General features: G+C 70.6%; 60 protein-coding genes and 1 tRNA gene. 18 read left to right on the top strand and 43 right to left on the bottom strand.

The genetic code is table 11. The features are described from left to right. Positions 1-131: 131 nt before the first annotated feature. Complete coding sequence (locus QC283_RS26450) at positions 132-596, bottom strand: GatB/YqeY domain-containing protein (protein WP_279564192.1); 465 nt, start codon at positions 594-596, stop codon at positions 132-134. 217 nt (positions 597-813) lie between these two features. Here QC283_RS26450 and QC283_RS26445 point away from each other — a divergent pair, with 217 nt between their 5' ends. From QC283_RS26445 to QC283_RS26435, 3 genes are all read left to right on the top strand, one after another. After that, a complete protein-coding gene (locus QC283_RS26445) occupies positions 814-1,743 on the top strand; it encodes a metallophosphoesterase (RefSeq protein WP_279564191.1) in 930 nt (309 codons plus the stop codon). 145 nt (positions 1,744-1,888) lie between these two features. Continuing rightward, positions 1,889-2,644, top strand: coding sequence for a Pr6Pr family membrane protein (locus tag QC283_RS26440; RefSeq protein WP_279564190.1), 756 nt, complete (start codon positions 1,889-1,891; stop codon positions 2,642-2,644). A 67-nt stretch (positions 2,645-2,711) separates the two neighbouring features. Beyond that, positions 2,712-2,785: transfer RNA gene (locus QC283_RS26435), tRNA-Pro, on the top strand. Between the two features lie 76 nt (positions 2,786-2,861). Here the strand turns inward: QC283_RS26435 and QC283_RS26430 are convergent. From QC283_RS26430 to QC283_RS26365, 14 genes are all read right to left on the bottom strand, one after another. Then, the gene (locus QC283_RS26430) at positions 2,862-4,028 is read right to left on the bottom strand and encodes a site-specific integrase (protein ID WP_279564189.1); all 1,167 of its coding nucleotides are present in this window, start codon (positions 4,026-4,028) and stop codon (positions 2,862-2,864) included. After that, positions 4,028-4,210: a helix-turn-helix domain-containing protein gene (locus QC283_RS26425; protein WP_279564188.1), complete on the bottom strand. Its 183-nt coding sequence runs from the start codon at positions 4,208-4,210 to the stop codon at positions 4,028-4,030. Before QC283_RS26425 ends, QC283_RS26430 begins: the two co-directional genes overlap by 1 nt. Next, positions 4,203-5,501, bottom strand: a complete 1,299-nt coding sequence (locus tag QC283_RS26420; protein ID WP_279564305.1) for a replication initiator — start codon at positions 5,499-5,501, stop codon at positions 4,203-4,205. Before QC283_RS26420 ends, QC283_RS26425 begins: the two co-directional genes overlap by 8 nt. 152 nt (positions 5,502-5,653) lie before the next feature. Next, entirely contained in the window at positions 5,654-5,896 is a 243-nt protein-coding gene (locus tag QC283_RS26415) for a SpdD protein (RefSeq protein ID WP_279564187.1), read from the bottom strand. Between the two features lie 14 nt (positions 5,897-5,910). Continuing rightward, positions 5,911-6,105, bottom strand: coding sequence for a hypothetical protein (locus QC283_RS26410; RefSeq protein ID WP_279564186.1), 195 nt, complete (start codon positions 6,103-6,105; stop codon positions 5,911-5,913). Between the two features lie 10 nt (positions 6,106-6,115). Then, complete coding sequence (locus QC283_RS26405) at positions 6,116-6,307, bottom strand: mobile element transfer protein (RefSeq protein WP_279564185.1); 192 nt, start codon at positions 6,305-6,307, stop codon at positions 6,116-6,118. Further along, positions 6,307-6,507 (bottom strand): hypothetical protein, encoded by a 201-nt coding sequence (locus QC283_RS26400; RefSeq protein WP_279564184.1) that lies wholly within the window; start codon positions 6,505-6,507, stop codon positions 6,307-6,309. The genes QC283_RS26405 and QC283_RS26400 overlap by 1 nt, the downstream gene beginning before the upstream one ends. A 28-nt stretch (positions 6,508-6,535) precedes the next feature. Further along, positions 6,536-7,186: a DUF2637 domain-containing protein gene (locus tag QC283_RS26395; protein WP_279564183.1), complete on the bottom strand. Its 651-nt coding sequence runs from the start codon at positions 7,184-7,186 to the stop codon at positions 6,536-6,538. Next, a complete protein-coding gene (locus QC283_RS26390) occupies positions 7,186-7,356 on the bottom strand; it encodes a hypothetical protein (protein WP_279564182.1) in 171 nt (56 codons plus the stop codon). The genes QC283_RS26395 and QC283_RS26390 overlap by 1 nt, the downstream gene beginning before the upstream one ends. A gap of 84 nt (positions 7,357-7,440) precedes the next feature. Beyond that, positions 7,441-8,811, bottom strand: a complete 1,371-nt coding sequence (locus QC283_RS26385; protein ID WP_279564181.1) for an FtsK/SpoIIIE domain-containing protein — start codon at positions 8,809-8,811, stop codon at positions 7,441-7,443. Between the two features lie 5 nt (positions 8,812-8,816). Further along, positions 8,817-9,167: an SCO3933 family regulatory protein gene (locus QC283_RS26380; RefSeq protein ID WP_279564180.1), complete on the bottom strand. Its 351-nt coding sequence runs from the start codon at positions 9,165-9,167 to the stop codon at positions 8,817-8,819. 120 nt (positions 9,168-9,287) lie between these two features. Beyond that, positions 9,288-10,016 (bottom strand): GntR family transcriptional regulator, encoded by a 729-nt coding sequence (locus tag QC283_RS26375; RefSeq protein WP_279564179.1) that lies wholly within the window; start codon positions 10,014-10,016, stop codon positions 9,288-9,290. A gap of 89 nt (positions 10,017-10,105) precedes the next feature. After that, a complete protein-coding gene (locus QC283_RS26370) occupies positions 10,106-10,543 on the bottom strand; it encodes an ATP-binding protein (protein WP_279564178.1) in 438 nt (145 codons plus the stop codon). Positions 10,544-10,823: 280 nt separating this feature from the next. Beyond that, positions 10,824-11,564, bottom strand: coding sequence for a GntR family transcriptional regulator (locus tag QC283_RS26365; protein ID WP_279564177.1), 741 nt, complete (start codon positions 11,562-11,564; stop codon positions 10,824-10,826). A gap of 81 nt (positions 11,565-11,645) precedes the next feature. Here QC283_RS26365 and QC283_RS26360 point away from each other — a divergent pair, with 81 nt between their 5' ends. Then, positions 11,646-12,740 carry a DUF1152 domain-containing protein gene (locus tag QC283_RS26360; RefSeq protein WP_279564176.1) on the top strand — a complete coding sequence of 365 codons (1,095 nt, stop codon included), beginning with the start codon at positions 11,646-11,648 and terminating at the stop codon, positions 12,738-12,740. Positions 12,741-13,125: 385 nt separating this feature from the next. Here QC283_RS26360 and QC283_RS26355 read toward each other — a convergent pair whose 3' ends face one another. Continuing rightward, the gene (locus tag QC283_RS26355) at positions 13,126-15,006 is read right to left on the bottom strand and encodes a DUF262 domain-containing protein (RefSeq protein WP_279564175.1); all 1,881 of its coding nucleotides are present in this window, start codon (positions 15,004-15,006) and stop codon (positions 13,126-13,128) included. A 533-nt stretch (positions 15,007-15,539) separates the two neighbouring features. Here QC283_RS26355 and QC283_RS26350 point away from each other — a divergent pair. Then, positions 15,540-15,872 carry a hypothetical protein gene (locus tag QC283_RS26350; RefSeq protein WP_279564174.1) on the top strand — a complete coding sequence of 111 codons (333 nt, stop codon included), beginning with the start codon at positions 15,540-15,542 and terminating at the stop codon, positions 15,870-15,872. A gap of 359 nt (positions 15,873-16,231) precedes the next feature. Here QC283_RS26350 and QC283_RS26345 read toward each other — a convergent pair whose 3' ends face one another. The 3 genes from QC283_RS26345 to QC283_RS26335 all read right to left on the bottom strand — a co-directional run bounded on the left by QC283_RS26345 (position 16,232) and on the right by QC283_RS26335 (position 18,361). Then, on the bottom strand, positions 16,232-16,774 hold the full coding sequence (locus QC283_RS26345; RefSeq protein WP_279564173.1) for an MOSC domain-containing protein: 543 nt from the start codon (positions 16,772-16,774) through the stop codon (positions 16,232-16,234). An 82-nt stretch (positions 16,775-16,856) separates the two neighbouring features. Next, positions 16,857-17,564 carry a B3/B4 domain-containing protein gene (locus tag QC283_RS26340; protein WP_279564172.1) on the bottom strand — a complete coding sequence of 236 codons (708 nt, stop codon included), beginning with the start codon at positions 17,562-17,564 and terminating at the stop codon, positions 16,857-16,859. 149 nt (positions 17,565-17,713) lie between these two features. Then, positions 17,714-18,361: an FMN-binding negative transcriptional regulator gene (locus QC283_RS26335; protein WP_279564171.1), complete on the bottom strand. Its 648-nt coding sequence runs from the start codon at positions 18,359-18,361 to the stop codon at positions 17,714-17,716. 392 nt (positions 18,362-18,753) lie between these two features. On the opposite strand from QC283_RS26335, the gene QC283_RS26330 reads away from it, so the two are divergent. Next, on the top strand, positions 18,754-19,338 hold the full coding sequence (locus QC283_RS26330) for a helix-turn-helix domain-containing protein (RefSeq protein WP_279564170.1): 585 nt from the start codon (positions 18,754-18,756) through the stop codon (positions 19,336-19,338). 54 nt (positions 19,339-19,392) lie between these two features. On the opposite strand, the gene QC283_RS26325 is transcribed toward QC283_RS26330, so the two are convergent. Then, the gene (locus tag QC283_RS26325) at positions 19,393-20,181 is read right to left on the bottom strand and encodes an MBL fold metallo-hydrolase (protein ID WP_279564169.1); all 789 of its coding nucleotides are present in this window, start codon (positions 20,179-20,181) and stop codon (positions 19,393-19,395) included. Between the two features lie 228 nt (positions 20,182-20,409). Here QC283_RS26325 and QC283_RS26320 point away from each other — a divergent pair, with 228 nt between their 5' ends. After that, positions 20,410-20,895, top strand: a complete 486-nt coding sequence (locus QC283_RS26320) for a cation:proton antiporter regulatory subunit (protein WP_279564168.1) — start codon at positions 20,410-20,412, stop codon at positions 20,893-20,895. Positions 20,896-21,016: 121 nt separating this feature from the next. Here QC283_RS26320 and QC283_RS26315 read toward each other — a convergent pair whose 3' ends face one another. The 3 genes from QC283_RS26315 to QC283_RS26305 all read right to left on the bottom strand — a co-directional run bounded on the left by QC283_RS26315 (position 21,017) and on the right by QC283_RS26305 (position 24,888). Next, a complete protein-coding gene (locus QC283_RS26315; protein WP_279564167.1) occupies positions 21,017-22,264 on the bottom strand; it encodes a cation:proton antiporter in 1,248 nt (415 codons plus the stop codon). 758 nt (positions 22,265-23,022) lie between these two features. After that, a complete protein-coding gene (locus QC283_RS26310; protein ID WP_279564166.1) occupies positions 23,023-24,552 on the bottom strand; it encodes a potassium/proton antiporter in 1,530 nt (509 codons plus the stop codon). 36 nt (positions 24,553-24,588) lie between these two features. Then, a complete protein-coding gene (locus QC283_RS26305; protein ID WP_279564165.1) occupies positions 24,589-24,888 on the bottom strand; it encodes a DUF3040 domain-containing protein in 300 nt (99 codons plus the stop codon). Positions 24,889-25,201: 313 nt separating this feature from the next. Here QC283_RS26305 and QC283_RS26300 point away from each other — a divergent pair, with 313 nt between their 5' ends. From QC283_RS26300 to QC283_RS26285, 4 genes are all read left to right on the top strand, one after another. Beyond that, complete coding sequence (locus tag QC283_RS26300) at positions 25,202-25,699, top strand: DUF2975 domain-containing protein (RefSeq protein WP_279564164.1); 498 nt, start codon at positions 25,202-25,204, stop codon at positions 25,697-25,699. After that, positions 25,699-25,923: a helix-turn-helix domain-containing protein gene (locus QC283_RS26295; protein ID WP_279564163.1), complete on the top strand. Its 225-nt coding sequence runs from the start codon at positions 25,699-25,701 to the stop codon at positions 25,921-25,923. Before QC283_RS26300 ends, QC283_RS26295 begins: the two co-directional genes overlap by 1 nt. Positions 25,924-26,024: 101 nt before the next feature. Beyond that, the gene (locus tag QC283_RS26290; RefSeq protein WP_279564162.1) at positions 26,025-26,327 is read left to right on the top strand and encodes a zinc-ribbon domain-containing protein; all 303 of its coding nucleotides are present in this window, start codon (positions 26,025-26,027) and stop codon (positions 26,325-26,327) included. A gap of 265 nt (positions 26,328-26,592) precedes the next feature. Next, the gene (locus QC283_RS26285) at positions 26,593-27,639 is read left to right on the top strand and encodes a PucR family transcriptional regulator (protein WP_279564304.1); all 1,047 of its coding nucleotides are present in this window, start codon (positions 26,593-26,595) and stop codon (positions 27,637-27,639) included. A 64-nt stretch (positions 27,640-27,703) separates the two neighbouring features. Here QC283_RS26285 and QC283_RS26280 read toward each other — a convergent pair whose 3' ends face one another. Both QC283_RS26280 and QC283_RS26275 read right to left on the bottom strand, forming a co-directional pair. Beyond that, a complete protein-coding gene (locus QC283_RS26280; RefSeq protein ID WP_279564161.1) occupies positions 27,704-29,275 on the bottom strand; it encodes a flotillin family protein in 1,572 nt (523 codons plus the stop codon). Between the two features lie 76 nt (positions 29,276-29,351). Next, positions 29,352-29,861, bottom strand: a complete 510-nt coding sequence (locus QC283_RS26275) for an NfeD family protein (protein WP_279564160.1) — start codon at positions 29,859-29,861, stop codon at positions 29,352-29,354. 244 nt (positions 29,862-30,105) lie between these two features. On the opposite strand from QC283_RS26275, the gene QC283_RS26270 reads away from it, so the two are divergent. Beyond that, on the top strand, positions 30,106-32,004 hold the full coding sequence (locus QC283_RS26270) for an NAD-binding protein (RefSeq protein WP_279564303.1): 1,899 nt from the start codon (positions 30,106-30,108) through the stop codon (positions 32,002-32,004). Between the two features lie 32 nt (positions 32,005-32,036). On the opposite strand, the gene QC283_RS26265 is transcribed toward QC283_RS26270, so the two are convergent. Beyond that, a complete protein-coding gene (locus tag QC283_RS26265; RefSeq protein ID WP_279564159.1) occupies positions 32,037-33,887 on the bottom strand; it encodes a S9 family peptidase in 1,851 nt (616 codons plus the stop codon). 142 nt (positions 33,888-34,029) lie between these two features. On the opposite strand from QC283_RS26265, the gene QC283_RS26260 reads away from it, so the two are divergent. Further along, the gene (locus tag QC283_RS26260; protein WP_279564302.1) at positions 34,030-34,881 is read left to right on the top strand and encodes an SURF1 family protein; all 852 of its coding nucleotides are present in this window, start codon (positions 34,030-34,032) and stop codon (positions 34,879-34,881) included. 13 nt (positions 34,882-34,894) lie between these two features. Here QC283_RS26260 and QC283_RS26255 read toward each other — a convergent pair whose 3' ends face one another. The 7 genes from QC283_RS26255 to QC283_RS26225 form a co-directional block, all read right to left on the bottom strand. Beyond that, positions 34,895-36,193: a hypothetical protein gene (locus tag QC283_RS26255; RefSeq protein WP_279564158.1), complete on the bottom strand. Its 1,299-nt coding sequence runs from the start codon at positions 36,191-36,193 to the stop codon at positions 34,895-34,897. Then, the gene (locus tag QC283_RS26250; RefSeq protein WP_279564301.1) at positions 36,190-36,762 is read right to left on the bottom strand and encodes a SigE family RNA polymerase sigma factor; all 573 of its coding nucleotides are present in this window, start codon (positions 36,760-36,762) and stop codon (positions 36,190-36,192) included. Before QC283_RS26250 ends, QC283_RS26255 begins: the two co-directional genes overlap by 4 nt. Positions 36,763-37,225: 463 nt before the next feature. Further along, positions 37,226-38,302, bottom strand: coding sequence for an aspartate-semialdehyde dehydrogenase (locus QC283_RS26245; protein WP_279564157.1), 1,077 nt, complete (start codon positions 38,300-38,302; stop codon positions 37,226-37,228). Next, entirely contained in the window at positions 38,302-39,579 is a 1,278-nt protein-coding gene (locus QC283_RS26240; protein WP_279564156.1) for an aspartate kinase, read from the bottom strand. The genes QC283_RS26245 and QC283_RS26240 overlap by 1 nt, the downstream gene beginning before the upstream one ends. A 241-nt stretch (positions 39,580-39,820) precedes the next feature. Beyond that, complete coding sequence (locus QC283_RS26235) at positions 39,821-40,864, bottom strand: hypothetical protein (RefSeq protein WP_279564155.1); 1,044 nt, start codon at positions 40,862-40,864, stop codon at positions 39,821-39,823. Positions 40,865-41,150: 286 nt separating this feature from the next. After that, on the bottom strand, positions 41,151-41,336 hold the full coding sequence (locus QC283_RS26230; protein ID WP_279564154.1) for a DUF397 domain-containing protein: 186 nt from the start codon (positions 41,334-41,336) through the stop codon (positions 41,151-41,153). Further along, positions 41,333-42,142 (bottom strand): helix-turn-helix domain-containing protein, encoded by an 810-nt coding sequence (locus QC283_RS26225; protein ID WP_279564153.1) that lies wholly within the window; start codon positions 42,140-42,142, stop codon positions 41,333-41,335. The genes QC283_RS26230 and QC283_RS26225 overlap by 4 nt, the downstream gene beginning before the upstream one ends. An 84-nt stretch (positions 42,143-42,226) precedes the next feature. Here QC283_RS26225 and QC283_RS26220 point away from each other — a divergent pair, with 84 nt between their 5' ends. Then, positions 42,227-42,634 carry a hypothetical protein gene (locus tag QC283_RS26220; protein ID WP_398012267.1) on the top strand — a complete coding sequence of 136 codons (408 nt, stop codon included), beginning with the start codon at positions 42,227-42,229 and terminating at the stop codon, positions 42,632-42,634. Positions 42,635-42,830: 196 nt separating this feature from the next. On the opposite strand, the gene QC283_RS26215 is transcribed toward QC283_RS26220, so the two are convergent. The 3 genes from QC283_RS26215 to QC283_RS26205 all read right to left on the bottom strand — a co-directional run bounded on the left by QC283_RS26215 (position 42,831) and on the right by QC283_RS26205 (position 44,513). Continuing rightward, positions 42,831-43,490: a DUF5063 domain-containing protein gene (locus QC283_RS26215; protein WP_279564151.1), complete on the bottom strand. Its 660-nt coding sequence runs from the start codon at positions 43,488-43,490 to the stop codon at positions 42,831-42,833. Further along, positions 43,483-44,082, bottom strand: a complete 600-nt coding sequence (recR, locus tag QC283_RS26210) for a recombination mediator RecR (protein ID WP_279564150.1) — start codon at positions 44,080-44,082, stop codon at positions 43,483-43,485. Before recR ends, QC283_RS26215 begins: the two co-directional genes overlap by 8 nt. 86 nt (positions 44,083-44,168) lie before the next feature. After that, positions 44,169-44,513 (bottom strand): YbaB/EbfC family nucleoid-associated protein, encoded by a 345-nt coding sequence (locus tag QC283_RS26205; protein ID WP_279564149.1) that lies wholly within the window; start codon positions 44,511-44,513, stop codon positions 44,169-44,171. Between the two features lie 272 nt (positions 44,514-44,785). Between QC283_RS26205 and QC283_RS26200 the strand changes: the two genes are divergently transcribed. Then, complete coding sequence (locus tag QC283_RS26200; protein ID WP_279564148.1) at positions 44,786-45,544, top strand: SLATT domain-containing protein; 759 nt, start codon at positions 44,786-44,788, stop codon at positions 45,542-45,544. Between the two features lie 126 nt (positions 45,545-45,670). Here QC283_RS26200 and QC283_RS26195 read toward each other — a convergent pair whose 3' ends face one another. The 3 genes from QC283_RS26195 to QC283_RS26185 all read right to left on the bottom strand — a co-directional run bounded on the left by QC283_RS26195 (position 45,671) and on the right by QC283_RS26185 (position 48,768). Next, the gene (locus QC283_RS26195; RefSeq protein WP_279564147.1) at positions 45,671-47,608 is read right to left on the bottom strand and encodes a serine/threonine-protein kinase; all 1,938 of its coding nucleotides are present in this window, start codon (positions 47,606-47,608) and stop codon (positions 45,671-45,673) included. Between the two features lie 87 nt (positions 47,609-47,695). Then, on the bottom strand, positions 47,696-48,160 hold the full coding sequence (locus QC283_RS26190) for a MarR family winged helix-turn-helix transcriptional regulator (RefSeq protein WP_279564146.1): 465 nt from the start codon (positions 48,158-48,160) through the stop codon (positions 47,696-47,698). After that, entirely contained in the window at positions 48,157-48,768 is a 612-nt protein-coding gene (locus QC283_RS26185) for a DJ-1/PfpI family protein (protein WP_279564145.1), read from the bottom strand. The genes QC283_RS26190 and QC283_RS26185 overlap by 4 nt, the downstream gene beginning before the upstream one ends. A 203-nt stretch (positions 48,769-48,971) precedes the next feature. Here QC283_RS26185 and QC283_RS26180 point away from each other — a divergent pair, with 203 nt between their 5' ends. The 3 genes from QC283_RS26180 to QC283_RS26170 all read left to right on the top strand — a co-directional run bounded on the left by QC283_RS26180 (position 48,972) and on the right by QC283_RS26170 (position 51,973). After that, a complete protein-coding gene (locus QC283_RS26180; RefSeq protein ID WP_279564144.1) occupies positions 48,972-50,327 on the top strand; it encodes an aspartate aminotransferase family protein in 1,356 nt (451 codons plus the stop codon). A gap of 138 nt (positions 50,328-50,465) precedes the next feature. Then, positions 50,466-51,167 carry a GntR family transcriptional regulator gene (locus QC283_RS26175; RefSeq protein WP_279564143.1) on the top strand — a complete coding sequence of 234 codons (702 nt, stop codon included), beginning with the start codon at positions 50,466-50,468 and terminating at the stop codon, positions 51,165-51,167. 155 nt (positions 51,168-51,322) lie between these two features. Then, positions 51,323-51,973: a hypothetical protein gene (locus tag QC283_RS26170; RefSeq protein ID WP_279564142.1), complete on the top strand. Its 651-nt coding sequence runs from the start codon at positions 51,323-51,325 to the stop codon at positions 51,971-51,973. Between the two features lie 17 nt (positions 51,974-51,990). Here QC283_RS26170 and QC283_RS26165 read toward each other — a convergent pair whose 3' ends face one another. The 4 genes from QC283_RS26165 to QC283_RS26150 form a co-directional block, all read right to left on the bottom strand. Then, the gene (locus tag QC283_RS26165; RefSeq protein WP_279564141.1) at positions 51,991-52,281 is read right to left on the bottom strand and encodes a hypothetical protein; all 291 of its coding nucleotides are present in this window, start codon (positions 52,279-52,281) and stop codon (positions 51,991-51,993) included. A 46-nt stretch (positions 52,282-52,327) separates the two neighbouring features. Then, positions 52,328-53,209 carry a sigma-70 family RNA polymerase sigma factor gene (locus QC283_RS26160; protein WP_279564300.1) on the bottom strand — a complete coding sequence of 294 codons (882 nt, stop codon included), beginning with the start codon at positions 53,207-53,209 and terminating at the stop codon, positions 52,328-52,330. A gap of 144 nt (positions 53,210-53,353) precedes the next feature. Beyond that, complete coding sequence (locus QC283_RS26155; RefSeq protein WP_279564140.1) at positions 53,354-53,578, bottom strand: hypothetical protein; 225 nt, start codon at positions 53,576-53,578, stop codon at positions 53,354-53,356. 54 nt (positions 53,579-53,632) lie between these two features. Then, complete coding sequence (locus QC283_RS26150; RefSeq protein WP_279564139.1) at positions 53,633-54,121, bottom strand: DUF3515 family protein; 489 nt, start codon at positions 54,119-54,121, stop codon at positions 53,633-53,635. Positions 54,122-54,296 lie beyond the last annotated feature (175 nt).

Raw genomic sequence — 54,296 nt, 5'->3', positions numbered from 1 at the left:
CACCCGACGCCCTGACCCGGTCCGGTCCGGTCCGGCAGGGGCAGCGCGCAGACGACGGACGGTCCCTTCCCGACACGGGGAAGGGACCGTCCGCTTGGTACCTGAGCCCGGTACCCGGGTCAATACCCGGGTCAGCCCGCCAGCAGCTTCTTCACCGCGGCCGCCACCCGGCCGCCCTCCGCCTGCCCGGCCACCTTCGGATTCACGATCTTCATCACGGCACCCATGGCACGCGGCCCCTCGGCACCGGCGGCGCGGGCCTCCTGCACCGCCTGGGCGACGATCGCGTCCAGCTCGTCGTCGGACAGCTGCTGGGGCAGGTAGGCGGCGAGCACGACACCCTCCGCCTTCTCCCGCTCGGCCTGCTCCGGGCGACCGCCCTGCGCGAAGGCCTCGGCGGCCTCGCGGCGCTTCTTCGCCTCGCGAGTGATCACCTTCTGCACCTCGTCGTCGGAGAGCTCCCGCTTCTCCTTCCCCGCGACCTCTTCCTTGGTGATCGCGGAGAGCGTCAGCCGGAGCGTGGAGGAGCGGAGCTCGTCACGCTCCTTGATCGCGGCGTTGAGGTCGTCGTGCAGCTTCGACTTGAGCGTGGTCATGGGGGTGATTGTCGCAGGTGCGGCAGGAAGAGCGCCTGCCGATTTACATGGCCCCTGCGTGGCCCCGGCGCGTCCCCCGTCGGTCTCCCGAGAGCCAGTCTTCTGCGAGTCGTCCGCGAGTCCTCCGAGATCCATCCGCAAGTCCTCGCAAGCCCCCGTGAGGCCTCGTGAGTCCCGTGCGGTCGGCTCCCGCCACCGCTTCTGACACGATGGGCGTATGCGCGCGCGATACGGAGTACCCCTGGGAATCACGGCGGTTGGCGCCGCCGGTCTGGTCTACGCGGCGGGCTTCGAGGCCCGTTCGTTCCGCCTCCGACGGGTGACCATCCCCGTTCTGCCCTCCGGGATGCGCCCCCTGCGCGTGCTGCAGGTCTCCGACATCCACATGGTCGGCGGCCAGCGCAAGAAGCAGCGCTGGCTGCGCTCGCTGGCCGGGCTGCGCCCCGACTTCGTGATCAACACCGGCGACAACCTGTCCGACCCGGAGGGCGTCCCGGAGGTCCTGGACGCCCTGGGGCCCCTGATGGAGTTCCCGGGCGCCTACGTCTTCGGCTCCAACGACTACTACGGCCCGAAGCTGCGCAACCCCGCCCGGTACCTGATCGAGAAGGCCCAGGGCCGCCACGGCCTGAACGGCAACACGCCGGCCGAGGGCGCTGTCCACAACCCGTGGGAGGAGCTGCGCGACGGCTTCGACGCGGCCGGCTGGCAGAACCTCACGAACACACGCGGCACGCTCAAGGTCGAGGGTGTGTCCGTCGAGCTGACGGGACTGGACGACCCGCACATCAAGCGGGACCGGTACGCGGAGGTGGCGGGCGGCCCGTCGGGCACGGCGGACTTCTCGATGGGCGTGGTCCACGCGCCGTACCTGCGCGTCCTCGACTCCTACACGGCGGACGGCTACCCCCTGGTCCTCGCCGGCCACACGCACGGCGGCCAGCTGTGCATCCCCTTCTACGGCGCCCTGGTCACCAACTGCGACCTGGACACGGAGCGCGTGAAGGGCCTGTCCACGCACACGTCCGAGGGCCGTACGGCCTACCTCCACGTGTCGGCGGGCTGCGGTACGAACAGGTACACGCCGGTACGTTTCGCCTGCCCGCCGGAGGCGACGCTGCTGACGCTGGTGGGACGCGAGCACTGACCGGCGAGGGCCGGAATCGGCGGACGGGCAGGTCCCACCCCGGGCCGGGCCGGATCGGGGCCCAGCCCTGGCCGGCTCGGGGCCGGGGTAACCCACACGGCGCACCCACATAGCCCGTAATGTCCGGTCTGCCTAGCGTGAGGCCATGACAGCCCCGATACCCAGGGACATCCCGGACCTCCCCGCAGTCCCGGGTCCACCCAGACTGCTGCCCTCCCCCGTCCCGGCGACGGCCGTCCTGCCACCCGTACGCCGCCCGCTCGTCGCCGGCTTCCGCGCCCTGACCGCACTGCTGGCGCTGACGGGCGTGACGGTCGAACTGCTCCTCGGCGGTCCGCCCACCAGAACCCTGAGCCACTTCACCACCCAGAGCAGCATCCTGCTGGCGCTGGTCCTGCTCGCCTCCGCCCGCCGCGCCTGGTCCGCCCGCCGCCCCCTGCCGGGCGCCCTCACGGGAGCGGCCCTCCTCTACGTAGCGGCCGCCGGCCTCGTCCACCACCTGCTCCTGGCCAACGCGGCGAGCCCCTTCACCATGGCGGAGGGCACCGGTACGGGCACCGGCTGGCACTCGGTCGCGGCCCACCTCCTGAACACGGCCGTCCCTGTCGCCGCGGCCCTGGACTGGCTCCTGCTCACCGCCCCCGGCCGTCTGCACCTGCGCCAGGCCGCCGCATGGCTCCTCTACCCCCTGGCCTACCTGGCCCTCTCCCTGGCCCGCGGCGAGCTCCTCCTCCCCGGCACCCAGGACCGCTACCTCTACCCCTTCCTCGACGTCGACCAGCACGGCTACAAGGGCGTCCTCGGCAACTCCCTCCTCCTCGGCCTCTCCCTATACGCCCTGGGCGCCCTCCTCGTGGCCCTGGACCACATCCGCCCGAACCCGCTCCGCCGCCGCTGGTAAACCGGATTTCGCCTCCGGCCGCCGGTGGGCTAAAGTAAACGACGTCGCCGCGACGAGCAGCGACAATCGGGGTGTGGCGCAGCTTGGTAGCGCGCTTCGTTCGGGACGAAGAGGTCGTGGGTTCAAATCCCGCCACCCCGACAGTGAACACCAGGTGAGGCACCTACTCATATGAGTAGGTGCCTCACCTGTTTCGTGTGCGTGTCTATCTGCGTGACTACCGCTCCGGAGCGCGCTTGAAGATGCCGTCCATGATCACAGCGCCGGTCTGGATCACGGGCCGGATCTGCTTCCGGTAGACCTCCTCGGTCACGGCCGTGCCGGAATGGCCGACCAGGCGGGAGATCTCCTCCAGCGGGACGCCACGGTCGGAGAGCAGCGACACGAAGCTGTGCCGGAGCTCCCGAGGGGTCCACTCGTCGGCGTTGACGCCCTCGGCATCCTTGAGTGCCTGGCGGAAGGCGCGCCGGACGTTCGTGGCATCGAGCGGCTTGCCCACGGCCGAGGAGAAGACGAGTCCGTGCTCGTCCCACTTGTCACCAGCAGCGAGCCGTTCCCACCCCTGATCTTCGAAGTGCTGCCAGAGAACCTCCACGCAGCGCGCCGGCAGGGCGAGCGTGCGCCGGGACTTCCGGGTCTTCGTGTCCCCGCCACGCCGCACCGAGCGCCACACAGCGATGTGTGGCGGCTGGGGCGGATCGGCGTCCGGCCGTCCTTTCAAGAAAACGTGGTCCCAGGTGAGCGCCCGCAGTTCCTCGGTACGGGCGCCGGTCAGCAGAGCGACGACGATGTACGCGTGCATGGAGGTGCCCTCCGCCCCTTTCAGCACCGCCTCAGCCTGAGAGAAGGACAGCGCCTTGGACGGCCGTCCAGCCTGCCCCTGGGGCACCGAGCACAGCTCGACCACGTTGCGCTTCACCTTGTCCCGCGCCATGGCCCTCTTGACCGAGCGGTTCAGGCAGGAGTGGACAGCTTGCAACGTGCGCGTACTGAGCGTCTGCCCCTTGGTCGCAAGCCAGCGGTCGATGTCCTCCGCACTGAGGTCGCGGAGCTTGCGTGCGCCCAAGGCCGGGATGACGTGCTTCTGACTCAGGAGCGTGCACGTCTCGACGGTGCCGGGGTCTCGCCCCGCCAGGCCGTACGCGAGCCAGTCATTCACGGCGTCGGCGACGGTGTAGTTCGTCGACGCGATCGCGAGACCGTCTTCGTGGTCCCGTAGAACGTCCTTGAGCTTGTTCTTCGCCTCGGTCTTGGTCTTGCCACTCCCCCGTTTCACGATGCGTTTGCCGCTCGGATCGAAGCCGAGGTTCGCCGTGGCGATCCAGCGCTGTCTCTTCTCGTCCCAGTGGAGGCCGCCGTCACCGCGGCTACGACGCTTGGTCATCAGGCAGCACGCTCCATCTGTCCTGCGATGAAGTCCCCGAGGGCGGAAGCGGGGATGCGCCGGCACCGACCGATGGCGACGGAGGGCAGACGCCGGGTACGGATCAGTTCGTAAACCGTGGACCGGCCCACCTTCAGGCGAGCCATGACTTCACCCACGGTCAACAGCTCTTCGTCACGCATGCGTCGGCTCTCCTTCTGTTCCGGGGGCGGGTTGGAGGGTTTCGGTGAGCCAGGCTTCGGCGTCGGTGAGGCCGGTACCGGCGTAGATCCAGTGGGCGAGGACGAGCGTGGTCGTCTCCCTGTCGGTCTCGGTCGCTGCAGCGGCTTGGGCACGGCGGTATTCGGCGCGGGCGGTACGGAGGGCGCCGAGGGTGGTGGAGTAGCGACGGGACTTCGTGGAGAAGTGGCCGCGGAAGCCGAGCATGTGGGCCCAGGCCCGCAGGCGAAGATGTTCGAGTTCTTTGCGGGCGCCGAGCGTCCAGGCGGTTCGGACGAGGCGACGGGCGTGGTCGCTGATGTCGAGCTGGGCGAGTTCGGCGAGAAACCTCAGCGGCCGGTCGAGGGCACCCGTCGCGGTTTCGGCACCCTTGGTGGCGTACTTGGCGATGTACGCGGCCACCGCCCGCTCGGTCAGCTCCTGGCCGCCGTCGAAGTCGGCGGAACGAATGGCGCGTACGTCGAGCTGACGGCCGAAGGCGAAGGTGTAGGTGCGGCCGTCGATGGTCGGGCCGTCGACCTGGACGGCAGTGGCGGCGACGCGGATGGCGTCGGTGAGCAGCTCGGCGGTGGCCCAGGCGGGCGGAGGGGTGTCACCGCCCTCGGGGCCGTCGATGCGGATGACGGCATGGAAGTGGACGGCCCCGCGCTTCTGGTACTCGGCAACCTTGGCGAAGGAGACCCGCGCGTGCTCGCGGAAGGTCCGCTGTGTGAGGCCGGCGCGCTTGGCGACCTCCCGGCGGAGGTAGATCGAGAAGCGCCGCCACAGCAGGCCGGCGTGCGCGTTCCACAGGACGGCCGCTTCGTAGTCGTAGGTGTCCGGGTTGAGCGGGGTGCCGAGTACGGCGTCCTCCTGGTCGTGGAGGGAGCCGCAGCGGCAGGGGCCGACGGTACGGGCCGGGCCGGTGGGGCGGTTGTGGACCGGGCCGAAGCCGGGAGCGGTGAAGGTGGCGAAGACGCGTGGGTGGGCGGCGACGTGTTCGGGAGTGCCCTTGCCGCCGCGCAGGCCGGACGTAATCAGGTGGAAGGTGTCGCGGCGGTACACCTCGGCGCAGGCCCCGCAGCGAGTGGTGCGGCGGTTGTTGCAGCGGACCAGGAGGTGACCGGCCGGGAGGTCGGTGGAGTCGAGGTGGTGGAGGGCGGCGCCGATCTCTCCGGTGCGGGTGTCGACGGCGTATTCGGTGCGGTGGCCGTCGAGGCGGATCGGGTGCGTGCAGCCGCCCAGGCCGGAGAGTTGGCGGGCCAGCTCGGGCAGGTTGCCGAGGGAGGCCAGGGTGGAGAGTTCCGCCAGCGGGGGCGGAGTCTGCCGGGTGATGATGGGAGTTCCTTTCGGCTGTTACGGCGGTTGGGAGGGACGGCCCCGGGGCGGCGGGATGCTTGGCGGCTTGTTGCCGCCCCGGCGGCCGGTCAGCGCTTGTTCGCGCTGCTGACGAGGGAGCGCAGGACGACGGCGGTGATGGCCACGGACACGGCCGTGACGGCGACCGCCGCCAGGAGCGCGGTGAGGACGACGCCCACGACGACCACCGCGGCGACCGGGCCGATGTAGGGGGCGAGGGTGGTGCGGCCGGCGGAGGGCATCGGGCTGTGGGCGTGGTGGTGGCTGAGGGTGATCGGGGTCGGGACGTCGGGCAGCTTGGGACGGAACACGGCGTATCTCCTTGTCAGTCGCGGGTGCCGTTGACGACGTCGACGCCGGAGCGGGTGCCGGAGTCGATGGCCGAGGCGAGGAAGGTCCGGGAGAGCAGGAAGCCGAAGAGCGCGATCACGACGACGATCCAGACTCGGACGCCGAGGAACCGGACCGCACCCCAGGCGATGAGGCCCAGGACCAGGACGAGCGGCAGCGAGACGGTCACGGGAACTCCCTCAGCGGACGCGGCAGCAGTGGGTGCGGGCGGCGAGTTCGGCGGCGGCGCGGCTGTCGTAGTCGGCGGCGAAGCCGCAGCGCGGGGCGGTGCAGGCCACGGTGTGCTGCTCGCGGCCCCGGCCGTCGTAGTAGGTGGCGACCTGTACGGGGCCGATGCGGACGACGCGGCGGAAGCACGGGGTGCGGGGCATCAGGGCAGGTCCTTCGAGTTCTCGTCGTTCTCGCCGGTGAAGTCGGTGACGTGGTCGAGGAGCCAGCGCCGGATCTCGTCGCCCTCGTACTCGTCGGCGGTGAGGATCACGGGTTCGGCGATGAGCATCGCTTCGGTGAGGCGGTTCTGGCGGGTCAGCTCGGCAGCGCGGTTGAGCACGCGGAGCGTGGACGGGCGCACGGTCGGAGTACCTCCGGGGATCAGGTGATCAGGTGAGGTGTGCGGCGATGGCTTCGGCGAGCGGCATCGGGACGCCGAGCCGGGCGCGAAGGGTCGAGGTGTCGATGGCTGTGCCGGTCCGGGTCCTGTGTTCGTCAGCGACCTTGTGGGCCAGGGCGACGAGGGCGGGTGGGACGGGCACGGGGATGGGTGTGGGTGTGGCTGGTTGGGCGGGGTCCGGCACGGGCGCGGTGGACGACTCGGGAGTTGTCGACGTGGTCGTCGGCTCTGTCTTCGCGGTCGGCGCCGCCGCTTCCGGTCCTGCCGGAGGCGTTCGCGTTCCGTGGGCGAGAAGAGTTCCGCCGAGGAATGCGACCGCGGGCCAGCCGGCGACGAGGATGCGCAGCCAGTCGGGTACGTCGGTCAGGTCGAGGAGGCCGGCGGTCGCGACGTTGGCGCCGAGCGAGGCGACCAGGGCAACGAGGAACCAGCACCAGGCGGACGCTTTCGCGGCGCCGGAGCCGAGTCGGTGCCAGGCGGCGACGAGGAGCAGGTCGACGGAGATCGGATACGCCCACGCCTTCCATCCGGTCTGTCCGGCAGCGGCGGCGAGGTCGTGGAGGTGGGCGAAGGACAGGGCCCCGGCGATGACCGCCTGGATCAGGACCGCGTCCGCGCGCACGGCCGTGGGGCGGGGCATCAGGCCGGCTCGCCGGGGAGAAGGCCCGGCGGGGGCTCCGGCAGCGACGCGGCCAGGGCGGAGCCCATGACCTCAACGAAGGTCGCGTCGGCGCCGGGTGTTTCGGCGTACATGGCGAGGTCGCCCAGCAGAAGAATGATACGGGCGAGGTCCTCGCAGTCGCGGCACATGGTGGTTGCTCTCCTTTCTTTAGGCATGGCGGGGTAGGGACTCGGCGCGAGACGGCCGCGCCGGCCGTGGGAGGGGTGAGGGCGTTACGGGGCCGGGTGCGGTGCGGTCACGGGCTGAGGTGACTGCGCGGGCACGGTCGAGGTCGACGGCCGGAAGGGTGCGAGTGCCGGTACGTCGGGGGCGAGGTGAGCCGCGGCGCGGCAGGTGGCCGCCGCGTCGGCGAGGGTCAGGTGTGGCGTGCGGATGCGGGACCAGCCGCCGGAGGTGTCGCCCACGGCGGCGAGGCCGGGCCGTTCGGCGGGGATGGAGCAGGCCGCGTAGACGGCTTCCGGGGCGATGTCGCCGAGGGCCATCTTGGCGGAGGCTTCGTCGTTGACGCGGTGGCAGACACGGCCGGTGAGCTGGGCCCGCAGCATGGTCGCGCCCTTGCCCAGCTCAGCGCCGAAACGCTGCCCGCACACCTCCAGATAGATGCCGGCGGCGCGGCCGAGCTGGGCGAGGCGGATGAGCTGGGTGACCATCTCGTCCCGCCGGTCTTCGTCCTTCCTGCTCGCGACGAGGAAGAGTTCCGCCACCTCGTCGATGAACAGCACGAGGGGCGGTGGGCGGTCCTCGTCGGGCAGTCCCCAGATGTCGGAGGTGATCAGTTCGTCGGGGGTGCCGGGGGCGATGCCCTGCCGTGTCTTGATCAGGTCGTAGCGGTCCTCCATTTCGCTCACAAGGACGGGCAGCAGCTCGGCCGCCTGCCGCTGGTCGGTGGCCAGCGCGGAGAAGCGGGCGGCGAAGGGCGACAGTTCGACCCCGCGCTTGCAGTCGATGCCGACCAGGGCCACGGGTTGATCCGCCAGTCCGGCGATCAGGTTGCGCAGGTACATGGACTTGCCGGACAGCGTGGCACCGAGCACGAGTTCGTGGGGTACGGCGCGGTAGTCGCGGACGAACGCGGTCGCGTCCTCCCGCAGAGCCACCGGCACCCGCAGTATCCCGCCGCCGGAGCGGCGAGGCATCCGTACCTTGCGCAGCACATCGAAGCCGACGAGTCGCAGTTCGACGACCCCGGGCTTGATGTCGCGCACGTATACGGCGTGGACGCCCCAGGCGTGCCGCAACCGTTCGGCCGAGGCGGCGACGTCTGCGGGTTCCTGCCCGGGAGCGAGCCGGAGCCGCATCCGCAGCCCGGTCGCGGTGGGCCGGATGAGTCCCCGGCGAGGCGGGACCGGCCGGATCTCCCGGCGGGTGGTGGCCTTGACCGCCAGGGCCCGCCAGCGAGGCGGTTCGACGGTCAGGCCGCAGGCGTCCATGGTCGAGGAGTACGAGGCCAGCAGCCGGACCACTGAGGCCGGGATCCCGACCGTGGACCAGTACGCGGCAGGGTGGGCGTGCCGGGCGTAGGCCGCGCCGCCTATCGCGGCGAGTGACCCGCCCACCTCCGCCACCGTCATCAGGTCGGTCACGTCAGTCAGCCCGCCTGAGCCATCGGGAAGGCGCCCGCGGCGACGGCGGTGGCGCGGTAGGCGATGCCGTGCCGCTGCTGGCCGTTGAAGACGCTTTCCCAGGGACGTGCCACCAGACCGGGGAGGGAAACGGGAGCCCCGACGGTCAGACCGTCCGTGACGCCGCTCTCCGGGATGGTGACCTGGATCAGCGACGACTCGCCCTCGTCGATGTAGACGACGCCGACCGTCATCAGTGCTTCGCCGCTCACGGCGTCCTTGGCGATCTCCCCGGTCTTCCGGTCCCGCACCTTCGGGGCCGGCGGCTCGGTGAGCAGGACCGTGGCGGACGAGGCGTCAATGCGGATCACACGCACAGATTTCTCCTTCAGAGTCGGCAACCTGCCACCTGACAAGTTGACTTAGCAAGTTCGAAGCTAGGGATGACAGGTTGACTTGTCAAGCGACATGCGGGGTGAACACGCCCGCGATTCCGGTCAGTTCAGGCGGTAGGTGTCTTCGAGCTCTTGCCTGTCGGCAGGCAGCAGCACGTCAGACACTTGGAGTGCTCGCCCAGAGGCGTCGCAGGCGATCACGAGGACGCTCAGGACGGGCACACCGTCCGGCAGGTCCAACAGCTCGCGTTCGGCAGCGTCGGGCAGACGAGCCGAGACCCGCTCCGTCACGTGGTCGAAGCGGACCTTCTTACGTGCTTCCAGGTGCGCCCGCGTCCCGGACTTCAGCGCGTCGGCGCTCGCCAGGTCGGTGCCCTCGACCAGGCCGGCGGGGAAGTAGGAGGAGAGCAGCTCCACAGCTTCGCTGTCCTTCTCGACCAGGAGGCGACGCATCAGAACCTTGGCGCGCTTGGGCAGACCAAGAGCCGAGGCCACACGAGTCGGCACCGGCACTTCCCCGACCTCCACGAGTCGTCCGGGAGTCTGCGACTCGTCCCGAGCCAGCACACCCCGCCCGCGGCGCTCCCTCTCCTCGACGTCCGCAGGACGCCCGCGCACGATGGTTCCGTACCCCTGCCGGGACTCCAGCCAGCCGTCACGCTTCAGCAGCTCCAGAGCTCGCACGACCGTGGGCCGGGACATCCCGAACGCCTGCACAAGCTGGTTCTCGCTGGGGACGCGGGTGCCGGGCGGGTACGTGCCGTCCTCGATGCGACCCTGAATGGTCTGTGCGAGGCGCACGTACTTGGGGGCCTCCACCTCATATCCCATGCACGCCGCCCGTCAAGATTGGCCAAGTCAACTGGTCAACCAGACTAGCGACAATCCCCGGGCAGGTGTAGGAGCGGGGGACGCCTCCCTCAGGCAGGCCACGCATCGGTCATCAGGAAGGCGACCACCGTGCCGCCGAAGCGGCTGGGCCCGGAGTGCCAGGACTCCGCGATGGAGTCGACCAGGAGCAGTCCGCGCCCGTGGGCGTCGTCGGCGTCCGGCCGGCGAAGACGCACGTTCACCGGAAAGCCGGGGTTGTGCACCTCCACACGCAGCGAGGTTCCCTCCCGGAACCACTCCACGCGTACGCACCACTCCTCGTCGGCCCGTCCGTACAGGATGGCGTTCGTCACCAGCTCGGAGATCAGCAGCGCGCAGTCGTCGACCGAGCAGGCCGGGTTGTACGGGGCGATGAACTTTCGGAACCAGCGCCGAGCCCGGGGGACGGACTCCGGAACCGGGTGCAGGGTCAACGCCCCGAGCCATGGTGATTCCTCGCTGGGACAGCGGTTGAACCGGTAGGTCATCCGCGCTCACTCCTTGCCGCTGCCGTCGCAGTCGAGGCAGCGCCGCTTCGATGAGACACGGGTGCGGTCGTTGGCGGCGGCGAGCGCCACCGACGTACGCGAACCGACGCGCTTCCAACCGCGTCCCCGGCATCCTCGGCATGCTGAGCGCGTGCCCTGATCCGGTCGCCGACCTGCCACGCCGTGCCCCCTTCCAGTAAGTGGCCTTAGCCACTTACTGGATAGTGGCATTGGCCACTTGTGGCGCGCAAGCGGTTCGCGCAACTGACTATCAGTCAGGTCACGTCAGCGGGTAGCCCTGCTCGAACGCCCAACGGCGCGGCGGGTACGTGGCCTCGGCGAACTCCAACGGCCGGTCCTGCATGTCGTAGACGACATGGTGAACGACCAGCACGGCGGAGCCCGGTTCGAGATTCAGGTCGGCGGCCTCTTCGTCGGTGGCACCCCGGGCGCACATCCGGTCCTCGGCGTAACTCCCCTGCCGTCCCGTCGTGTTCTCGACGTACATCAGGGTCCCCTCCTGAATCCGCCCAGGATCCGTGAGCTTGGGCGCGCGCTGACCGACATCGGGCGCGAACCACGAGGTCGACAACGTGATGGGGCCATCCTGGTTGTTGGTCACGCGCCGGCGATGCACGGCCCGGCGGTCCTTCACCAACCCGAGAGCCTCAGCAACGTGATCCGGGGCGTCCATCCAGCCCGCCGAGGTGATCACCGCGTACTCACCAGGCGTGTAGATCTTCCCGGTCTGACGAGCCCGGCCGTACAACTCCCGTGCACGCCTGTTGACTTCCAGACTCCGCACGTACGTACCCGAACCTTGCCGCTTCTCGACGAGCCCCTGATGACTCAGCGCCTCCAGGGCGCGGGCCGCGGTCGGGCGGGAAACCTTCCAGTCAGCGGCCAACTGCCGTTCCGACGGCACCTCGTCACCCGCTCGTAGGTCGCCCCGAAGGATCTGATCGCGGATGTGGTGAGCGATCTGGAGATACTTCGGTTGCGCCTCCTCGATCTGCGGCACGACTCCTCCTCGTCCAAGTGGCTATGGCCTCTAGCCACTATAGAGTGAGTGGCTAATACCAGAACCCGTAATGTTGACCACATGACGCGGTTGATCGTCGCAGCAGGAGGAGGGGGCGACGCAGTCGCCGCCGCAATGCTTCACGCCGCCCAGTACGGCGACGAGGACCAGGCGGTGATCCTCACCTACGCGTGGGACCGTCTCTTGGTCGACCCGGTACCGGGCCCCCGCAGCGCACACGACTTCACCGGTCTCGAAACCGTCACCCGGTCCGTCCGGTCAGTGCCGGCGACGGCCCGCCCGATCGCTCCCGCAGGGTCTACTCTGCCCCGCCTCGCATCCGAGCTTCCCCAGACGTTCGCCCTTCTCGACCCGCAGCACGGAGTCGAAGGCGTGACGAACCAGCTGGAGGAGCTGATCGCCCACCTGACGCCGGAGTCGATCGACCTCCTGGACGTCGGCGGAGACATCCTCGCCCGCGGCGACGAACCGACCCTCAAGAGCCCACTCGCCGACGCACTGACCCTTGCAGCGTGCTGCCGCGTAGACGCACCTGTCCGACTCCTGGTCGCGGGCCCCGGCCTGGACGGCGAACTGTCGGCAGACGACCTTCGCTCGCTCCTGGGCCCCGTCGTCCACACCTTCACGGCGGAGGACGTAGCCCCGATCAGCAGCGTCCTGGAATGGCACCCCTCCGAAGCCACGGGCATGCTCGCGGCGACGGCCCGCGGAGTCCGCGGCATCTGCGAGGTACGCGACGCCGGCCTGCCTGTACCGCTCACGGAAGCCAGCCCACAGCTACACGAAGTCGACCTGGACAAGGCTCTGAGCCACAACGCTCTGGCCCGAGCCATCATGGTGACGACGACCTTGGATGAGGTAGAGGCCCACAGCCGCGAGATCTGCGGCTTCTCCGAGATCGTCTACGAGCGCAACAAGGCCACGTGGTTGAAGGACCAGCCGCCGGTGGCACTCGACACGGAAGCAGTGCTGCGCCAACTCGCCCAGTTCGAGTCGGAGGCCCACGCCCGCGGCGTCACGCACACAACGTTCCGCCACCTCACCGAGGTCCTGAACCTCAACGGCTCTCAGCGCAGCGACCTGCGCCAACTCCTGCTTTCCAGCCACCCGGAGCAGTACGCAACTCCACTCTGGCGCATCCCAGACGCCACCTGAGTTACAACTTTCTATACTGGTTCAAGGCGGCTCGCTCCGCTCACCGCGCGCGGCCCGGCCCCCGGCCGGGCCTGCGCTCCTGTCTCCGCCCCGCTCCAGCCCGGCCGGCGCCCGCGCCACGCGTACAGCGATCAGCCGCTTGCCGCACAACGGATACGCCGCGGTTGGGACGGACGGATCCACGGATATGAGCAGTCACTCTGGCACGAGCCTCGAAGATCATGGCCCCAATGTCGTGCCCCTCACCGGGCAAGTCCAAAGACTGCCTGACGCACTGGAGCCTACGGGTCCGTGATCACTCGCAGAAAAGCCGCTCCACCAACATTTCGGGTCTCGGATCCGAGGTAACAGTGCAACCTATAGACGCCCCCCGCAACGTGTTGAGTTAGAAGTTTCGAGAGATGTGAGAGAGGAACTCATCAGTTTCCATTTCATGCGTTGAGGCGCCGACCCTCACGAAAAACCTGTTCTTGTACGAAATGGGCTTGCCGAGTGATCGGGGCTTCATAATCCAAAGGACTTTTCCATCACAGACGAGAGGGCTAAAGCTGTGCACGAGGTCGGCCGAGAAGTCAGAGTCCACTGGGGCTGACTTAATTTTTTCCTGCCATTTGAGCCACCAGGAATCGATGCCGTGACCCAAGTGGGAGATCTGCTCCTCGGTCCCCACTACGTACTGCCCGTGAATTTCAACTGGAGTTACGCCGAAGAGTTCTGTCGATCGATGTGCCGCAGATGGTTTGTCTGCGACCCCGATCAGGATGAGGCCGGTTGCATCGCGGCTCCAGTTTGCCATGCCGACTGCGGTCTGCATTACTTCGTCAAATAGATCCGTATTCTCGGTGGGCGGGTTCGAGAGTACGCAGAATCCTTGCTTGAGCTCGACGAGGGGATCCTCGTTAACCGGGCCCTGCAGGTAACTTTCGACCAGAAGGCGCGCATTGAGCTGCTTGGTGATGGTTTTAGGCTCGGGTTTAAAGAAGGCCTTTTTGATGCGCCGCTTTACTTGCGGATAGAGTTTGGCCTTCTCATCCTTACCCCATGCGCTCCCTCCGGTTGGAATGGCAAGGTCGCGCCCCCAGAAGTTGTCCAAGACGTTGCGAATAGCCTCCATTGAGAGAGGCTGCATCTCGTCGATGAAGGTGAGTTCGTAGATGACAGAAAAGACTGCCTGAAACTGCCGGCGCGTGCCCTTCTCGTAGGTCTCCAGGTGGACCATATGGCGACCGAGAGGGCCGTGGTCGCGCATGGCTTCATCCAGAAGCTCGATCACTGCCACGATGCGTTGTTGCAAGTTTTCGACACCGATAGCCACAATGGCTGCGTTAACTTCATCTGGAGAAGCCGACTTGATTTTTCGCGGCAAGCCGTATGCCACATCTCGATTCTGCCACCCGCTTGTAGGCCAGGGGGTAAGGATGGCGTCGAGAACAAGGTCCAAAACCATCTCCTCGTCACCGGATGAGCGAATGTCATCTGCGCCAATAATGTTGTGCCGCGTCCAAAAGATTCGGTCTAGGTCTAGGCCGTATTCAAGATCCCTCCGTGAGATGGAGAGCTTTTCCATCTCGCTGAGGGTCAAAGCCTCGGCGAAAGTTCCGTCGCCCCTAATGGTGGCGCTAGTGCGTCGCACTACATCTGACAGCGGCCCCGTTACACCTGCCTGCCGAATCTCATGCAGGCTCAGGCGTCTCCCGCCACTATTAATTCGCCGGAACACCTCGTCGATCGACGAGGTTGCCGCATCGCGATAAATCGAGACGGGGATTTGATAGTTGGCTATCTCCAAGGATGTCTCACGCGACATCACGGGTTCCTTTTGACTAAGCTCGCCAGAGTGCAACTTAGCCAAGGTGTCACCCGTTGTGGCCAAGTCGAAGTATTCACCTTTATAAGCATATTTGTTCTCCATGAAGGAGAAAAATGCTTCGAGACGCTGAAGTCCATCGATTAGCTCAAGGATTTCCGCCCCTCCCTTCCTTCGCTGGGCTAGGAGGATTAGAGGGATCGGCAGCTTGTTGACCGCGGAGTCGATGAGCTTTTCCTTTTCGTCGCGCGTCCAGACGAGCTTTCGCTGATAGCGACGGTCGACAAGGAGTTTGTTCTTGTAGTACTGGTTGTAGAGCTGGTGGAGGTTCTGACCTTGGACGGATAGCTCTGAACTCTGCATGCGTTCACCGTAGTCGACGTGATTGGGGTTGGTACCGTGCATCACGGAACTGAGCTGGCGGCGCGCGCCTGCGTACTGTCTGCCGACCTCAATCAAAGATCGTAGGGAAACCACGGGGAACCACTCGACGGCTCTCAACGGGCTGATGCCCCTCCACCACAGCTCAGCAGCGTTTCCGCGCCGGAAGAACCCGAGTTGAGGGCTCAGGCAGCACCAATGCGGGCTCGCCGCCCGGGCTTACTGTGGCCGACGGGAGCGGCAGCGTGGCTGAGACCGATGGGGGTGCGGCGAGGCATACGCGTGCGTGGTCGGTTGGCGCACCCGCCATCGTGGCTGACTGTCGTCGGCTGAGGTTCAGATGGGTCATATCGAAGTGCCGGCCGTCAGCAGAGTGCGCCAAAGCTGGGCCGTCCCTGGGCCGTCCGAGGCCGCTCGACAGTGGCCAATGACGACCAACGACGACCACCAGGCGCACGGACCCACCGACTCTGAGCAGCAAGGACCCAGCTCACCAAGATCCCCGGCAAGACCCAGGGCAAGAAGACACTTGTGAGCGGCGGGCCTTGACCACGTGTGGCCGCGCAGGTCACGAGCAGCTGTCCAACAGCACAGCGTGTGCATCATGAGGCATGGGGATTGATCTGGAGCTGCACTCATCACGGCCGGCGCGCAAGAACTGGCGCGCGACGCTATTGCAGACTTCCTACGGGCATGGCGACGCTCTGGCCGATGCGCTCGGCTCGCTTGAGCTCCTCGGCGTACCCGGGAGGCTCACTGCCGTCGATCTGTACGGGGACACGTTGATGAACGAGCAGGAGGCTGCAGCCGCCGTCCGTGAGATTGGCGATCTGAAGCAGAGATGCAGTGACGAGCGTCAGCTCGCCGCATTGGACGACCTCGCGAGGATGCTGGGTGAGTGCGCAGCCACTTCCGGCAGTTACCTGTGGTTCGCGGGCGACTGAAGCTCGCGTAGCGCCTGCTGGGTGCGTGTCTAACTGCGTGACAACGCCGACGGACAGCGGCGGACAACCACGCACGCTCGTGGAGCATCGCACCAGGTGAGGGACACACCAGCCCAAGGTCGCGCTCTCGCCCAAGTTGCTTCGGGACGAAGAGGTCGTGGGTTCAAATCCCGCCACCCCGACAGTGAGACACCAGGTCAGGGGCCTGATCCGCTTAGCGGGTCGGGCCCCTGAGTGGTTTCTGGGGTCTTTTGGGAGCCGATTGGTGGCCGGGCCCGGGAGGGTGCGGGTCTGTCTGGGCCTCACACCTCGCGAACCCGTGTGGCCGTCGTCATGTCACGGACTGTTCGGCGAGCTGGTCAGATCCGGTCCAGGGGGCGGTGCGGGCCGCTGGGGAGTTCGGTTCGGACGGGGTCGCCGGGGCGCACCACACCGCCCTCCCTCACGACGCTCATGACTCCGGCCTTGCGTACGGTGTTCCCGGCCTCGTCGCGGCCGACGACCTGCTTCAGCAGCCCGGCCTGGAAGTTGTCGATCTGCAGGCAGGGATTGCGGAGGCCGGTGACTTCCAGGACCGCGGAGTCGCCGATGCGCAGGAGTGTGCCGACCGGAAGGCCGAGCAGGTCGATGCCACGGGTGGTGATGTTCTCGCCGAGTTCGCCGGGCGCCACTTCGAAGCCTTCTTCGCCGACCTCGGCGAAGAGCTCTTCGTGGATGAGGTGGACCTGGCGCAGGTTCGGCTGGGTGGGGTCCTGCGCGACGCGCGAGCGGTGCTTGACCGTCACACCGGCGTGCACGTCCCCTTCCACACCGAGCCCGGCGAGCAATCTGACGCTGTCCCGGTTCGGCTTGGTGAACGAGTACTCCCCGTTGCTGCTGACCGCCGTCACTCTTCCGTCCATGCCTCGGAACCCCCTCGTCGGTGACCGTGTTCGGGCACGAGCCTAGCTCTGGTTCCTCGGGCGCCTTGGGTGGCCGACGAGCTCACACAGTGACTTCCGGCTGCTCCGGGCTGAGGTGGTACGTGCGCGTCCGCGTGGAGTGCGGCGACAACAGGCCGGTCAGTTCCTCGGCGGCGGTCTTGAGGAGGTGGCCGTCACGGGTGGCCTGGAGGGTTTCGAGGACGAAGGCGACGCGGGTGGAGTCTTCGGTGACGCGGGTGCGGTGGGCGTCACGGTGGTTCCAGTGGCGGGTCAGCACGCCGGTGGCGTCGGTGTAGACGACCTCGCCGGGTTTGGGGTTCTCGGTGGTGCCGGGTTCGCCGAGCGGGGTGAACTCCTCGGTGCCGTCCGCGTACCTGATGTCCACGGCGCCGGTGACGTGGTCGAGGTCGAAGGCTCCTGCGGGCAGGCCGTGGTGGACGGAGACAGCGTTGTAGGTGTCGACGGCCGGGTTGATGCGCGGCAGGCTGCCCTTCTTGGCCATGCGGCGGCCGAGCGCGTCGACGCTGGGGCGAATGCGGCGCGGGTTGGTGCCGAAGGCGCGGTAGGCGGTGTGCCACGCCTCGATCCTCGGGTCGCTCTCGTCGGCGGGGGCCCAGGCGCCGGCGGCCAGCCGCTGCTCGAGCTCGTCGAGCGCGGCGGCGCTGCCGGGCCAGGGCTCGTGGCCGCGCAGCCCGTCGGCGGTGACCACGGCGATGAGAGTGTCGGGGAAGGCGTGGGCGACGTCGAGGGCGAGGCGGAAGGCGGTCATGGGTGGGCTCCGTTCCGATGTGGGGCGGGGTGACGGGCTGCGGGCGGGCGGACTGTGGGCTGCGGGCGGGCGGACTGTGGGCTGCGGGCGGGCGGACTGTGGGCTGCGGGTGGCGGTTTGCGGGGTGGCGGGGTGGCGGGGTGGCGGGGTCAGGCTTTCCAGGGGCCGATGCGGTCCAGGCGGCGCCGCTGCTGGCGGGCCGTGGGCTCGTCGAGGGCCTGCTTGCGGTCGGTAAGACGGTCGGCGACGGTGGCACGGTGCTCTACGGGCTTGTGGTCGTCGTACTTGAACTTGGCCCGGACCTCCGTCACCGTCAGCTTCAGACCTCGGATTCCGGGCAGCATCCGCCCGTACGGCGCCTGACCGGCCTCGACGGGGGCGTGGTCGCCGTCGGGCTGGAAGTGGGCCATCTGTCGGCGCAGTAGCTCGGCCTTGGCTTCCGGATCATCGACGATGCGGGCCCGGCAGACGAACTGGACGGCGGCGTAGTAGCTGGTGGGCACGCCTTCGGTGGGCGGCGTGCCGGGCTTGGCGCGCCAGGGACCGGGGACGAAGGCGTAGTCGCCGATCACTGTGAACGTCACGTTCGGGTCGTACTCGATCGGCCCCCAGACCGGATTCGGCCGGGCCAGATGGATCAGCAGCTCGTCGCCGTCCGGGACGAAGTGGGTGGGCACGGTGGTGGGCGCGTGGCCGGACAGGCCGTTGACGCTGAGCAGCCCGAAGTCGTGACCGTCGGCGATCCAGGTCTGCCATTCGGCCTCGTCCAGGGCCGCGTCCCAGGGCTGGATGAACATGCGGGGCTCCTTGAAGTGCGCGGGGCGGTCAGGCGAAGGCGAAGGTGGCTGGCAGCGAACGCGGCTGCGCCCAGGCCGACGCGCTGCCCCCTGTGGACTCGGTCGGCGAGCACGCCGCGGTCGCGCAGGACCGTGCCGGCCGGATTTCAGGGCAGTGATCACGGCGACGACGGCGAGGTCACCGGCGTTCGCGGCGAGCGGCGCCCGGGCCGCCGAGGAAGCAGACGCATCCGCAGGCCGGCGAGCTGCCAAGGGCCGGCAGCGGAGCTGTCACGGGACGATCCTTTACGATTACAGTAGAACGACTAGACCGTACAACGGAACGACCGCACTCTGTCAACCGAACGACCGAGTGGCACTTTCCACTGACCGACCGATGGGATGGCGACCAGGTGACCGAGACAGAGGTGGCTCTGCGCACGCTCGCGCACAACGTCCGCTCGGCTCGCACGCGCGCCGGTCTGTCCCTGGACGAGCTCGGCCGCCGGGCCAAGGTCAGCAAGGGCGCCCTGGTCGGTCTGGAGAAGGCGCAGGGCAATCCGAACTTCGCGACCCTGGTCAGGCTGGCCGACACGCTCGGCGTCTCGGTCTCCGCGCTGATGGACGGTCCGGCCGAAGGGCGCGTCCGCGTGGTCTCGGCCGGCGCCGTGATGCCGCTGTGGGCGGGCGAGCGGGGCAGTGAGGCCCGGCTCATGCTGACGACGTCGGGCCCCGCCCCGGTCGAGGTGTGGCGGTGGCGTCTGGAGCCTGGCGAGGAGTACCCCAGCCACCCCCACCAGGCCGGTGTCGTGGAGACCGTCAGCGTCACCACGGGGCGCATGGTCCTGGTGGTCGACGGCGCGGAGCACCCCGTCGCAGCCGAGCAGACCGCCACGTTCGACGGCGACGTCCCCCACACCTATCGCGGGGCGGGGGACGAGACCTGCCATCTGATCATGACCGTCCATCTGCCGCCCGGGCCCACACCCACGGCCTGACCAGGCTGCGGACGGCGCACCGGCTCGCGGAGCGAGGGGCACGGTCCGTCCCGGTCAGCCCCCGGGCTTCCCCGGCACCCCGAAGGTGTGGCCGGGAGCGGCGTACTCGACCGGGCCGTCGTAGCGCGTGCTCGCCCGGGTCACTGCCTCCGCCGGGGGCAGGGACGGGCCGAGGTGGGTGACGACCAGGCGCTGCGCACCGGCGACGGCCGCGCTCGTGCCCGCCTGCTCCGGGGTGTGGTGGACGGCCTCCGTGCCGGCCTGTGGCGTGTGTGCGTAGTCCGCCTCGCACAGCAGCACCGCGCAGTCGTCGGCGAGCGCGGTGAGCGCCTCGCAGGGGGCGGTGTCCCCGGAGTAGGCGAGGCAGGCGCCGTCCTCGGTCTCGACACGGACCCCGAACGCGGGCATCCCGTGCGCCACCGCCCGGCTGGTCAGAGCGAGTCCGCCGACCAGGGCGCGGTGGTGGTCACGCACCTCGACGACCTGGAAGGCGTCCTCCACCGGGCTCCGCCGCGGCCCGTTGGTGAGGAAGCCGGCGAGCCGGTCCGCGATTCCCGGGGGGCCGAAGAGGGGGACGGGCGCGGCGAGTTCGACGTCCGCGTACAGGAGGCCGTAGTACGCGGTCAGCAGGTCGGAGCAGTGGTCCGCGTGCAGGTGGGAGATCCAGATGCCGTCGAGCTGGTCCAGGCGTATGTGTGCGCGCAGCGCTCCGAGCGTGCCGCTGCCGGCGTCCAGCCACAGCCGGGTGCCGGCGCCCTCGACGAGGTATCCCGAGCACGGGTTCCCGGCCTGGGGGTACGGGCTCGCGCTGCCGAGCACCGTGCATCGCAAATCGTCCGTCATGCGCGCGGAGTCTACGGGCCTTGTCCTCAGGGTCTCCCGGTGTTCGGGCGTCCGGCGCCCGAACACCGGGAGGCCACTTCCGCCCACGTCGTCCTGCCGTCCGGTGGGCGTGCCGGCCGCCCGGGCGGCCGTTCCCAACCCCTGGGAGTGGACGCGCCACCGGCACTCTAGGGTGTCCCGGGTTGCCGGAACACAGCCTGGCGCGGGCGGGGAGACAGGGAGACAGCCGTGGGTACTGCGCGTACGAGCAGGACGCCGTTGCCGGGGATCGGGGTGCGCTACGACCTGGTCACGCGAGAGCGGCGCCGGCTGTCGGTGGTGGCCGAACCGGACGGGGCCCGGACGCTGAGCACGTATCGCAGGGACGATCCGGACGACCGCGCGATGTCGGTGCGACTGGCCGCGGACGAGGCGGCGGCGGTCGTCGACGCGCTCATGCCGGCCCATCACAGTCCCAGTCTTCTGTCGACGACCGAGTTGGGGCTGGTCGCGGAACGGGTCGGGCTGTCGCGGACGTCCCACTGGAGCGGGCGCGCGCTGGGAGAGACCCGGATGCGTACGGAAACCGGTGTGTCGATCGTGGCCGTACTGCGGCGGGCCGAGGCGATCCCGTCTCCCGGGCCGGAGTTCCGGCTGGCCGGTGGTGACACGCTGATCGTGATCGGGACGCGTGAGGGCGTCGATGCCGCGGTGGAGGTACTCGGCCGGGAGTGAGGGTCACGGCTGATCGGCGGAGGCGTCCGCCGATCAGCCGTGCGCAGCCGTCCGGGCACGCGCCGTGGGCGTCGTGCACGGTCATGCCTCTCGTCACCGTGCTGCCGCAGTGGGCCGCCGCTCAGGCGTTGGCGTGCTCGGACTCGGCGGTCGGCTCCGCGGTCGGCTTCGAGGTCGGCTCCGTGTCGGCGGGGACGGGACCGGGTGCCTTCGAGGTGGTCCGGCGGGTGAGGCGGCGGGCCAGTGGCTCGGTGAAGCGGGTGGTCAGCGGGCCGACGACGACGAGGATGAGGACGTAGGCGGTGGCCAGCGGGCCGATGCGGGGCTCTACGCCCACGGCGAGTCCGGCGATGACGATGGAGAACTCACCCCGGGCGACCAGGGTGCCGCCCGCCCGCCATCGGCCTCCCCCCTGGATGCCCGCGCGGCGTGCGGCGTACCAGCCGGTGGCGACCTTCGTGAGTGCCGTGACGACGGCGAGGAGGAGGGCGGGGACAAGGACGGGCGGGATGTCGGCGGGGTCGGTGGACAGGCCGAAGAAGACGAAGAAGACGGCGGCGAACAGGTCACGCAGCGGGGTGAGGAGGCTGCTGGCGCCCTCGGCGACCTCGCCGGACAGGGCGATCCCGACCAGGAAGGCGCCGACCGCCGCGGAGACCTGGAGCTCCTGCGCGAGGCCCGCGACGAGGAGGGTGAGGCCGAGTACGACCAGCAGGAGCATCTCGGCGTTGTCCGAGGAGACCGCGCGGCTGATCAGCCGTCCGTGGCGGAGCGCGACGTAGAGGACGGCGCCGACGGTACCCAGGGAGATCAGCAGGGTGACGGTGCCTCCGGCCAGGCTGACGCCGGCCAGCAGGGCGGTGAGGATCGGCAGGTAGACGGCCATGGCGAGGTCCTCGATGACGAGGACGCCGAGGACGACGGGGGTCTCCCGGTTGCCGAGCCGGCCCAGGTCGCCGAGGACCTTGGCGATCACCCCGGAGGAGGAGATCCAGGTGACGCCGGCGAGCGCCACGGCGGCCACCGGGCCCCAGCCCAGGATCAGTGCCGCCGCGGCGCCGGGCACCGCGTTGAGGACGAAGTCGACCGCGCCGGAGGGGTATTGGGTCTTGAGGTTGGTGACGAGTTCCGAGGCGCTGTACTCCAGACCGAGCAGGAGCAGCAGCAGGATGACGCCGATCTCGGCGCCGGTGGCGACGAACTCCTCGCTGGCCTGCAGGGGCAGGAGGCCCCCGTGACCGAAGGCGAGCCCGGCCAGCAGGTAGAGAGGGATGGGCGAGAAGCCCACCCGGCCGGCGAGGCGGCCGAGCAGCCCCAGGGCGAGGATGATCGCTCCCAGCTCGATGAGCATGGCAGTCGTGTTGTGCACGGGCGTCTGTCCTCCGGTTCGATTCGGCGACGGCGTCTGTGCCTTCTCGGCAGCGAGCGGCGGTGGAGGGCGGCCGGTGAGCGGGCGAGAGCCCTCCGAGGCACGGCGGGGCAGCCGAAGGTGGCGTGGTGCGGGGTGGCGTGGTGCGGGGTGGCGTGGTGCGGGGTGGCGTGGTGCGGGGTGGCGTGGTGCGGGGTGGTGAGATGCGAAGGGGCGTGATGCGAGGGCGCGGGGGTGCGGCGGGTGGGGTGTGAGGTCGTGCGGCGGGTGGGGTGTGAGGTCGTGCGGCGTGCTCGGCGTGCGTGCCCTGCCGCTGAGCGAGACCGGGGCCGGGCGGGTCGGCCGGGCGGGTGGCCGACCGGTTCGGCCGGGGCCGCGAACGGCATGGGGTCGGCAGGCGGGGCTCAGCCGGTGACGGTCGGCGGGCGCTTCGAGCCGTGGGAAGCCGGAAGGCACCGGAAGGTGGAACCGGCAGGTACCGGAAGGTCAGGCCCCGGGAGCCGCACCGCTCGCGTCTGGCACGCTGTCACGAGCGGTGTTGTCGATCCGTACGGTCCTGCGGGCCGGGACGGCTCGGTCCATGGCGCGTCCCCCCTCGTACCTCGTATCGAATGCCGCGATCGAGCTGTGCGAAATGAGCACCCAACCGCTCAAGGGAGCGTCACGGCTCGGTAAAGAAGTTTACCGCACGACCTATTACGCACAGTGGCGCTTTCCATCCGATACGTGAATCAACGGAACGTGCGGACTTCGGTGATTCACGACTCACGCGGCGCGGCGGGCTCCGACTCGGGGGCGCCGTGTTCGCCCAGCCAGCGGGCCATCTTGCCGCGTCGGCCGATGGCGCGCAGGCGGCGTTCCGTTGCCTCCCGGACCTCCGGCGTGGTGATGAGCAGCAGCTCGTCCCCGGAGTGCAGCACCGTGTCGCGGTCGGGCACCAGGGTGGTGTCGCCCCGGACGATCAGCGTGACGACGGTCGGGTGCGGCAGCCGCAGTTCGAAGACGGCGACGCCGTGCAGGCGGGAGCCCGGTGGGATGGTCACGGTGAGCAGGTCGGCGTCCAGGACGTCGAGGGGCGCGGTCTCGACCTGGATCTCGCGCAGCGCGTCGGAGCGGGCCAGGCCCAGGCGCCGGGCGACGGCGGGCAGGGTGGGGCCCTGGACGAGGGTGAACAGGACGACGAGGACGAAGACGATGTTCAGGACGTCGCCGGCGCCTGTGACCCCTTCGACGATCGGGAAGGTGGCGAGCACGATGGGGACCGCGCCGCGCAGGCCCGCCCAGGAGATGAACGCCTGCTCGCGCCAGGGGATGCGGAAGGGGAGGAGACAGAGCAGGACGGAGACGGGCCGGGCGACCAGGAGCAGGACCAGGCCGACGAGGAGTGCGGGGAGGATCGCGGAGGGCAGTTCGCTCGGGTCGACGAGCAGGCCGAGCATGACGAACAGGCCGATCTGGGCCAGCCAGCCGGCGCCTTCGGCGAAGGAGCGGGTGGCGGCTCGGTGCGGCAGCTTGGCGTTGCCGAGTACGAGACCGGACAGGTAGGCGGCGATGATGCCGCTGGCGTTGACGGCGCCGGCCGCGGCGAACGCGACGATGCCGAAGCCGACCGTGGCGAGCGGGTACAGGCCGGTGGCGGGCAGGGCGATGTGCCGCAGGGCGGCGGCGCCCAGACGGCCGATCAGTACACCGAGGGTGCCGCCGATCACCAGTTGGTAGAGCAGGTCGCCGACGACCGGGGCGGGGCCGGGCAGGTCGCCGGCGGTGGTGGTGGCGAAGATCAGGACCAGGATGATGGTGGGGGCGTCGTTGAATCCGGACTCGGCCTCCACCAGCCCCGTCACCTTCTGCGGCAGCGGCAGTGAGCGCAGCACGGCGAAGACCGCGGCGGCGTCGGTCGAGGAGACGATGGCGCCGAGCAGCAGGGCCAGGTGCCAGTCCATGCCCAGCAGCCAGTGGGCGCCGGCCGCGGTGACCGCGACGGAGACGGCCACGCCCGCCGTGGCGAGCACGCCGGCGGGGGCGAGCAGGCGCTTGACGTCGCCCCACTGGGTGGTGAGGCCGCCCTCGACCAGGATGATCGCCAGGGCGGCGGTGCCGAGCGCCTGGGCCAGTTGCGCGTCGTCGAAGTTCAGGCCCAGCCCGTCCTCGCCGGCGATGACGCCGACCGCGAGGAACAGCAGCAGGCTGGGCAGGCCGACGCGATGGGCGGCGCGGGCGGCGGCGATGCTGGCCAGCAGTACCGTGCCGCCGATCAGCAGGGTCAGGTACAGCTCGGACAGGGTCATCGACCGGGCCCCGAGCCGTCCGGGGCCGGCCCGCGGTCAGCGGGGCCAGAAGCGGGGCGGGGGGTACCGGTTCGCGCGCGTGCGCCGGTGCGGGTCGAGGAGTTCCCCGGCCACGCCCGCCAGGACCAGACCGGTGGCGATGAGCAGCCCGTGGGCCAGGGCGAGGCCGGTGCCCAGCACCGCCAGGGCGGTGGCGAGCAGCAGCCAGGCCCCGCGGTGGCGGTACTCGCGGGGGCGGCAGGGACGGCCGGTGTCGAGGGCGTGGGAGAACCGGGGGTCGTCGCGGTGCAGGCGGGACTCGATCTCACTGAGCCGCTGGTCGTCGGATCCGGGCATGGTGTCCTCCTCCCGGCGCGGGGCCCTGGGCAGGCGACGCGGTCGGTCGGGCGGGCCATCTGCTCTCCTTGCGAGGTGGGAACGTCACCGATCACACCAGGACGAAGTGGCGCAGCCGCGCATACGTGGCCGTCCCACCCCGGAGCGTCCGGGACAGGGTGAAGGGTGGGCGGGTCGGCTCCAGCCTCTCCTTGTCCACGGGGCGCGCGCTATCCGGTACGGAGCCCACATGTGACCGGACGAGACCTGTACATCTTGCCTCACCTATCGTTAGTCGATAGATTCCCATCGTGATTCGATTGAAGGAGGGGCGATGGGTCAGCTGACAGTGCTCGCGCTGCGCGGTGTGGTCGGGGTACTGCTCGCCGGGGCGGTGTTCATCCAGGCGGTGCTGGTCTGGCTGCTGGCGGCCGGATCGGGTGATCCCGACGCCGCCCTCGCGGCCGTGCGCACGCCGGTGTTCCTGATCGTCGTCCTGGGCGCCGCGGCGGCCGAGGTCGTGCTGGTCTGCGTCTGGCGGCTGGTGACGATGGTGCGCCGGGGCACCGTCTTCTCCCTCGGCGCCTTCCGGTACGTCCATGTCGTGATCGGTGCCTTCGTCGCCGCCGCGCTCCTGGTCTTCGCGCTCGCGGTCGTCCTGGCGCCGGGCGAGGCCGTCGCACCCGGCGTCGTCCTCCTGCTGGGCGGGGTCGTCGTGGCGGTCCTCGGCGTCGCGCTGGTCGTGCTCGTCCTGCGGATGCTGCTCGCCCAGGCCGTCGCGCGCGACATCGAGGCGGCGCGGATGCGGGCCGAGCTGGCAGAGGTGATCTGATGCCGATCGTCGTCGACATCGACGTGATGCTGGCGAAGCGCAAGATGTCCGTGGGCGACCTCGCGGACCGTGTCGGCATCACCCCCGCCAACCTGGCGGTACTCAAGAACGGCCGCGCCAAGGCGGTGCGCTTCACGACGCTCGCCGCGCTCTGCGACGTACTCGAGTGCCAGCCGGGGGACCTGCTGCGCTGGGAGGCCAAGGGCGCGCACGCCGAAGAGTGACATCGGTCGCGGGTGGCCTCCCGGGCCCGCCCGGGCGCAATCTGGGAGAAGATCTGCGTGCCCTGCGTGCCCGCGGGGGACCGACCCGGGAAGGACGTCTCGTGATCATCTTCGGCACCAAGGGATACCTCTACCAGCTCGCGATACTGACGCTGGTGTGCGGCCAGTGCGGCAACCCTTCCGCGCACACGCTCAGGAAGCGCGTCTCGAAGTTCACGCTGTTCTTCGTGCCGCTGTTCCCGTTCTCCACGAAGTACCTGACGCAGTGCACCTTCTGCGGCGCCGAGCAGCAGGTGAGCAAGGAGCAGGCCGAACAGCTCCAGACGCAGGCCGTGAGCGGCCAGGGCGGTCTCGGCGGTCAGGCGTACGGGGCGTCGCAGCAGCAGCCGCACCAGCAGCCGTGACACCCGGCGGTGAGGCGTCGGCGCCGAGGCCGCCGGAAGCAGCGGAGGACAGCCGCTGACCAGGCCTTCGCGCGTTGCCGGTTTCCGGCAGCCTTGACTACCCTCACGTTGCCGGACACCGCACACCGGGCGTGAACGGCAGGGGAGGCGCGGCGTGACGGACCACCAGACGGACCAGAGACAGCCAGCTCAGCGGCAGGCGGAACAGCAGCGGTCGGAACAGCAGCGGTCGGACGACCGGGGGGCGGACGAGCAGGAGACGTACCTGACCGGGTACGCCGAGATCCTCGCGCAGGTCGCCGGCACCGGGCGTCGGCTGAACCGTGACGAGCTGGAGAGCCGGCGGTTCTTCGGCGAGCAGGCCGCGGAGGCGGGTCACAGTCTGCGCAGTCTCGTACGGCTGCACCTGGACGCCACGCGCGCGTCCTGGCCCGGCGGCGGTACGGCGGCCTCCGGCACCGGTGTCGCGGACAGTGTGCTGGCCGCCGTCGCCCAGGCCGTCGACGCCTTCGCCGAGGGATACGAACGCGCGCAGCGTCTCGCCGTACGCCAGGAGGAGGCCGCACGGCGGGAGTTCATCGACGACCTGCTCTACGGACGCAGTGACCTGGGCCGGCTCGCCGAACGGGCCGAGCGCTTCGGACTCGTCCTCTCCCGCGCCCACGCCGTCGCGGTGGCCGAGGGACCCGAGGCGTACGACGACACCGCCCAGGTCACCCGGCTCGTGGAGACCGCGCTCATCTCCCGCTTCGGCGACCGGCGCATCCTGATCACCACCAAGAACGGGCAGCTGATCTGCATCGCGCCCGGCGACCAGGACGACGTCCTCTCCTTCTTCGCCAAGCAGGCGTACGCCGCCACGGACGGCAGCCGGGTGGCCATCGGGCGCCCTCAGAACGGCGCGGGCGGCGTGGTGCACAGCTACGAGGAGGCGCTGAGCACCCTCGAACTCGCCGAGCGGCTGGAACTCGACGAGCCCGTGCTGCGCGCCGCCGACCTGCTCGTCTACCCGGTGCTCACCCGCGACCGGCAGGCCATGGCCGACCTCGTGGTCAGCGTGCTGGGTCCGCTGCGCGGGGCCCGCGGCGGGGCCGAACCGCTGCTGCGGACCCTGGAGACGTACTTCGACGCCGGCTGCACCGCGGCCGAGGCCGCCCGGCGCCTCGCGCTCAGTGTGCGGGCCCTCACCTACCGGCTGGACCGCATCCATCAACTGACCGGGGCCAACCCCGCCGATCCGGTGCACCGCTACACCCTGCAGACCGCGGTCATCGGGGCGCGGCTGCTGGGCTGGCCCGCTCAGGAGATCTGAGCGGGCCGACCGGAGGCGGCGGCAACAGCAGCGGCGGCGGCGGGTGGATGGATGGACCGGTGGATCAGCCCGTGATCTCCACCTTGCCGTTGAGCTGCGGGTCCGCCCCCGCCGGCTGTCCCGGCTGCCCCTGCTGACCCGGCTGACCCGGCCCGTCCGCCGCCTTCGCGGCCTGCCCGGTGATGTTCTTCAGCAGGGCCGGCAGGTCGACGCCCGTGGTGGAGCCCAGCAGTTCCATGCCCTGCGCCACGTTGTCGGCGACCGTGCGCGACAGCCGGCTCGCGCCGTCCGTCGAGATGACCGTCATCTTGTCCACGGCCGCGAGCGGCTCGGCCGCCTTGGCCACCACCTGCGGCAGCACCTCGACCAGCATCTGGAGCACGGCCGCGTCGCCGTACTTCCCGAAGGCGTCGGCCTTCTGCCGCATCGCCTCGGCCTCGGCCGAACCCTTGGCACCGATCGCCGCGGCCTCCGCCTCGCCCTCCAGCCGTACGGCCTCGGCGATCGCCACACGCCGGGAACGCTCGGCCTCACCCTGCTTGAGGCCCTCGATGGCCTCCGCCTCGGCCAGCGCGCCACGCCGCTGCTTCTCGCCCTCACCGGTGAGCCGGGCCCGCTCGGCCTCGGCCTGGGCGGCGGCGATCTCGGCCGACCGCTCGGCCTCCGCCTGCTTCACCCGTGCCACCCGGCGGGCCTCCGACTCCTGCTCGGCCGCGTACCGCTTGGCGTCGGCCGGCTTGCGCACCTCGGTGTCGAGCTGGCGGTCCTTCAGCGCGGCCTGCCGCTCGGCGACCTTCTCCTGCTCGGTGAGGATCTCCTGCTCCCGGGCCGCCTGTGCCAGGGGGCCGGAGGCGTTGGCGCGGGCCGACGCCTGGTCGGTCTCGGCCTTGATCTCGGCCTGCTTCAGGTAGAGGGTCCGCTGCGCGACCGCGATCTCCTCCTCGGCCTTCAGCCGTGCCTGCTCGGCGGCCCGCCGGGCCACCGCTTCGGCGATGTCGGCCTCCTGCCGGGCCCGCGCCGCCTCGGGACGGCCGAGGTCCTCCAGGTAGGAACCCTCCGTGGTGATGTCCTGGATCTGGAAGGCGTCCAGTACGAGGCCCTGCCCGGACAGGCTCGCCTCCGCCTCCTCGGCGACCTGCCCGGCGAACGCGGCCCGGTCCCGGATGACGTCCTCCACGGACATCCGGCCGACGATCGCGCGCAGCGCGCCGGACAGCACCTCCTGGGTGAAGCCGACGATGCCGTCCTGCTGCATCAGGAACCGCTGCGCGGCGGCGCGGATCGCGTCCTCCGTGCCGCCGACCTTGACGATCGCGACACCTTCCAGGTTGGCCTTGACCCCGCGCAGCGTCACCGCGCCGCGCACGGCGACCGGGATGTGCCGTGAGGAGAGGTCCAGCGTGAACCTCTGCTGCACGAACGGCACGACGAAGACACCGCCGCCGACCACGACCTTCTGGCCGCTGTTGTCGGTGAACACCCGGCCCGTCTCCGGATCGGTCGACTTCTTGCCGCGCCGTCCCGTGATGATGAACGCCTCGCTCGGCCCGGCCACCTTGTAGCGGCTGACCACCACCAGCGCGAGCAGCACCAGGAGTACGACGACTCCCAGCACCGCGATGACGACAGGACTCATGGCAACGCCCCCGAATCACAGATCACGGAACACACAGAACAAAAAGAAGGAGAAAAGGGGAGGGAGAGGAGCCCGCTCAGCGGTCCACCGGGCGCACCACGACCGACGTACCGGTCGGGACCGCCTCGACCCACACCTCGGCGCCCCGGGCCACCGGCCCCGCACTGCGCGCCGCGCACTTCAGCGGCTGGCCGGCGAGCCGGAGCAGCACCTCGCCGAAACCGTCCGCGGGGATGGCGGTCACCACCTTGCCGGACGTGCCGAGCAGGTCGTCCGTACTGGGTGTGACAGCGGTCTGATCCCGCATCAGCGCACGGCTGAAGCGGTACGTCAGCCAGCCGGCCCCCACCCCGGCGACCGCGCCGGCCCCGGCGGCACCCGCGGGGCCCGCCCAGCCGGCACCGAGGACGATGGCCCCACCGAAGCCGGTCATCGCCGTGAACCCGGCGACGACCGGCAGCGACAGCCACCCCTCCAGGACGCCGTCCAGCACTCCGTCGAACGCGCCTTCCAGCAGTCCGTCGAAGATCAGCGACAGGGCGAGCAGCACGACCCCCGTGATACCCAGCCCGATGAACCAGGCCATGCGTGCCGTCCCCCTCTCGCCCGTCGCTGAGCTTCGGTAGGACGAATAGTCACATGCGGCCCGTGACCACGTCATTGCCGTGTTCCGGCAATCTTTACGCGTCTTTGATGCCGCCCTTCTCCTCCCTCTCGGCTCTTCGGCCGCCGCTGGAACCGCACCCGGCGCCGGTACTGTCCTCTATCAAATGGGGACTCAATCGGGGAGCGTTCCGCACCAGGTTCCGCAGGGTGACGGCTACGCGCACATGGTGGTGTGCGGCGACGACGGGCTGGCGCACCGGCTGGCCGCCGAACTGCGCGGTGTCTACCGCGAACAGGTCACCCTCGTCGTCCCGCCCTCCGGACGCCGAGTGCCTCAGCCGGTGGTCGGACGGGCCCGGGCGGCCTCGGCGGCGCTACTGGACATGGTCAGCGCCGCCGTCAACCGCTCGGGAAACAACGGCAACGGCGGCTCCGGCAACGCCGCCCCGGGCACCGGCGAGCCGAACGGCACCGTCCGCGAACTGGAGGCCGCCGAGCCGACCGACGACGTGCTCGCGGAGGCCGGCGTGGACCGGGCCGCCGCACTGGCCCTCGTGTACGACGACGACGAGACCAACATCCGGGCCGCCCTGACCGCCCGCCGCCTCAACCCCCGGCTGCGCCTGGTCCTGCGCCTGTACAACCGACGGCTCGGCCAGCACATCGAGGAACTCCTCGACCAGAGCGCCACGCTGGCGACCGGCGACGCCCGGGATTCGGGGCTCGACGGTGCCGGTACCTCCACGACCGTGCTGTCCGACGCCGACACGGCCGCACCCGCGCTGGCCGCGACCGCGCTCGTCGGCACCAGCAAGGTCGTCGAGGCGGACGGACTGCTGCTGCGCGCCGTGGAACGGCAGCCGCCCCGCCCCGGCGAGGTCGCCGACCCCGGGCTGTGCACGCTCGCGCTGCTCTCCGCCACGAGCAACGACCCGGCCGGCGCGGACGGTTCGGAGGGCAGCGGCGACCAGGGACCGCAACTGCTGCCCGACGCCGCCGCGGTGGAGGCGGCCACCGGACGCGGCACCGTCGCCCTGGAGCACGTGTCGTACTCCGGCCCTCCCCTGCCCACCGCGCGCGCCGGTGTGCCACCGTTCGGCGAGCTGTTCTCGCGGCGACTGCGGTGGTCGCTGGCGGGTCTGGGGGCGTGCGTGGTCGCGCTCGCGGTGGCGCTGATGGTGGTCACCGACGACCATCCGCTGCACGCCACCTACGTGACGCTGCTCGACCTGTTCTCCATCAACGAGCCCGCACACAACGACGACACCGGCCGCCAGATCCTCCAGCTGCTCTCCGGCTTCGTCGGGCTGCTGTTGCTGCCGGTGCTGCTGGCCGCCGTGCTCGAAGCCCTCGGCACCTTCCGCAGCGCCTCGACGGTGCGCAAGCCGCCGCGCGGGCTCGGCGGGCACGTCGTCCTGCTCGGTCTCGGCAAGATCGGCACGCGCGTACTGACCCGGCTGCGGGAGATGGACATCCCCGTGGTGTGCGTCGAGGCCGACCCCGAGGCCCGCGGCATGGCGACCGCACGCCGGCTGCGGGTGCCCGTGGTACTCGGAGACGTCACCCAGGAGGGCGTCCTGGAGGCCGCCAAGATCCACCGGGCGCACTCCCTGCTCGCCCTGACCAGTGTGGACACCACCAACCTGGAAGCCGTGCTCTACGCCCGCTCCGTACGGTCCGGACTGCGGGTCGTGCTGCGCCTGTACGACGACGACTTCGCGACCGCCGTGTACCGCACCCTGCGCGCCGCGCACCCGGGCGCGCTCACCCGGAGCCGCAGCGTGACCCATCTGTCCGCGCCCGCGTTCGCCGGGGCGATGATGGGCCGCCAGATCCTCGGGGCGATCCCCGTCGAGCGTCGGGTGCTGCTGTTCGCGGCGGTGGAGGTGGCCGGGCATCCGCAGCTGGAGGGGAAGACGGTCGGCGAGGCGTTCCGGGCGGGGGCGTGGCGGGTGCTGGCGCTGGAGGTCTCCGGTGAGCGTGGGACGGGAGAGCCGGGGCTGGTGTGGGAGCTGCCCGAGACGTACGTCCTGCGGGGTGAGGACCGGGTGGTGCTGGCGGCCACCCGGCGGGGACTGGCGGAGCTGCTCGGGCGGCGTGCGCGGCAGCGGACGGATTCGTAGGGGCGCCGCCGCCCCTACGACATCCCCTTGTTCTACGGCAGGTGCCTGGCCGCGAAGTCCAGTTCCAGGCGGACCTGCTTGATCCGTTCGTCCACCACCAGTGACCCGTGCCCCGCGTCGTAGCGGTACACCTCGTGCACCGCGTTCCTGGACTCCAGGCGCTTGACGTAGTTCTCGACCTGGCGGATCGGGCAGCGCGGGTCGTTGACGCCGGCGGAGATGTAGACCGGGGCCTTGACCTGGTCGACGTAGGTCAGCGGCGAGGAGGCCTCGAAGCGGTCGGGGACCTCTTCGGGGGTGCCGCCGAGGAGGGTGCGGTCGAGGGCCTTCAGGCCTTCCATCTCGTCGTGGTACGCGGTGACGTAGTCGGCGACGGGGACGGCGGCGATGCCCAGCGTCCACGCCTCGGGCCGGGTGCCGATGCCGAGGAGGGTGAGGTAGCCGCCCCAGGAACCGCCGGTGAGGATCAGCCGGTCGGGGTCCGCGAGGCCGGAGGTGACCGCCCACTCGCGCACCGCCTCGATGTCCTCCAGCTCGATGAGACCCACCCGGTGCTTCAGGGCGTCGGTCCAGGCGCGTCCGTACCCGGTGGAGCCGCGGTAGTTGACGCGGACCACCGCGTAGCCGTGGTCGACCCAGGCCGCGGGGCCGGCGGCGAAGGCGTCGCTGTCGTGCCAGGTGGGGCCGCCGTGGATGTCGAAGACCGTCGGGAGCGGGCCGGTCGTGCCGGCCGGCTTCTGGACCAGGGCGTGGATGCGGCCGCCGGGCCCCTCCACCCACACGTCCTCCACCGGGACCGAGTCCGGCGACTTCATGCCCGGCGGGTCCAGAACGACCCGGCCGGTCGTCGAGCGGACCGCCGACGGTTCGGCGGCCGACGACCACAGGTACTCCACGCTGCCGTCCGGGCGGGCCGTCGCCCCGGAGACCGTGCCGGCCGGGGTCTCGATCTCCACCAGCTCGCGCTCGGCGAAGTCGTAGCGGAACAGCTCGCTGCGGGCCTCGAAACCGTGCACGATCAGCAGGCCGCTGCCGTCCGGGTACCACTCGGCGCTGACGTCACCGGGCAGCTCCAGGGCCAGGTCGGTCTGCTCGCCCGTCGCCACGTCCCACACCAGGGGCTCCCAGCGGCCCCGGCGCTGGTGGCCGATGAGCAGACGGGTGTCACCGTCGACCGGCGCGAAGCCCAGCACCTCCAGGCCGAGCTCCTCCTCGCCGCCCTTCGTGTCGTCCAGCTCGGCGACCGTCGAGCCGTCGGGGCGCAGGACGCGCAGCGCCGAGTGCATGGCGTCGCCGTGCTCGGTGTGCTCGATGGCGATCAGCGTGCCGTCGTGGGAGAGATCGCCGACGCCCGCGGACTCGCGGTGCCGGTAGATCTCCGCCGGGGGCCCTCCGGCGTACGAGAGGTGGATCGTCGTACCGTCCTCGTCGGTCGAGCGGCCGACCACCGCGGTGCGCCCGTCCCGGCCGAGGGCGAGGCCCGCCGGGTAGGAGGGGTCGAGACCGGGCACCGCCGGCTCGTCCTCGCCGCCCGCGAAGGGCTGGCGGCGCCAGACGCCGAACTCGTCACCGTCCTTGTCGTCGAACCACCAGATCCAGTCGCCGTCCGGTGGGAGCACGCCGTCCGTCGTGCCGTTGGGCCGGTCCGTGACCTGTCGCTGCTCGCCGGTCGACCGGTCCCAGGCGTACAGCTCGTACGTCCCCGTCGCGTTCGACACGAACAAGGAGCGGTCCGGTGCGTCCTCGGCCCAGTCGGGCAGCGACACCCGCGGCGCCCGGAACCGCTTCTCCCAGTCGGGCATCTCCCCGTCCCGCCGGCCGTCCTCGGTGCTGCCCTGTCCCCGCCGCTGGTCCGACGACACGGACCCGTTGCTCTCAGTCATGGCCCCATACTGCCCCGACCCGGCGACAAGGCGCGGACCGGATCCCCAGCCTGTGGAAAACTTTCCCCGCCGCCGCCCCGCCCGATGCTTTTCCACAGCCCCGCGGGCAGGTGGCGCGGCCATGCCCCGTACCGTGGAGGGCGTGTACCGGTTTCTGCTGACGCCCCGATGGTGGGGGATCAACGTCTTCGTCGTCCTGGCCATCCCCTTCTGCATCTTCATGGGTTCGTGGCAGCTCGGCCGGTTCGAGGACCGGGTCCAGGACCACGAGACCACGACCACCGAGCAGAAGTCGGCGAGCCGGGAGGCGGCCCGCCCGCTGGCGGAGATGCTGCCGGTGGACAAGGCGACGGTCGGCGAGCAGACCACCGTGAGCGGCCGGTACGAGGACCAGCTGCTCGTCCCGGAGCGGAAGCTGGACGACCGGGAGGGCTACTACGTCCTCACGCTGCTGCGCACCGACGACGGGGAGGCACTGCCCGTCGTACGCGGCTGGCTGCCCGGCGAACCCGACCCGGCGAAGGCCCCGGCCCCGCCCACCGGCGAGGTCACCGTCACCGGAGCGCTCCAGGCGGCCGAGTCGCCCGGCAGCAACGGCGTCAGCGGCCGTTCCGGGTGGCCGGACGGGCAGACCGGCGCGATCAGCGCGGCGACACTGCTGAACCTCGTGCCGTACGACGTGTACGACGCGTGGGTCACGCTCAACAAGGGCGACTCCGGGATGCGGGCCGTGCCCGTGAGCGCGCCGCAGGGAACCGGGCTGGACCTGAAGGCGTTCCAGAACCTCGGCTACACCGCCGAGTGGTTCGCCTTCGTCGGCTTCGTGATCTTCATGTGGTTCCGGCTGCTGCGCCGCGAGGTCGAACTCGCCCGTGACGCGGAGCTGGGTCTGGCCCCGGAGGACGAGGAGAACGCCCGGCAGGACAGCGCCGGGCAGGAGAGCGCCGGGCAGGAGAGCGAACGGGAGTCCCGCCCCACCCCGTCCGGCGTCTGAGACGCCGGCTGTCCTACTCCGCCGCCGCCAGCACACCCGTCCAGTAGACGGTCCCCGCGCAGGCGTTGGACACCGTGGCCGTCGCCGAGCCGGAGCCGCCCTCCGGGCTGTACGTCACCGACACGCTCCCTTCGGCCGGACCGTCCTCGGTGACCAACTGGGTCGTGGTGCCGGTGTCGGTGCCGCCCGGGGTGGTGCCGCCCGTGGTGGTCGTGTCCTCGGTGGGCGAGGGGTCGGGCGAGGGCCCGCCGGTGCCGCCCCCCGGTGTGCCGCCGGTGGTGGGGCAGGTCTCCGAGGGCACCCAGGCGAACTGCACCTCGTACGCGGAGCCCGCCGCCAGGGTCAGTGACGCGGCCTCCAGGGACGGGTCGGGCAGTCCGGCGGCGGCGTCCCCGGCCGCGTGCCGGGCCGTGCCGATCCGGGCGGCGTCCGCCGCGCCCTGCGGGGTGGCGACCACACTGCCGGGGCCGACGACGGTGCAGCCGTCCGAGGAGACGTTGGTGACGCGGAAAGAGCCGTAGACCACACCCGTGGAGTCGGGGTCGGCGCTGCTCGCCAGGGCCGGGCCGAGCTGTTTCGCCGTACACGCGGGGATGTCGGCGGCGGCGCTGGCGGAGGGGTCGGCGCCGGGCGTCGAGCCCGTCACGGCACCGCTCTCCTTGTCCTTGGGTGTCTCCTCGGGGTCGGATCTCTCCTTGCCCTCGGCCGTGCCCGCGGAGCCGGTGATGCCGCTCTGGCCGCCGGCCGGGTCCTTGCCCTGGGAGGCGCCGCCCTGGGCCTGCGAGGCGTGGCCCGCGACGGACGGGTCGGCGCCCGGGCCGGTGGTGTTCGAGACGTGCACGAGGGCCGGGACCGCCGTGCCGATGAAGAGCGCGGCGGCGGCCATACCGACGACGGCCTGGCGCTTGCGGGCCCGTCGGGCGGGCACCGCGCGGCGCAGGTGGTCCAGGGTGCCGTCGCTCGGCTCCACGTCCCGGACCGCCTGGTGCAGCATCCTGCGCAGGGCCAGCTCGTCGGAGCCGAGCCCGTCGGGCGTGTCGAGCCCGTCGAGCGTGTTGAGCCCGTCGGGCGTGTCGAACCCGTCAGACCCCTGAGTACCGGGGCCCTGTTCGGCGGGGCCGTTGTTCACAGTTCCGTTCCCAGCGTGCGTGTACTTCGACGGTTCTTGCCCGGACCGCCCGGCCGTCGGCTCGGCAGGTCCGGTCGACCCGGCCGGTGGCTCGGCGGGTCCGGTCGACTCGGCCGGCGCGTCCCCCTGCCGGGGGTCGTGCTCGTCGCGGGCGGCGCGCCACGCGTCGTTGCCGTCGCTCATGCCGGTGCCTCCATGGCAACCCTGAGCGCCGCGATGCCACGCGACCCGTACGCCTTGACCGAGCCCAGGGATATGCCGAGCGTCTCGGCGACCTGTGCTTCGGTCATGTCGGCGAAGTAGCGCAGGACCAGCACCTCGCGCTGACGGCGCTGCAGTCCCTTCATCGCCTTGATCAGGGAGTCGCGCTCCAGCAGGTCGTAGGCGCCCTCCTCCGCGCTCGCCATGTCCGGCATGGGCTTGGAGAGCAGCTTGAGGCCGAGGATGCGGCGGCGCAGCGCCGAACGCGAGAGATTGACGACGGTCTGACGCAGGTACGCCAGGGTCTTCTCCGGGTCACGGACGCGTTTGCGCGCCGAGTGGACGCGGATGAAGGCCTCCTGGACGACGTCCTCGCAGGAGGCGGTGTCGTCGAGGAGGAGAGCGGCGAGTCCGAGCAGCGACCGGTAGTGCTTCCGGTACGTCTCGGTGAGGTGGTCGACGGTGGTACCCGCCGCCGCGTCCTCCGCGCCGTCGCGCTGGTTCGGTATGCGGGCCGGCCGCGCTGCGGGCATGGGCGCGATCACCGGCATGCCACCGGCCGGACCGGCCACACGGGGACGGACGGGCCGGACGGACCGGACGGGCGGCCGCACAGCGGGGCCACGCGTCGAAGCGGTGAAATCGAGTACCTCTGCCACGCCAGTTGGACACGCCCACCCCCGTGAGGGTTGTACGTGCCGGGCGTCACGTTCCCGCGCCCGCCGGGCGGCCACCCGGCTGACGGTGCGTCATAGGCCCTCATCGTCCCGCTCTTCCCCTATGTCCCATGTGAACGAGCGTCCCCACGCCCGCCGTCGGCGTCCCCGCGCCGACCACGCGCCCCCGCGCCCCGAATGGGTGACCGCAAAGACGCTCCCCGCCCTTCGCACGGTTGCGGAGGGCGGGGAGCAAATCCTCTGATGCCACAGGTGTCGGGTACAAGTAGTCCGGGCCAACTTCCGGATCACATCTCGTTCACGAATTCTACAAACGGACCCGCGACGGCCGGCGTGCTCAGCCGAACTCGGCCGCCACCAGCTCCGCGATCTGCGCGGTGTTCAGCGCGGCCCCCTTGCGCAGGTTGTCCCCGCAGACGAAGAGTTCGAGCGCCGTCGGGTCGTCCAGGGCCCGCCGCACCCGGCCCACCCAGGTCGGGTCGGTGCCGACCACGTCGGCGGGGGTGGGGAACTCCCCCGCGGCCGGGTTGTCGAAGAGCACCACGCCGGGCGCCGTGGCCAGGATCTCCCGGGCCTTGTCGACGGTGACCTCGCCCTCGAAGCGGGCGTGCACGGTCAAGGAGTGCGTGGTGACCACCGGCACCCGTACACACGTCACGGCGACGGGAAGGTTCGGCAGCCCGAGGATCTTGCGGGACTCGTCCCGCACCTTCATCTCCTCCGAGGACCAGCCGTCGTCCTTCAACGACCCTGCCCACGGTACGACGTTCAGCGCGACCGGCTCCGGGAAGGGCCCGGTGTCGTCGCCGACGGCCCGCCGCAGGTCACCGGGGCTGTTCCCCAACTCGGTCCCGGCCACCAGCGACAGCTGTCGGCGCAGCGTCTCCACGCCGTCCCGTCCGGCCCCGCTCACCGCCTGGTACGACGAGACGACCAGCTCGCGCAGCCCGAACTCGGCGTGCAGCGCGCCCAACGCCACGATCATGGACAGTGTCGTGCAGTTGGGGTTGGAGACGATCCCGCGCGGCCGCATCCGCACCGCGTGCGGATTGACCTCGGGCACGACCAGCGGCACGTCCGGGTCCATCCGGAACGCGCCGGAGTTGTCGACCACCACCACACCCTTGGCCGCGGCGACCGGCGCCCACTGCGCGGACACCTCGTCGGGTACGTCGAACATGGCGACGTCGACCCCGTCGAAGGCCTCCTCGGCCAGCGCCACCACCTCGACCTCCTCCCCGCGCACGGCCAGCTTGCGGCCGGCCGAGCGCGGGGAGGCGATCAGGCGGATGTCGCCCCAGACGTCCGCGTGCTGGGACAGGATCTGGAGCATCACGGAGCCGACGGCGCCGGTCGCTCCCACGACGGCCAGGGTCGGCCGCCCGGAGCGTCCGGCGCCATGCGTGTCGGACATCAGCGCCCGGTGCCCCCGTAGACGACGGCCTCGTCGCCGTCGGAGTCCAGCCCGAAGGCGGTGTGCACGGCGCGGACGGCCTCGTTCACGTCGTCCTTGCGGGTGACGACCGAGATACGGATCTCGGAGGTCGAGATCAGCTCGATGTTCACCCCGGACTCGGACAGTGCGGTGAAGAAGTCGGCGGTGACGCCCGGGTTGCTCTTCATGCCCGCGCCGACCAGCGAGATCTTGCCGATCTGGTCGTCGTAGCGCAGCGAGTCGAAGCCGATGCCCGCGCGGTTCTTCTCCAGCGCGTCGATGGCCTTGCGGCCCTCGCTCTTCGGCAGGGTGAAGGAGATGTCCGTCAGGCCCGTGGAGGCCGCGGACACGTTCTGCACGACCATGTCGATGTTGACCTGGGCGTCGGCGATCGCCCGGAAGATCGCGGCCGCCTCGCCCGGCTTGTCCGGCACACCGACGACGGTGACCTTGGCCTCGGAGGTGTCGTGCGCGACACCGGAGATCATGGCCTGCTCCACGTGCTTTTCCCCTTGCTTGATCGGCTCGCTGCTGACCCACGTGCCCTGCAGTCCGCTGAAGCTGGACCGGACGTGGATCGGGATGTTGTACCGGCGGGCGTACTCCACACAGCGGTGGAGGAGCACCTTGGAACCGGAGGCCGCGAGCTCCAGCATGTCCTCGAAGGAGATCCAGTCGATCTTCTTCGCCTTCTTCACCACGCGCGGGTCGGCGGTGAAGACGCCGTCGACGTCGGTGTAGATCTCACAGACGTCCGCGTCGAGCGCGGCGGCGAGAGCGACAGCGGTGGTGTCGGATCCGCCCCGCCCCAGCGTGGTGATGTCCTTGCTGTCCTGGCTGACGCCCTGGAAGCCGGCCACGATGGCGACGTTGCCCTCGTCCACCGAGGTCTTGATGCGGCCCGGCGTGACGTCGATGATCCGCGCCTTGTTGTGGACCGAGTCGGTGATGACTCCGGCCTGGCTGCCGGTGAACGACTGGGCCTCGTGACCCAGGTTTTTGATCGCCATGGCCAGCAGCGCCATGGAGATTCGCTCTCCGGCGGTCAGCAGCATGTCGAGTTCGCGCCCGGCAGGGATCGGGGATACCTGCTCGGCGAGATCGATCAGCTCGTCCGTCGTGTCGCCCATCGCGGAAACTACGGCGACCACCTGGTTGCCGTTCTTCTTCGCTTCCACGATCCGCTTGGCGACGCGCTTGATGCCTTCGGCATCGGCTACGGAGGAGCCTCCGTACTTCTGCACGACAAGGCCCACGTGCGCTCCTCGCTCAATCCGTCTCTTTCCGCACGTACGTATATGTACTGCGGTCGGCTCATTTTACCGAGCGTCCGGATTTCCCCCCTGCGGTATCGCATGGTGAGACTTCCGGGCTCGTCCAGGCAGGCTCATGCCCAGGAGGACGCGGGTCACTCGGGAAAGTGCGGTGTGTCACACGTTCACAAGCGGAGTGGTTCAGTCAGCGCTGCGGCGGGCTTGACCGCGGCCTTCCCATTTTTCAGAGCGCCCGCTCCGTCCTCGGCCGCAGGCCGCCCGCCGCGCGTACCTCCGCCGCTCGGCGGGGTACGTCCACCCACTCGTACACGGCGTGGGCGTCGGGGTCGGCCAGGAAGGTGTCCGGCACGTATCCGGTGTCCGGCTGCCCGGCCTCCTCGGCGGCCACGGCCGCCTCGAACTCGGCGCGGCAGTCCGGACACATGCCGCCCTGGATCTTCGTCGTCAGCTCGTCCGCGTCGCAGGACATGCAGCAGATGACCGCGCGGGTCACACGGGCCCGGCGCGGGGCGGCCTTCTGGCGGATCTTCGCCTTCTTCGGGGGCATTCTGTTCTCCAGTCGGTTGCGGGCGAGACCGCCCGGGTTGTTCACGGTCGCGGGAAGGCCGCCCGTCACCGCGCGGGTGATGTCCTGGGGCGTCGCACCGCGCGCCAGCCACTCCTCCGCCAGTGAGGCGAGGGACCGGCAGTCGGCTTCGGACAGGGGCATGCGGGGTTCCGCGTCGCGGATTCCGGCGAGGGTGAGGTACGAGGTCGTGGGCTCGGCCCTGGGTTCGGTCCGGGGCCCGGTCCTGGGTTCGGTCCGGGACCCGGTCCGGGACTCGGGCTCGGGCTCGGGATGCGACTCGGTCTCCGGTTCGGGCAGCTCGGGCTCTTCGGTGCGCGCCAACCCGGGACGGAGGTCACCGGGCACGATCCGGCCGTTCCGCTCCCGTGCGAACTCCTCCCACCAGGCCTCCGACCTGCGCGTACGCGACCAGTACGTCCGTGTGACCCACCGCATGGTGTTGTCCTCGACGGTGATGTGTTCTCTGATCCAGCGCAGGTGGCCGGCCTCGCTGAGGCGGCTGAGGGACGTCCGCATCGCCTGCTGGCCGTAGCGCGGGTGTTCCGCCGCGAGGACCTTGTGCCCCATCGAGTGGCCGGTGTCGAGGTGGTCGATGAAGACGGCGACCTCGGCCTCACGCGGCAGCAGATGTGCGAAGTCCGGGTCCGCGTGCGGGTCTTCGTCACCTGCGAGGCGTTTTCCGTAGCCCGGATTGGCCATGGGGTGGGACGGGGCGGGCAGGGCAGGACTAAGGTTGGCGAAAGCCACCATCGAACCTCTACTTTTCGATGTGTAGGTCAGGCCCCGGATTGGTGTTGGAGCACCGCCGGGGCCGACTCAGTTCTGGTCGTTTGCCGCGAACCTAGAGTGGCTTTACACAGCGACGCAAGCCGATCACGGAACGTCACTCTTACGAGTTACGTCTGCTCAACTCACGTACAGCCTTGGTTGGTTGGGTATTTCAACCAGACCAGAAGAACCAAGGGAAGAGCTCGGATCCCGGGGCTCAAGCTCCGGGCTGAACTGCGGCGATGAACGCCGACCACGCGGGGGCGGAGATGTGGAGTTCGGGTCCGGTGGGCGCCGCCTTGGAGTCACGGATGTGGATGGCGGAGGCGAGGGCGACCTCGACGCAGGCGCCGCCCTCGTCGTCGCTGTAGCTGGACCTGAACCACTGCAACTGGTCGCTCACGGCTGATTCACCATCCCGTTGATGAAGCGGGCCGACTCAGCGGGGCTGAGAGCCTCGGTGCGCATCATGCTAAGCCGCTCCGACACACGGTTGACAACCCCCGGTTCGGCCGACAGTTCACTGGCAATGGGCCCCTCGGAGAAGGCGAACCGCTCGTACGCCTGAGTCTCCAGCAGCACCGTGGATCCCAGGAGTCCCGCCGGAATGGCCCGCTCGAACGTGAGTACCTGCAACGCGACGTTCCGAAGCCGCGAGACCTCCAGCAGACGGTTCATCTGCTCATCGTCCACAAGTGGACTGCGCAGCACCGCCTCGTACAGAACGAAGCTCAGGCCCACCGGTGGCTTGCGCTCAGTCAGGATCGCCTGCCGCTCCATGCGGGCCGTGATCCGTTCCTCGATGGTCACCTCGTCCAGCGGTGGGTTGCGGTTCTCGATCAGCGTGCGCGCGTACCGCTCCGTCTGCAACAAGCCCGGAATCAACGTGTCCTCGTACCACCAGAGGCTGATCGCCTCCCTCTCCCGCTCCATGAAGTCCTGCGCCCTTGCCGGGAACTTCTCCCGCTGGAGGTAGTCCTTGGCGGCGCTCAGCAGCCCCTCCGCCCGGCACAGCTCATCGGCCACGTCGAGGACGCGCGGCGTCGGCATCCGTACGCCCTGCTCCATCGACTTGATGGTGTCCGGCGAGTAACTGGCCGCCTCGGCGAGCTGCTCACGGCTCACGTTGGCCTTGGTGCGCCAGCGCTTCATCTGGTTGCCGCTGTAGCGCCAAGCGACAGGCGGCTGGGAGTTGTTCTGGCCCGACACGACACGCACCTCCGACCGGTACACCACGGCGTGTATCACCTCAGTCGCTACCGAGCGTAGCCTCGCCGACGGCAGCGTGTGACCATGACGAACACAATTCACCGTCCGGCGTGGGTGCCGGTCGCCGGGCATCAACTGCACGTGGCCGGCGTGCACTTCGACGCCGTACGGATCGACGGCATCCGGGGGGAGCTGGTCGCCGACTGGCTTGTCGAGGCGACGGACGAGGACGCCGGGCCCATCGTGTGCGAGGGGAGCGGCGGGCGGTGGGTGTACTTCCTGCTGGCGCCCGGGGAGGTCGCGGCGTACGACTGGCCGCTCGGTGTGCAGCGGTTGGGCGGGGGACGAGGGGCGCGGACCGTCACCTACGTCGGCATCCCGGCCCTGGAGGGCAACACCTGGCCGCTGCGCTGGTACAGCGGGCCGACGGCGACCGCGCCCTACGTGTGCGCGGCGAAACTCAGCGCGGCACTGGACGCCGGCGCACGATGAGCCACCACCCCCGACCGGCACCCCCACCGAAAAAGCGTGAACGAATCGCCCCCACCGTCCTCGCAGCACTCATTTGAGCGCTCCAAGGACATTTCCTGCCATCAGTTCACGCTTTTTCAGCACACCACCTGCCCCCGGCCTCGGCCACGACGATCGCGAGGAACTCGACCGCCTTCCGCGCACGCCGGAACGGTCGCTACCTGACCGGGCGCAGGCCCAGTGGGCCCGCGATCTCCTCCACCATGACCCGGCCGGCCTCCGTCTCCAGGGCCTCGTCGCCGAGATCCTGGTCGGTGTCGAGGCCGTCCAGTTCCTCCAGGGGCTGGTTCAGACGGACGTGGGCGACGACCGACTGGAGGGCGCGCAGGGTCGCGGAGGCCGTGGAGCCCCAGTTGGAAAAGTAGGAGAACTGCCACCACCACAGGGCCTCCGTGGTGCGGCCGGCCTTGTAGTGGACCATGCCGTGGCGGAGGTCGGTGATGACGTCGGTGAGGTCATCGGAGATACGGGCCGGGACCGGAGCCTTGCGCGGCTCGTACGGGTCGAAGACCTCGGAGTAGACGTCGATCGGTTCGAGGATGCGGGCGAGATTCTCGCGCAGGTCGTCCACGTCCAGCTCGGGACCCGGGTCGGGCTCGTAGCGCTCGTCGGGGACGATGTCCTCGTGGGCGCCCAGGCGGCCGCCGGCCAGCATGAGCTGGGAGACCTCCAGCAGGAGGAAGGGAACCGCCGAGTCCGGTTCGTCGCCCTTGGCGACCTCGGTCACGGCGACCAGGAAACTCTCGATCTGGTCCGCGATCTGGACCGCGAAGTCGTCCGGGTTCTGGTCGGTCGCGTGCAGAGTGGCGTCAGACATCTAGGAGTCGTCTCCCCTCGAAGGCGCGGCCGAGGGTCACCTCGTCCGCGTATTCCAGGTCGCCGCCCACCGGGAGGCCGCTGGCCAGGCGGGTGACCTTGAGGCCCATGGGCTTGATCATGCGGGCGAGGTACGTGGCCGTGGCCTCGCCCTCCAGATTCGGGTCCGTGGCCAGGATCAGCTCCGTGACCGCGCCGTCCGCCAGGCGGGCGAGCAGTTCACGGATGCGGAGGTCGTCCGGGCCGACTCCGTCGATCGGGCTGATCGCGCCGCCGAGCACGTGATAGCGCCCGCGGAACTCACGGGTGCGCTCGATGGCCACGACGTCCTTCGGCTCCTCCACCACACAGATGACGGACGGGTCGCGACGCGCGTCACGGCAGATGTTGCACTGCTCTTCCTGCGCGACGTTCCCGCAGGTCGCACAGAAGCGGACCTTGGCCTTCACTTCCATGAGGGTCTGGGCGAGCCGCCGTACGTCGGTCGGTTCCGCCTGGAGGATGTGGAAGGCGATCCGCTGCGCGCTCTTGGGACCGACGCCGGGCAGCCGCCCGAGTTCGTCGATGAGGTCCTGGACCACGCCTTCGTACAACGGACTGCCGTCCTTCCTGATGTTCCTGCACTACGTACGGTAGAGGGCTCGGGCCGGTCTGAGAAAGCCGAACGGGGGACGCGGACTCAGAAAGGCAGACCCGGGATGCCGCTGCCGCCGCCCATGCCCTGCGCGAGCGGGCCGAGCTTCTGCTGCTGGAGGTTCTGCGCGTTCTCGTTGGCCGCCTGGACCGCGGCGACGACCAGGTCGGCGAGGGTCTCGGTGTCCTCCGGGTCCACCGCCTTCGGGTCGATCACGAGGCCGCGCAGCTCGCCGGAGCCGGTGACCGTGGCCTTCACCAGGCCGCCGCCCGCCTGGCCTTCGACCTCGGTCCTCGCCAGTTCCTCCTGGGCCTGGGCGAGGTCCTGCTGCATCTTCTGGGCCTGCTGAAGCAGCTGCTGCATGTTGGGCTGGCCACCACCGGGGATCACGTTCAGCTCCTGTCGCCGCTGTCGCCGCGGGGTCACCGCGGGTTTTTGCCGTTCGGCACGAGCCTACGTGGTCCGCGCGGCCCCCGCTCCAGCACTCTTTCGAGTGACGCCGGAGGAGTCCTATACCTGATCAACGCCCTCTTCCGGATGGAAAAGCGACGTAACCCAGGTTTTCGCCACCCATTGGGCGGTAGGAAGGATTCCGGCGCATGGGGTCCTCGGGCCTTCGGGCTTCGAGGTCTTCACGAACGGTGAGCAGTAGGGAGTGCCGGGTGGGTCAGCCGGACATGCAGCCCGAGGGGCCGCCCCACGACGGGCGGGGCGGTGAGGGGGCGGCCGGGCCGCGGCCGGGCGACCTCACCGGGCGGGCGTTTCCACTCGGGGACTGGGCACTGCCCGCGGAACGGCTGGACGAGCTGTACCGGTGGGTGGAGCGGGGCGCGCTGGACACGGCGGCCTGGTATCTGGCGGACCGGGTGTGGAAGCGGCGCAGCGCCATGGCGCTGCGGGGCGGGGCGGCGGCGGGGGCGGTCGCCGGGGCGGCGCTGCCGCTGCTGGACATGTCCGGAATGGTGGGCGGGGCGGCCCCCTGGGGATATCTGGCGCTGCTGATCGGGGTGGCGTGCGTGGCGGCCGACCGGTATTTCGGGGTCACGTCCGGGTGGATGCGGGACATGGCCACGGCTCAGGCGGTGCAGCGGCGGCTTCAGGCGCTCCAGTTCGACTGGGCGTCGGAGAGCGTGCGGGAGGTACTGGGACCGGCCGACGGGACGGCGAGCGAGGCGGCCGAGCGGTGTCTGCTGGTGCTGCGGCGGTTCTCGGAGGACGTGACGGAGCTGGTGCGGGCGGAGACGGCCGACTGGATGGTGGATTTCCGGACCGGGGCCGCGCCGCTGGGGCTGCAGTCGGGGGCGGCCGGCGGGGCGGGGCGGGCCTCGGAGGCGGGCGGCGGGGGGCCGGGACGCTTCTCGATGACGCCCAATGGGGCTCGGCCGAACATGCCTCGGCAGCGGCCGCCCGAGCCGCGGTGAGGTGGGCTGCGCGGTGAGGTGGGGGCGGTGTTCGGCGTTTCCCGGTGCCCGGCGTGGGTGTGGGCCGGGCCCGGAGGCCAGCGGCCCTCTTGCAGGACCGCGAAAAAGATCACGTGGCCAGGGCTGCTACTGGCGTCGGTAGGTCAGCGTTTCGCCGTTGCTGGTGTTGGTGCGTGTCAGGGTGCCGTTCGGCAGGAGGGTGACCCGGGTGGGTTCGCCCGGGGTGCAGGAGGCGGAGGGGCCCACCGTCACCGTGGAGGGGCCGAGGTCCAGAGGGCCGTCGGGGCCCGGCGCGCTGGACAGGTCGGCCTCGAAGACGCAGTGGTAGGAGCCGTTGCCGGAGGGGCCGTCGGCGACGAGTGACAGGACCGTGTCGCCCACGTCGCCCTGCTGGATGGTCAGCCGCCGCGGGTGGACGCCGGACGCGTTGTCGATGGTCGTCGCCCAGGTGCCCAGGTACTCCGTCGGGATCGTGCCGTCCTGGGTCGGCGACGGGCTGGGCGTCGTCGGCTGGCCGGCCTCGGTCGTCGGCGCCGAGCCGTCCGTACCGGGGTCCGGGTCCTGGGGCGCGCCGGCCGTGGCGGTACTGGTGTTCGTCCGGTCGTCGCCGGCCCGGTTGCCACCGTCTTCGTCCCCGCTCATCAGGGCGTAGACCGAGCCTCCGGCGCCCAGCGCGACGACCAGGGCGACCACGATCAGCAGCGCGGTGGAGCGGCCACTGCGGGGCTGCTCGGGCGGCGGGCCGTACGGCTGGGGCCCATAGGGCGGAGGGCCGTAGGGCGGGGTCGAGCCGGGGCCGCCGTACGGCGGGTGATACCCGGGTGGCGCGGTCCAGGCCGGGGCCGGGCCGTAGCCGTGGGCGGGCTGCTGCGGCTGGGGATGGGGGTGCTCGGGGTGGCCGTGCGCGGGCGGGGGTGTCGGGGGGTGCCGGCCCGCGACGAGTGTGGGGAGGTGGTCCAGCGGCGCTCCGCCGCCACTGCCCGGATCGCGCGGGGGTGGCGGTCCTTCCGCCGGTTCCCGCTCCGCGGAGGGCGAGGCGGCCGGGGACGAGTTCGGGGCGTCCGGCTTCGGTTCGGCGGCTCCCGCCGCGCCCGGCGTCTGCGGTGTCTCCGGGTTCTCCGGGTTCTCCGGGTTCTCCGGGTTCTCCGGGTTCTCGGTGTCCAGCAGCCGTACCGCGTGCCGGCCCAGCTGGGCCACCAGCGCGCTGGGCAGCCAGGGGTCACGGGAGCGGCCTTCGGCGACCGTGTCCTGCGCGCCCGTGCGCTCGAGGACCTCGGCGAGGCCGGGGCGGGCGGCGGGGTCCTTCTTCAGGCAGTCGCGTACGAGGTCGGCGATGCCCTCGGGCACACCGTCCAGGTCCGGTTCCTCCTGCGCGATGCGGAACATCAGAGCGTGCACGCCGCTGTTGGCGGTGCCGAAGGGCAGCTCGCCGGTGGCGGCGTACGCGAGGATCGAACCGAGGCAGAAGACGTCGCACGCGGGCGTGATGCGGTCACCGCGCACCTGCTCGGGCGCCATGAACCCCGGCGAGCCGACGAGCGCGCCGGGGCGGGTGAGCCCGCCGTCGGTGACCGTCTCCAGGGCCCGCGCGATACCGAAGTCGATGACCCGGGGGCCGTCGATGGTGACGAGCACGTTGGACGGCTTGAGGTCGCGGTGCACGATCCCGGCGGCGTGGATGTCCTGGAGCGCGTGGGCGAGACCGGCACTCAGGGTCCGTACCGACCGCTCCGGCAGGGCGCCGTGGTCGTGCCCGACGACCTGCTGGAGACTGGGGCCCGCGACGTACCCGGTGGCGACCCACGGGACGGCGGCCTCGGTGTCGGCGTCCAGCACGGGCGCCGTCCAGTACCCGCCGACCCGCCGCGCCGACTGGACCTCCTGCCGGAACCGCGCCCGGAACTCCTCCTGCGCGGCCAGTTCCTCGCGCACCAGCTTGACGGCGACCGTGCGTCCGCGGTCCGAGCGGGCCAGATAGACCTGGCCCATACCGCCCGCACCGAGCCGCGCCAGCAGCCGGTAAACGCCGATCCGCCGCGGGTCCCCGCCCCCGAGCTTCTCCATGTCGCGCCGCCTTCCCCCGCACGTGAACCCACGTGAGCAACAGACCCAAGATAGTGCGGGGCGACCGTGCGACGAGCCGGTCCGGCTCTACGGTTCCGTAACAGGCGGGTCACCGAGAGCTTCCAGCGCCTTCGACAGGCGTTCGAGTGCCTCGACCGCCGCGGCGAGTTCCGCCTCGGACCCGTAGGCCTCGGCCAGCCGGTCGGCGAGGGCGGCGTGCCCGGGGCCGATGCGGGAGACGGCCGCGCGGCCCGCCCGGGTCGGCGCGAGGAGCTTGGCACGGCGGTGGGCCGGGTTGGGCCGGTACTCGGCGAGGCCGCGCTCCACCAGGAGGTCGGCGATGCGCTGCACGCTCTGCCGGGTGATGCCCATCGCCCGCGCGACACCGGAGACGGGCAGCGGCTCGCGCAGCACCGCGCCGAGCACCTGCCACCACGCCGCGGTGAGCCCGGCGGGGCGGGCCAGTTCCTCGGCCACCGCGAGGAACTGGCCGTTGAGCCTGAAGACGCCGAGGGCGCTGCGGCTGAGCAGGTCCTGACGCTCCCGGCTCACTCGGCACCCGCCTTCTCCAGCACGGCGTACGCCTGCGGGTCGGAGTCGTGGAACAGCCGGTACCAGGCGTCCAGCACCTCACCCTCGTACGCCCCGAGCAGGCCGAGGACCTCCCGGGCGAAGGCGACCGGCTCGGTGGGCCCGGCGGTGACCAGGCCGCCGTCGGTGACCGCGTCGGCCTCCACGTACCGCCCGCCGCCCGCGTAGCCGGTCGCCGCCAGGTAGAAGGAGACGGCGCTGGTGTGCGCGCGGTCGTCGAGCAGGCCCTCGCGGGCCAGCCCGGCGGTCGCACCACAGATGGCGGCGACGGGCACCCCCGCGTCCAGGAAGGCACGAGCGGTACGGGCGAAGGGGGCGAGGTCGTCGCCCGCGTCCCAGAGGTCGGCGCCCGGGAGGACCAGCAGGGAGCTGTCCTCGGGGCGCAGGCCGGCCAGGGCCAGGTCCGGCTGGACGCGCAGACCGCCGATGCTCGTGACGGAGTCGGTGGTGGGGCCGACGGTACGGACCGGGTATCCGGCGCGGGCCAGATGAGCCGTCGCGTGCCCGGTCTCCCAGTCGGCCAGGGTGTCGTACACAGCGAGGTGGACGGGCTTGCGGGTGCCGTTCATGAATCCTCCAGCGGGTGCGGTGAGCACGAGGCCGTATGACCGTACGACAGAAGGCTGTCATCTCGACAGCTTGCTGTCAATAATGTCCACACCGGCCTCCTCCCGCACGCCCCCGCCCCGTCGACAACCTGTCGCGGAAAGTCCCCTACCGCAGACAGGACGCCGATTCCGTTTCCGCATCGCGGACATCTACCCTCGGCCGCATGACCCCTCAGCCCCATCCCCAGGCCGGCGCCGCCGTGAAGGCCGCGGACCGTGCGCACGTCTTCCACTCCTGGTCCGCGCAGGAGCTCATCGACCCGCTCGCCGTCGCCGGCGCCGAGGGGTCGTACTTCTGGGACTACGAAGGCAAGCGCTACCTCGACTTCGCCAGCGGGCTCGTCTACACCAACATCGGCTACCAGCACCCGAAGGTCGTCGCCGCGATCCAGGAGCAGGCGGCGAAGATGACCACCTTCGCGCCCGCGTTCGCCATCGAGGCGCGCTCGGAGGCGGCCCGGCTGATCGCCGAGCGGACACCCGGCGACCTGGACAAGATCTTCTTCACCAACGCGGGCGCGGACGCCGTGGAGCACGCCGTGCGCATGGCCCGGCTGCACACCGGGCGGCCGAAGGTGCTGTCGGCGTACCGCTCGTACCACGGCGGCACCCAGCAGGCGATCAACCTCACCGGCGACCCGCGCCGCTGGGCCTCGGACAGCGGAACGGCCGGTGCCGTGCACTTCTGGGCGCCCTTCCTCTACCGCTCGCGCTTCTACGCCGAGACCGAGGAGCAGGAGTGCGCGCGGGCACTGGAACACCTGGAGACGACGATCGCCTTCGAGGGACCGGGGACGATCGCCGCGATCATCCTGGAGACGATCCCGGGCACGGCGGGGATCATGACCCCGCCGGCCGGTTACCTGGCCGGAGTCCGCGAGATCTGCGACAAGTACGGGATCGTCTTCGTGCTCGACGAGGTCATGGCCGGATTCGGCCGGACCGGCACGTGGTTCGCGGCGGACCTGTACGACGTCGTGCCCGACCTGATGACCTTCGCCAAGGGCGTGAACTCGGGCTACGTCCCGCTGGGCGGCGTCGCGATCTCCGCGCGGATCGCCGAGACGTTCGCCGAGCGGCCCTACCCCGGCGGGCTGACCTACTCCGGGCACCCGCTGGCCTGCGCCGCGGCCGTCGCCACGATCAACGTCATGACGGAGGAGGGCATCGTCGAGCACGCCGCCCGGCTCGGGACCGACGTCGTCGGACCGGCACTGCGGGAGCTGGCCGAGCGCCACCCGAGCGTGGGCGAGGTGCGCGGCACCGGCATGTTCTGGGCACTGGAGCTGGTGCGGAACCGGGAGACCCGGGAGCCGCTGGTCCCCTACAACGCCACCGGGCAGGACGCCACCGCGATGTCCGCGTTCGCCGCCTCCGCCAAGACCCACGGCGTATGGCCGTTCGTGAACATGAACCGGACCCACGTCGTGCCGCCGTGCAACATCTCCGAGGCCGAACTGAAGGAGGGCCTGGCGGTCCTGGACACGGCACTGTCCGTGGCGGACGAGTACACCGAGTAAGGGCCTGCCCGCTCGCGGGCAGGGTGAGGGACCCGAGCGCGTAAGGTGGCGTGCTCGTACACGGTAGACATGTGTACGAGCACGCCACAGACGTGTGGACGAGCACGCCACCCGGACGCCACGAGGAGACGCCCGACCATGCCCGGCCCCAGCGGCACCGGTGCCGTCACGCGCAGCACCCTGCGGCAGCAGATCGCCGACGCGCTCCGCGACGAGGTGCTGGCGGGTCGGCTCCAGCCGGGGCAGGAGTTCACGGTCAAGGAGATCGCCGAGCAGTACGGGGTCTCCGCGACGCCCGTACGGGAGGCACTGGTCGACCTGTCCGCGCAGGGGCTCCTCGACGCCGACCACCACCGCGGCTTCCGCGTGCACGAGTACTCGGTCGACGACTTCCGCGGCATGATCGAGGCCCGCGGCCTCGTCACCGACGGGATGTTCCTCGTCCTCATCGACGACCGCAGGGGCGGCCCGGACCCCGACGACCCGCGGATCGCCGCCGCCCTCGCGGGGGTCCGACGGCGCGGCGAGGAGGCACAGCGCGCCGCCGCGGCCGGCGACCTGACCGTCCTCATCGGCTACGACCTGCGGTTCTGGCGCGAGCTGGCCATCCTGTTCGGCAACCGCCACCTGTCCGACTTCCTGCACCGGCTGCGCGTGCAGAGCTGGGTGTGCACGGTGCAGCACCTGCGCCGGCTCAGCGATCTGCGCGGCGCGCTGTGGTCCGAGCACACCGAGCTGGTCGACGCCCTCGCCCGCCGCGACGCCCCGGCCGCGCGCTCGCTCGTCGACGCGTACAACGCCCACTCGCTCGCCCTCATCGAGCGGCTCGCCGGCGGATGACCGGTGTACGCCGGGCGGATGACCAACGCCCGGCGTGTCGTGGTCCGGCCCCAGATGGGTATGGGAACTGCACGCAACGCGCACCGACTACGTACCGGACGCACACCGACTACGCTTCCCTTCGCTGACCACTGTGCTGTGTGAGGAGCCCTCTTTTGGCCTGTGACCTGTGGCTGGTACCGCTCGTCGACGTCTTGTGCCACACGCCGGACAACCCGTTCGCCGAAGAACTCGCGCAATACGACAAGGTGCTGGCCGAGGCCGGGCTGCCACCGGTACCGGTGTACCAGTACATGCCGGGGCTCTCCGGCGAAGTCGCCCCGGTGGCCGGTTTCGACTACGACGCGCTGCATTTCCTGCGCCGGTCGTACCTGCTCCAGGTGTGCGGACTGCCGGTGACACCGGTCGACGAACTCGGGGGCGACTACGAGCAGTTGCTGGAGATGTTCGAGGCAACGGCCCAGCAGTCGCACCTGGTCTGGCACTACGACCACGCGGGCGCCTACGTCCCCGTCGACTTCCCGCACCCACTGTCCAACGACGAACTCCTCGCAGGCGGCGGCCCCTTGGGCTCCTCGCACACTCTGCTACGGGAGTTGGAGGCCGTCGCCCCGGCCCTCGGCATCGATCCGGCCAACCCCCCGGCACCACCGCGGCCGCCGCTCGCCCCGACGGAACTGGAGGAGCCGGCCGTTCCCGCACCGTACGACTCCAGTCCCTTCGCCCGGGAGCGCCATGTGTGGCTGGGCCTGCACACGGCGGCCACGCGGAGCCTGGCGCAGGGATCGATGATCGTCTTCAGCTGAGCCGGTGGCGGTGCCGGTCAACGAAGCCGGGAAAGACCCTTCCCCAAGTCCTCGGCGTTCATGATGGGGCAGACGTCGACCTCGGCGTTCATCTCGAGGAAGAACGGTTCACCGATCGGCGGCATGTCCGCGCTGTCCTGCATGTCGAAGACCAGCAGGGCCGTCCGTCGACCGCCGAGGGTGCCGAAATAGGCGGCCTCCGGCTTGATGTGGTCGAGCGCTTCCCTCATCACATCCGCCATCTTGCCGCTGCGGATGAGCTCGTTCGACTTCTCCGTGTCCAGCGTCGCCTTGAGCAGCACGCGCATCGCACTCACCTTCTCCGCTTCCTCTGCCGACGCGGCGTGTATGACCTCAGCTTATGCCCGTGATGTCCAGTTTGTTCAGGCGTTCCGGCTCCGCGATCACATCGATGCCGGTGATGAGACCGTCGTCCGCGAAGGTGAAGCGGAGTACCACGCGCAGCCGGCCGTTCTCGGCCATCGCCATGCCCGCCCGGCCGTCGACCAGGACGACACCGGCGGACCTGGCCCGGCCCATCGAGGCCATCGCTCCCCTGGCCACCCGCTCCACACCGCTGACCGCGAAGGGCTCGGGCGTCGGAACGACGGCCGCGTCGGCGCTCAGGACGACGTCCGGGTGGAGCAGGGAGACCAGCGCGTCGAAGTCGCCGCCGCGCGTGGCCGCCAGATACGCGTCGACCGCGCGGTGCCGGCGGGGCAGGTCGGCATCGGGCACGGGGACGCCCCGGACCCGGCGGCGGGCACGGCTGGCCAACTGGCGGGTGGCCGCGGGCGTCTTGTCGAGCATCGCGGCGATGTCGTCGAAGGGGACGTCGAACATGTCGTGCAGGACGAAGGAGAGCCGCTCGGCGGGGCCCAGGGTGTCCAGGACGATCAGCAACGCGATACCGACGGACTCGGCGAGCTGCGCCTCCTCCTCCGGGTCGACCACGGAGTGCCCGCCGGACAGCGGGGCCCCACCGACCGGCCCCCGGTCCGTCCCGTCGTCCAAGGGCTCCTCGCGGCGCGTGTCCCGGGAGCGGAGCAGGTTGAGGCAGACCCGGGCCACGACCGTGGTGAGCCAGCCGGAGGGGTTCTCCACGTCGGAGGTGTCCGCGCGGTCGGCACGCAGCCAGGCGTCCTGGAGGGCGTCGTCGGCCTCGCCGAGGGAGCCGAGGATCCGGTACGCGACCGCCCGCAGCCGGGGCCGGTCCTGCTCGAACCGCCGAGCCATCGCGTCGGAGCGGCTGTCGGGGCGGCTGTCGGATCGTCCGGGCACCGTACTGCTTCCTTTCGCGGTCCTTGGTCCCAGGGGCCGGGAGCCGCCCGAGGTCACCCAAGTGAACCACTCCCGGCGGCCGCGAGCCCCTGCGAGCGCTCACCGGATCAAGCGGATCTCCGGCGGCCACAGCACCCCGTCCGCCAGCAGCGGGGACGGCCCCAGATGTACGGGGCACACCCGCAGCGGCGCCCGCGGATGCCGGGCGACCTCGAAGCGGGCGGGGTCACCGCAGGCCCCGGCGTCCGTCTCGCCGCCGTACGGGCCCTGGCAGAACGCGGCACGGCCACGCTCGGACGCGCCCCCGCTCTCACGGTCGGTCATGCCCCGATCCGACCCCAGGCCTCACGCCGGCGCCCGGCGGAGGGGGCCGAACGGCTACAGGACGGTGGCGTCCTCCAGGCCGACGCACTTCCGCTCCTGCGGAATCCACTTCACGGCGGGGTCCAGCGTGGCGAGGATGCCGCCCACTTCCTCGCGCGGACCGGAGTACGTGAACTCCACGGCCGGCGAGCGACCGTACGTCCGCAGGACACTCACGCCGTCGCGCTCCAGCCGCTCCTCGTCCAGGACCCAGTCGACGCCGTCGGCCGTGACACAGAGGTTGATGTTCGGCGGCAGCTCTTCGGCGCCGCAGCGGAACACCGCCTTCCGGCCACCCCAGGAAGCGACGCCGTCGCCGAGGGCCCAGTCGCGCGACGCACCGGGTATGTCGTCCGGGAGGCGGGAGACGACCTTGTCGCACTTGGCGTCGTCCGCGTGCGGGGCGGCGGAGACGCGGTGGCTGTCGACGTAGAGAAGGCCTCCCGTCACGGCGACGACCGCCACGGTCAGCCAGATCCACATCCGGGTGGTGGGCTTCCGCATGTTCCGATCCGATCCGCTCCGCGCTGTCCGTCCGCTGCCGCTGCCGCTGCCGGCACCAGCCAGCGTATCCGTCCACGGAAAACCGGCGGCCGGGACCCCGCGCGGGGTCCCGGCCGCCGGTGTCGGCCCGGGGTTGCCCAGCCCGGGGGTCCACAGCCCGGGGCTTCGCAGCTCG

It is taken from the genome of Streptomyces sp. DH41 (assembly GCF_029813785.1).
Taxonomy (GTDB): Bacteria; Actinomycetota; Actinomycetes; order Streptomycetales; family Streptomycetaceae; genus Streptomyces.
The sequence above is the reverse complement of the archived record's forward strand: the minus strand, read 5'-3'. Positions and strand labels throughout refer to the sequence as shown.

What these genes read in the sequence shown, in the direction of transcription:
- QC283_RS26440 (WP_279564190.1), top strand. Translation starts at nt 1,889, where the DNA reads ATGACAGCCCCGATACCCAGGGACATCCCGGACCTCCCCGCAGTCCCG.
- QC283_RS26160 (WP_279564300.1), bottom strand. Translation starts at nt 53,209, where the DNA reads ATGGCTCGGCGGTTCGAGCAGGACCGGCCCCGGCTGCGGGCGGTCGCG.
- QC283_RS26450 (WP_279564192.1), bottom strand. Translation starts at nt 596, where the DNA reads ATGACCACGCTCAAGTCGAAGCTGCACGACGACCTCAACGCCGCGATC.
- QC283_RS26430 (WP_279564189.1), bottom strand. Translation starts at nt 4,028, where the DNA reads ATGACCAAGCGTCGTAGCCGCGGTGACGGCGGCCTCCACTGGGACGAG.
- QC283_RS26220 (WP_398012267.1), top strand. Translation starts at nt 42,227, where the DNA reads ATGACGAACACAATTCACCGTCCGGCGTGGGTGCCGGTCGCCGGGCAT.
- QC283_RS26280 (WP_279564161.1), bottom strand. Translation starts at nt 29,275, where the DNA reads ATGAGTCCTGTCGTCATCGCGGTGCTGGGAGTCGTCGTACTCCTGGTG.
- QC283_RS26340 (WP_279564172.1), bottom strand. Translation starts at nt 17,564, where the DNA reads ATGACCGCCTTCCGCCTCGCCCTCGACGTCGCCCACGCCTTCCCCGAC.
- QC283_RS26275 (WP_279564160.1), bottom strand. Translation starts at nt 29,861, where the DNA reads ATGGCCTGGTTCATCGGGCTGGGTATCACGGGGGTCGTGCTGCTCGCC.
- QC283_RS26185 (WP_279564145.1), bottom strand. Translation starts at nt 48,768, where the DNA reads ATGAACGGCACCCGCAAGCCCGTCCACCTCGCTGTGTACGACACCCTG.
- QC283_RS26375 (WP_279564179.1), bottom strand. Translation starts at nt 10,016, where the DNA reads ATGGGATATGAGGTGGAGGCCCCCAAGTACGTGCGCCTCGCACAGACC.
- QC283_RS26325 (WP_279564169.1), bottom strand. Translation starts at nt 20,181, where the DNA reads ATGACGGACGATTTGCGATGCACGGTGCTCGGCAGCGCGAGCCCGTAC.
- QC283_RS26270 (WP_279564303.1), top strand. Translation starts at nt 30,106, where the DNA reads ATGGTGGTGTGCGGCGACGACGGGCTGGCGCACCGGCTGGCCGCCGAA.
- QC283_RS26215 (WP_279564151.1), bottom strand. Translation starts at nt 43,490, where the DNA reads ATGTCTGACGCCACTCTGCACGCGACCGACCAGAACCCGGACGACTTC.
- QC283_RS26265 (WP_279564159.1), bottom strand. Translation starts at nt 33,887, where the DNA reads ATGACTGAGAGCAACGGGTCCGTGTCGTCGGACCAGCGGCGGGGACAG.
- QC283_RS26180 (WP_279564144.1), top strand. Translation starts at nt 48,972, where the DNA reads ATGACCCCTCAGCCCCATCCCCAGGCCGGCGCCGCCGTGAAGGCCGCG.
- QC283_RS26295 (WP_279564163.1), top strand. Translation starts at nt 25,699, where the DNA reads ATGCCGATCGTCGTCGACATCGACGTGATGCTGGCGAAGCGCAAGATG.
- QC283_RS26155 (WP_279564140.1), bottom strand. Translation starts at nt 53,578, where the DNA reads ATGACCGACCGTGAGAGCGGGGGCGCGTCCGAGCGTGGCCGTGCCGCG.
- QC283_RS26350 (WP_279564174.1), top strand. Translation starts at nt 15,540, where the DNA reads ATGGGGATTGATCTGGAGCTGCACTCATCACGGCCGGCGCGCAAGAAC.
- QC283_RS26175 (WP_279564143.1), top strand. Translation starts at nt 50,466, where the DNA reads ATGCCCGGCCCCAGCGGCACCGGTGCCGTCACGCGCAGCACCCTGCGG.
- QC283_RS26445 (WP_279564191.1), top strand. Translation starts at nt 814, where the DNA reads ATGCGCGCGCGATACGGAGTACCCCTGGGAATCACGGCGGTTGGCGCC.
- QC283_RS26250 (WP_279564301.1), bottom strand. Translation starts at nt 36,762, where the DNA reads ATGCCGGTGATCGCGCCCATGCCCGCAGCGCGGCCGGCCCGCATACCG.
- QC283_RS26390 (WP_279564182.1), bottom strand. Translation starts at nt 7,356, where the DNA reads ATGTGCCGCGACTGCGAGGACCTCGCCCGTATCATTCTTCTGCTGGGC.
- QC283_RS26310 (WP_279564166.1), bottom strand. Translation starts at nt 24,552, where the DNA reads ATGACCCTGTCCGAGCTGTACCTGACCCTGCTGATCGGCGGCACGGTA.
- QC283_RS26370 (WP_279564178.1), bottom strand. Translation starts at nt 10,543, where the DNA reads ATGACCTACCGGTTCAACCGCTGTCCCAGCGAGGAATCACCATGGCTC.
- QC283_RS26345 (WP_279564173.1), bottom strand. Translation starts at nt 16,774, where the DNA reads ATGGACGGAAGAGTGACGGCGGTCAGCAGCAACGGGGAGTACTCGTTC.
- QC283_RS26405 (WP_279564185.1), bottom strand. Translation starts at nt 6,307, where the DNA reads ATGCCCCGCACCCCGTGCTTCCGCCGCGTCGTCCGCATCGGCCCCGTA.
- QC283_RS26165 (WP_279564141.1), bottom strand. Translation starts at nt 52,281, where the DNA reads ATGCGCGTGCTGCTCAAGGCGACGCTGGACACGGAGAAGTCGAACGAG.
- QC283_RS26245 (WP_279564157.1), bottom strand. Translation starts at nt 38,302, where the DNA reads ATGTCCGACACGCATGGCGCCGGACGCTCCGGGCGGCCGACCCTGGCC.
- QC283_RS26235 (WP_279564155.1), bottom strand. Translation starts at nt 40,864, where the DNA reads ATGGCCAATCCGGGCTACGGAAAACGCCTCGCAGGTGACGAAGACCCG.
- QC283_RS26300 (WP_279564164.1), top strand. Translation starts at nt 25,202, where the DNA reads ATGGGTCAGCTGACAGTGCTCGCGCTGCGCGGTGTGGTCGGGGTACTG.
- QC283_RS26335 (WP_279564171.1), bottom strand. Translation starts at nt 18,361, where the DNA reads ATGTTCATCCAGCCCTGGGACGCGGCCCTGGACGAGGCCGAATGGCAG.
- QC283_RS26425 (WP_279564188.1), bottom strand. Translation starts at nt 4,210, where the DNA reads ATGCGTGACGAAGAGCTGTTGACCGTGGGTGAAGTCATGGCTCGCCTG.
- QC283_RS26195 (WP_279564147.1), bottom strand. Translation starts at nt 47,608, where the DNA reads ATGGAGAAGCTCGGGGGCGGGGACCCGCGGCGGATCGGCGTTTACCGG.
- QC283_RS26150 (WP_279564139.1), bottom strand. Translation starts at nt 54,121, where the DNA reads ATGCGGAAGCCCACCACCCGGATGTGGATCTGGCTGACCGTGGCGGTC.
- QC283_RS26305 (WP_279564165.1), bottom strand. Translation starts at nt 24,888, where the DNA reads ATGCCCGGATCCGACGACCAGCGGCTCAGTGAGATCGAGTCCCGCCTG.
- QC283_RS26395 (WP_279564183.1), bottom strand. Translation starts at nt 7,186, where the DNA reads ATGCCCCGCCCCACGGCCGTGCGCGCGGACGCGGTCCTGATCCAGGCG.
- QC283_RS26360 (WP_279564176.1), top strand. Translation starts at nt 11,646, where the DNA reads ATGACGCGGTTGATCGTCGCAGCAGGAGGAGGGGGCGACGCAGTCGCC.
- QC283_RS26255 (WP_279564158.1), bottom strand. Translation starts at nt 36,193, where the DNA reads ATGAGCGACGGCAACGACGCGTGGCGCGCCGCCCGCGACGAGCACGAC.